Annotated in this window: 55 protein-coding genes (2 of these 55 running past the window's edge); 27 read left to right on the top strand and 28 right to left on the bottom strand. The window is 69.6% G+C overall.

What is annotated here, in order from left to right:
- The 3 genes in view from ACIA5C_RS10625 to ACIA5C_RS10615 are tightly spaced (at most 28 nt apart) and all read right to left on the bottom strand, a layout consistent with a single transcriptional unit that may run on beyond the window.
- Nucleotides 1-224, bottom strand: the beginning of a protein-coding gene (locus tag ACIA5C_RS10625) for a hypothetical protein (protein ID WP_396053072.1). Its footprint begins 448 nt before the window's first position; 224 of the gene's 672 nt are visible here — the first part of the coding sequence; its start codon is at nt 222-224; its stop codon lies beyond the left edge, outside the window.
- A complete protein-coding gene (gene larC, locus ACIA5C_RS10620) occupies nt 221-1,408 on the bottom strand; it encodes a nickel pincer cofactor biosynthesis protein LarC (RefSeq protein ID WP_396053071.1) in 1,188 nt (395 codons plus the stop codon). Before larC ends, ACIA5C_RS10625 begins: the two co-directional genes overlap by 4 nt.
- Before the next feature lie 28 nt (nt 1,409-1,436).
- Nucleotides 1,437-1,931 (bottom strand): carboxymuconolactone decarboxylase family protein, encoded by a 495-nt coding sequence (locus ACIA5C_RS10615; RefSeq protein WP_396053070.1) that lies wholly within the window; start codon nt 1,929-1,931, stop codon nt 1,437-1,439.
- A gap of 222 nt (nt 1,932-2,153) precedes the next feature.
- Between ACIA5C_RS10615 and ACIA5C_RS10610 the strand changes: the two genes are divergently transcribed.
- On the top strand, nt 2,154-2,693 hold the full coding sequence (locus ACIA5C_RS10610; RefSeq protein ID WP_396053069.1) for an alpha/beta hydrolase: 540 nt from the start codon (nt 2,154-2,156) through the stop codon (nt 2,691-2,693).
- Nucleotides 2,694-2,908: 215 nt separating this feature from the next.
- Here ACIA5C_RS10610 and ACIA5C_RS10605 read toward each other — a convergent pair whose 3' ends face one another.
- Entirely contained in the window at nt 2,909-7,054 is a 4,146-nt protein-coding gene (locus ACIA5C_RS10605; protein ID WP_396053068.1) for a trypsin-like peptidase domain-containing protein, read from the bottom strand.
- Between the two features lie 120 nt (nt 7,055-7,174).
- Between ACIA5C_RS10605 and ACIA5C_RS10600 the strand changes: the two genes are divergently transcribed.
- Nucleotides 7,175-7,435 carry a CU044_2847 family protein gene (locus ACIA5C_RS10600; RefSeq protein WP_396053067.1) on the top strand — a complete coding sequence of 87 codons (261 nt, stop codon included), beginning with the start codon at nt 7,175-7,177 and terminating at the stop codon, nt 7,433-7,435.
- A 743-nt stretch (nt 7,436-8,178) separates the two neighbouring features.
- Here the strand turns inward: ACIA5C_RS10600 and ACIA5C_RS10595 are convergent.
- A complete protein-coding gene (locus ACIA5C_RS10595; protein ID WP_396053066.1) occupies nt 8,179-9,543 on the bottom strand; it encodes a CoA transferase in 1,365 nt (454 codons plus the stop codon).
- 164 nt (nt 9,544-9,707) lie between these two features.
- Here ACIA5C_RS10595 and ACIA5C_RS10590 point away from each other — a divergent pair, with 164 nt between their 5' ends.
- On the top strand, nt 9,708-9,923 hold the full coding sequence (locus ACIA5C_RS10590) for a hypothetical protein (RefSeq protein ID WP_396053065.1): 216 nt from the start codon (nt 9,708-9,710) through the stop codon (nt 9,921-9,923).
- Nucleotide 9,924: 1 nt separating this feature from the next.
- On the opposite strand, the gene larB is transcribed toward ACIA5C_RS10590, so the two are convergent.
- From larB to ACIA5C_RS10570, 4 genes are read right to left on the bottom strand one after another with little or no spacing between them, the layout of a single operon-like run.
- A complete protein-coding gene (gene larB / locus ACIA5C_RS10585; RefSeq protein ID WP_396053064.1) occupies nt 9,925-10,578 on the bottom strand; it encodes a nickel pincer cofactor biosynthesis protein LarB in 654 nt (217 codons plus the stop codon).
- Nucleotides 10,571-11,401 carry an ATP-dependent sacrificial sulfur transferase LarE gene (larE, locus tag ACIA5C_RS10580; protein WP_396053063.1) on the bottom strand — a complete coding sequence of 277 codons (831 nt, stop codon included), beginning with the start codon at nt 11,399-11,401 and terminating at the stop codon, nt 10,571-10,573. Before larE ends, larB begins: the two co-directional genes overlap by 8 nt.
- Nucleotides 11,398-11,940 carry a polysaccharide deacetylase family protein gene (locus ACIA5C_RS10575; RefSeq protein ID WP_396053062.1) on the bottom strand — a complete coding sequence of 181 codons (543 nt, stop codon included), beginning with the start codon at nt 11,938-11,940 and terminating at the stop codon, nt 11,398-11,400. The genes larE and ACIA5C_RS10575 overlap by 4 nt, the downstream gene beginning before the upstream one ends.
- A 56-nt stretch (nt 11,941-11,996) precedes the next feature.
- Nucleotides 11,997-12,308: a hypothetical protein gene (locus ACIA5C_RS10570; RefSeq protein WP_396053061.1), complete on the bottom strand. Its 312-nt coding sequence runs from the start codon at nt 12,306-12,308 to the stop codon at nt 11,997-11,999.
- A gap of 49 nt (nt 12,309-12,357) precedes the next feature.
- Here ACIA5C_RS10570 and ACIA5C_RS10565 point away from each other — a divergent pair, with 49 nt between their 5' ends.
- From ACIA5C_RS10565 to ACIA5C_RS10525, 9 genes are all read left to right on the top strand, one after another.
- Nucleotides 12,358-12,900, top strand: a complete 543-nt coding sequence (locus ACIA5C_RS10565; protein WP_396053060.1) for a hypothetical protein — start codon at nt 12,358-12,360, stop codon at nt 12,898-12,900.
- 28 nt (nt 12,901-12,928) lie between these two features.
- Nucleotides 12,929-13,306: a hypothetical protein gene (locus ACIA5C_RS10560; RefSeq protein WP_396053059.1), complete on the top strand. Its 378-nt coding sequence runs from the start codon at nt 12,929-12,931 to the stop codon at nt 13,304-13,306.
- Nucleotides 13,307-13,308: 2 nt separating this feature from the next.
- Nucleotides 13,309-14,529: a hypothetical protein gene (locus ACIA5C_RS10555; protein WP_396053058.1), complete on the top strand. Its 1,221-nt coding sequence runs from the start codon at nt 13,309-13,311 to the stop codon at nt 14,527-14,529.
- The gene (locus tag ACIA5C_RS10550) at nt 14,526-15,662 is read left to right on the top strand and encodes a S8 family serine peptidase (RefSeq protein WP_396053057.1); all 1,137 of its coding nucleotides are present in this window, start codon (nt 14,526-14,528) and stop codon (nt 15,660-15,662) included. Before ACIA5C_RS10555 ends, ACIA5C_RS10550 begins: the two co-directional genes overlap by 4 nt.
- An 85-nt stretch (nt 15,663-15,747) precedes the next feature.
- Complete coding sequence (locus ACIA5C_RS10545) at nt 15,748-16,692, top strand: TIGR03557 family F420-dependent LLM class oxidoreductase (RefSeq protein ID WP_396053056.1); 945 nt, start codon at nt 15,748-15,750, stop codon at nt 16,690-16,692.
- A 25-nt stretch (nt 16,693-16,717) separates the two neighbouring features.
- Nucleotides 16,718-17,317, top strand: a complete 600-nt coding sequence (locus ACIA5C_RS10540) for a class I SAM-dependent methyltransferase (RefSeq protein ID WP_396053055.1) — start codon at nt 16,718-16,720, stop codon at nt 17,315-17,317.
- Nucleotides 17,318-17,358: 41 nt separating this feature from the next.
- Nucleotides 17,359-18,165 (top strand): class I SAM-dependent methyltransferase, encoded by an 807-nt coding sequence (locus ACIA5C_RS10535; RefSeq protein ID WP_396053054.1) that lies wholly within the window; start codon nt 17,359-17,361, stop codon nt 18,163-18,165.
- 97 nt (nt 18,166-18,262) lie between these two features.
- A complete protein-coding gene (locus ACIA5C_RS10530) occupies nt 18,263-19,198 on the top strand; it encodes a carbohydrate kinase family protein (RefSeq protein WP_396053053.1) in 936 nt (311 codons plus the stop codon).
- Between the two features lie 164 nt (nt 19,199-19,362).
- Entirely contained in the window at nt 19,363-19,629 is a 267-nt protein-coding gene (locus tag ACIA5C_RS10525) for a hypothetical protein (protein WP_396053052.1), read from the top strand.
- On the opposite strand, the gene ACIA5C_RS10520 is transcribed toward ACIA5C_RS10525, so the two are convergent.
- From ACIA5C_RS10520 to ACIA5C_RS10505, 4 genes are all read right to left on the bottom strand, one after another.
- Nucleotides 19,610-20,431 carry a carbohydrate ABC transporter permease gene (locus ACIA5C_RS10520; protein ID WP_396053051.1) on the bottom strand — a complete coding sequence of 274 codons (822 nt, stop codon included), beginning with the start codon at nt 20,429-20,431 and terminating at the stop codon, nt 19,610-19,612. The genes ACIA5C_RS10525 and ACIA5C_RS10520 overlap by 20 nt on opposite strands.
- Nucleotides 20,431-21,372, bottom strand: a complete 942-nt coding sequence (locus ACIA5C_RS10515) for a carbohydrate ABC transporter permease (protein WP_396053050.1) — start codon at nt 21,370-21,372, stop codon at nt 20,431-20,433. Before ACIA5C_RS10515 ends, ACIA5C_RS10520 begins: the two co-directional genes overlap by 1 nt.
- Entirely contained in the window at nt 21,372-22,697 is a 1,326-nt protein-coding gene (locus tag ACIA5C_RS10510; protein ID WP_396053049.1) for an ABC transporter substrate-binding protein, read from the bottom strand. The genes ACIA5C_RS10515 and ACIA5C_RS10510 overlap by 1 nt, the downstream gene beginning before the upstream one ends.
- Before the next feature lie 137 nt (nt 22,698-22,834).
- Nucleotides 22,835-24,127, bottom strand: a complete 1,293-nt coding sequence (locus ACIA5C_RS10505; protein ID WP_396053048.1) for an alpha-glucosidase/alpha-galactosidase — start codon at nt 24,125-24,127, stop codon at nt 22,835-22,837.
- A 110-nt stretch (nt 24,128-24,237) separates the two neighbouring features.
- On the opposite strand from ACIA5C_RS10505, the gene ACIA5C_RS10500 reads away from it, so the two are divergent.
- From ACIA5C_RS10500 to ACIA5C_RS10490, 3 genes are read left to right on the top strand one after another with little or no spacing between them, the layout of a single operon-like run.
- A complete protein-coding gene (locus ACIA5C_RS10500) occupies nt 24,238-25,020 on the top strand; it encodes a DeoR/GlpR family DNA-binding transcription regulator (RefSeq protein WP_396053047.1) in 783 nt (260 codons plus the stop codon).
- Nucleotides 25,020-26,222 (top strand): Gfo/Idh/MocA family protein, encoded by a 1,203-nt coding sequence (locus ACIA5C_RS10495; RefSeq protein ID WP_396053046.1) that lies wholly within the window; start codon nt 25,020-25,022, stop codon nt 26,220-26,222. The genes ACIA5C_RS10500 and ACIA5C_RS10495 overlap by 1 nt, the downstream gene beginning before the upstream one ends.
- 16 nt (nt 26,223-26,238) lie before the next feature.
- Nucleotides 26,239-26,694: a MaoC family dehydratase gene (locus tag ACIA5C_RS10490; protein ID WP_396053045.1), complete on the top strand. Its 456-nt coding sequence runs from the start codon at nt 26,239-26,241 to the stop codon at nt 26,692-26,694.
- Between the two features lie 4 nt (nt 26,695-26,698).
- Here the strand turns inward: ACIA5C_RS10490 and ACIA5C_RS10485 are convergent, their stop codons facing one another.
- Nucleotides 26,699-27,394, bottom strand: coding sequence for a TioE family transcriptional regulator (locus ACIA5C_RS10485; protein WP_396053044.1), 696 nt, complete (start codon nt 27,392-27,394; stop codon nt 26,699-26,701).
- Nucleotides 27,395-27,455: 61 nt separating this feature from the next.
- On the opposite strand from ACIA5C_RS10485, the gene ACIA5C_RS10480 reads away from it, so the two are divergent.
- A complete protein-coding gene (locus tag ACIA5C_RS10480) occupies nt 27,456-28,493 on the top strand; it encodes an erythromycin esterase family protein (RefSeq protein ID WP_396053043.1) in 1,038 nt (345 codons plus the stop codon).
- A gap of 25 nt (nt 28,494-28,518) precedes the next feature.
- Here ACIA5C_RS10480 and ACIA5C_RS10475 read toward each other — a convergent pair whose 3' ends face one another.
- From ACIA5C_RS10475 to ACIA5C_RS10440, 8 genes are all read right to left on the bottom strand, one after another.
- Complete coding sequence (locus tag ACIA5C_RS10475) at nt 28,519-30,258, bottom strand: alpha/beta hydrolase (protein WP_396053042.1); 1,740 nt, start codon at nt 30,256-30,258, stop codon at nt 28,519-28,521.
- Between the two features lie 146 nt (nt 30,259-30,404).
- Nucleotides 30,405-31,022, bottom strand: a complete 618-nt coding sequence (locus tag ACIA5C_RS10470; RefSeq protein ID WP_396053041.1) for an HAD family hydrolase — start codon at nt 31,020-31,022, stop codon at nt 30,405-30,407.
- A gap of 138 nt (nt 31,023-31,160) precedes the next feature.
- Nucleotides 31,161-31,289, bottom strand: coding sequence for a hypothetical protein (locus ACIA5C_RS10465; protein ID WP_396053040.1), 129 nt, complete (start codon nt 31,287-31,289; stop codon nt 31,161-31,163).
- A gap of 31 nt (nt 31,290-31,320) precedes the next feature.
- A complete protein-coding gene (locus ACIA5C_RS10460) occupies nt 31,321-32,508 on the bottom strand; it encodes a thiolase family protein (RefSeq protein WP_396053039.1) in 1,188 nt (395 codons plus the stop codon).
- A gap of 64 nt (nt 32,509-32,572) precedes the next feature.
- Nucleotides 32,573-33,331 (bottom strand): phosphotransferase family protein, encoded by a 759-nt coding sequence (locus ACIA5C_RS10455; RefSeq protein ID WP_396053038.1) that lies wholly within the window; start codon nt 33,329-33,331, stop codon nt 32,573-32,575.
- Complete coding sequence (locus ACIA5C_RS10450) at nt 33,328-35,706, bottom strand: hypothetical protein (protein WP_396053037.1); 2,379 nt, start codon at nt 35,704-35,706, stop codon at nt 33,328-33,330. The genes ACIA5C_RS10455 and ACIA5C_RS10450 overlap by 4 nt, the downstream gene beginning before the upstream one ends.
- Nucleotides 35,706-38,666: a hypothetical protein gene (locus ACIA5C_RS10445; protein WP_396053036.1), complete on the bottom strand. Its 2,961-nt coding sequence runs from the start codon at nt 38,664-38,666 to the stop codon at nt 35,706-35,708. The genes ACIA5C_RS10450 and ACIA5C_RS10445 overlap by 1 nt, the downstream gene beginning before the upstream one ends.
- A 57-nt stretch (nt 38,667-38,723) precedes the next feature.
- Nucleotides 38,724-40,259, bottom strand: coding sequence for a diguanylate cyclase domain-containing protein (locus tag ACIA5C_RS10440; RefSeq protein ID WP_396053035.1), 1,536 nt, complete (start codon nt 40,257-40,259; stop codon nt 38,724-38,726).
- A 166-nt stretch (nt 40,260-40,425) separates the two neighbouring features.
- Between ACIA5C_RS10440 and ACIA5C_RS10435 the strand changes: the two genes are divergently transcribed.
- Nucleotides 40,426-41,790, top strand: a complete 1,365-nt coding sequence (locus ACIA5C_RS10435; RefSeq protein ID WP_396053034.1) for an MFS transporter — start codon at nt 40,426-40,428, stop codon at nt 41,788-41,790.
- A gap of 15 nt (nt 41,791-41,805) precedes the next feature.
- Here the strand turns inward: ACIA5C_RS10435 and ACIA5C_RS10430 are convergent, their stop codons facing one another.
- On the bottom strand, nt 41,806-43,053 hold the full coding sequence (locus ACIA5C_RS10430; protein ID WP_396053033.1) for an MFS transporter: 1,248 nt from the start codon (nt 43,051-43,053) through the stop codon (nt 41,806-41,808).
- A 245-nt stretch (nt 43,054-43,298) separates the two neighbouring features.
- On the opposite strand from ACIA5C_RS10430, the gene ACIA5C_RS10425 reads away from it, so the two are divergent.
- Genes ACIA5C_RS10425 through vanX form a run of 3 tightly spaced genes read left to right on the top strand, consistent with a single transcriptional unit; the run spans nt 43,299 to nt 45,917 of the window.
- Nucleotides 43,299-44,252: a D-isomer specific 2-hydroxyacid dehydrogenase family protein gene (locus ACIA5C_RS10425; protein WP_396053107.1), complete on the top strand. Its 954-nt coding sequence runs from the start codon at nt 43,299-43,301 to the stop codon at nt 44,250-44,252.
- Entirely contained in the window at nt 44,245-45,279 is a 1,035-nt protein-coding gene (gene vanA-Sc / locus ACIA5C_RS10420; protein ID WP_396053032.1) for a D-alanine--(R)-lactate ligase VanA-Sc, read from the top strand. Before ACIA5C_RS10425 ends, vanA-Sc begins: the two co-directional genes overlap by 8 nt.
- Nucleotides 45,276-45,917 (top strand): D-Ala-D-Ala dipeptidase VanX, encoded by a 642-nt coding sequence (gene vanX, locus ACIA5C_RS10415; protein ID WP_396053031.1) that lies wholly within the window; start codon nt 45,276-45,278, stop codon nt 45,915-45,917. The genes vanA-Sc and vanX overlap by 4 nt, the downstream gene beginning before the upstream one ends.
- A 7-nt stretch (nt 45,918-45,924) precedes the next feature.
- Here vanX and ACIA5C_RS10410 read toward each other — a convergent pair whose 3' ends face one another.
- Both ACIA5C_RS10410 and ACIA5C_RS10405 read right to left on the bottom strand, forming a co-directional pair.
- Nucleotides 45,925-47,040, bottom strand: a complete 1,116-nt coding sequence (locus tag ACIA5C_RS10410; protein WP_396053030.1) for a sensor histidine kinase — start codon at nt 47,038-47,040, stop codon at nt 45,925-45,927.
- The gene (locus ACIA5C_RS10405; RefSeq protein ID WP_396053029.1) at nt 47,037-47,705 is read right to left on the bottom strand and encodes a response regulator transcription factor; all 669 of its coding nucleotides are present in this window, start codon (nt 47,703-47,705) and stop codon (nt 47,037-47,039) included. Before ACIA5C_RS10405 ends, ACIA5C_RS10410 begins: the two co-directional genes overlap by 4 nt.
- 88 nt (nt 47,706-47,793) lie before the next feature.
- Between ACIA5C_RS10405 and ACIA5C_RS10400 the strand changes: the two genes are divergently transcribed.
- On the top strand, nt 47,794-48,276 hold the full coding sequence (locus ACIA5C_RS10400; RefSeq protein ID WP_396053028.1) for a M15 family metallopeptidase: 483 nt from the start codon (nt 47,794-47,796) through the stop codon (nt 48,274-48,276).
- Between the two features lies 1 nt (nt 48,277).
- On the opposite strand, the gene ACIA5C_RS10395 is transcribed toward ACIA5C_RS10400, so the two are convergent.
- Nucleotides 48,278-49,255, bottom strand: a complete 978-nt coding sequence (locus ACIA5C_RS10395; RefSeq protein ID WP_396053027.1) for a cellulase family glycosylhydrolase — start codon at nt 49,253-49,255, stop codon at nt 48,278-48,280.
- Between the two features lie 263 nt (nt 49,256-49,518).
- Here ACIA5C_RS10395 and ACIA5C_RS10390 point away from each other — a divergent pair, with 263 nt between their 5' ends.
- Both ACIA5C_RS10390 and ACIA5C_RS10385 read left to right on the top strand, forming a co-directional pair.
- Entirely contained in the window at nt 49,519-49,737 is a 219-nt protein-coding gene (locus ACIA5C_RS10390; protein WP_396053026.1) for a CbtB domain-containing protein, read from the top strand.
- Between the two features lie 21 nt (nt 49,738-49,758).
- On the top strand, nt 49,759-50,595 hold the full coding sequence (locus ACIA5C_RS10385) for a CbtA family protein (RefSeq protein ID WP_396053025.1): 837 nt from the start codon (nt 49,759-49,761) through the stop codon (nt 50,593-50,595).
- On the opposite strand, the gene ACIA5C_RS10380 is transcribed toward ACIA5C_RS10385, so the two are convergent.
- Nucleotides 50,585-51,397, bottom strand: a complete 813-nt coding sequence (locus ACIA5C_RS10380; protein WP_396053024.1) for a (2Fe-2S)-binding protein — start codon at nt 51,395-51,397, stop codon at nt 50,585-50,587. The genes ACIA5C_RS10385 and ACIA5C_RS10380 overlap by 11 nt on opposite strands.
- Before the next feature lie 38 nt (nt 51,398-51,435).
- Between ACIA5C_RS10380 and ACIA5C_RS10375 the strand changes: the two genes are divergently transcribed.
- From ACIA5C_RS10375 to ACIA5C_RS10360, 4 genes are all read left to right on the top strand, one after another.
- Nucleotides 51,436-52,974, top strand: coding sequence for a phosphatidylglycerol lysyltransferase domain-containing protein (locus ACIA5C_RS10375; RefSeq protein ID WP_396053023.1), 1,539 nt, complete (start codon nt 51,436-51,438; stop codon nt 52,972-52,974).
- Nucleotides 52,975-52,976: 2 nt separating this feature from the next.
- Nucleotides 52,977-53,312, top strand: coding sequence for a gamma-glutamylcyclotransferase family protein (locus ACIA5C_RS10370; RefSeq protein WP_396053022.1), 336 nt, complete (start codon nt 52,977-52,979; stop codon nt 53,310-53,312).
- 92 nt (nt 53,313-53,404) lie between these two features.
- The gene (locus ACIA5C_RS10365; RefSeq protein ID WP_396053021.1) at nt 53,405-53,764 is read left to right on the top strand and encodes a DUF4304 domain-containing protein; all 360 of its coding nucleotides are present in this window, start codon (nt 53,405-53,407) and stop codon (nt 53,762-53,764) included.
- Entirely contained in the window at nt 53,761-54,741 is a 981-nt protein-coding gene (locus ACIA5C_RS10360; protein WP_396053020.1) for a Gfo/Idh/MocA family protein, read from the top strand. The genes ACIA5C_RS10365 and ACIA5C_RS10360 overlap by 4 nt, the downstream gene beginning before the upstream one ends.
- Here the strand turns inward: ACIA5C_RS10360 and ACIA5C_RS10355 are convergent.
- Nucleotides 54,724-55,038, bottom strand: the 3' end of a protein-coding gene (locus ACIA5C_RS10355; protein WP_396053019.1) for an AMP-binding protein. The gene runs 1,341 nt beyond the window's last position; only the last 315 of its 1,656 coding nucleotides appear in the window; the start codon falls outside the window, past its right edge; the stop codon is at nt 54,724-54,726. The two genes, ACIA5C_RS10360 and ACIA5C_RS10355, sit on opposite strands and share 18 nt — an antisense overlap.

Below are 55,038 nucleotides of genomic sequence, written 5' to 3'. Positions count from 1 at the left end.
AGCAGGAGTCCCGGCCGGCGCAGCCCGAAGGCGAACGCATGGCCGGTCCGCAGCGCGACCGCCGCCGGGTCGCCGATCAGGGCGCCGAGGTACGACGCGTGGATGCGGAGGGCGTCCGGTGCGCGCCGCCAGAACTGCGGCGCGAAGGACTCCCGGTGCCGGCCGTCGCGGTCCAGGAGTTCGACCACCCAGCCCAGGTCGCCCGCCACCAGCGGACGGATCATCCCGCCTCGAAGGGGGCCCCGACGGTCAGACCCGCATCGGCGGCGGCGGCCGTCGCCTGCTGGAGGACCACCCGCTGCGCGAGGCCGGTCGCCCGGGCCCGGGCGGCCACGTCCTCGAACTCGGGCATGACCTGCACGATCACGCCGTCGACGTGGCCGACTTTGACGCTTATCGGGCCGGCTGCGACGGTGATTATGGTGAAGGTTCGCGCGACCACGGTTTTGCGGAGCGGTCCCTCCCGTACGCCCAAGGTCGTCGTGTCCCGGAAGATCTGGTCTCGCAGCCGGGCCGTGAGGCCCGGTTTTGTCAGCACGCAGAGCGTGTGCGCCGGGCGGCCCTTCTTCATCAGGATCGGCACCAGCCAGGCGTCGTCGGCGCCCAGCTCAAGCAGGTTGGCGAGCACACCGGGCCAGAGCCGCGGGTCGAGGTCGTCGACGTTGGCCTCCAGGAGCACGACGTCTTCCGTGCTGTCGGCCTCTTCCGCTCCGATGACCACGCGCACGACGTTCGGCCTCTCCGGCGTGTCGCGGGTGCCGGCGCCGACCCCGACCCGGTCGACGGTCATCGGCGGCAGCGTCTCGCAACGCCCGGCCAACGCCCGGATCAGCGCCATCCCGGTCGGCGTCGCCAGCTCACCGGGGCCGTCGCCCCGCACCCGCCAGCCCCGGGCCAGCTCGGCGACCGCGGGCGCGGGAACCGGAAGCCGCCCGTGCGCCGACCGGACGGTCCCGGAGCCCAGCGCCACCTCCCCGGCCGAGACGCTGCTGACTCCGAGGTCGTCGAGCGCCGCGCACACCCCGACCACGTCGGCGATCGAGTCGAGGGCACCCACCTCGTGGAAGTGCACGTCCTCGGGGTCGGTCCCGTGCACCCTCGCCTCGGCGACGGCCAGGCGGTCGAACACCGCCTCAGGTCCGGTACGCGCGTGCTCGCGCAACAGCACCCGGATGTCCCGCCACGTCCGGTGCGGCGGGTCGTCGACGAGCGGCGTCACGTGCACTTTCGTGGCCCGCATCCCGGCCCGGCGCACCTCCTCGACGCTCAGCCCGACCGACCCGGGCAGCACCGCGTCGATCGCGGCCTGCACCCGCTCCAGCCCCGCCCCGGCGTCGATGAGCGCCGCGAGCAGCATGTCCCCGGCAATGCCGGCACTCGCGTCGATCCAGGCATGCCTGCCGTCCACAGTCGTCCCATCCGCTCGTTGAGCTGCTCTAACGCAGGTAGCCCCGCTCGGCGAGGATCCGGCCGCGCTGCTCATACTGGCCGGGGTCGTCGGGGAGCCGCGTATCGAGTCCATCAACGTATCGGTTGAACATCGAGAAGGCCGCGGCAATCAGCACGGTGTCGTGCACACTCCGGTCGTCGGCACCGGCCGCGCGGGCCCGCGCGACATCGTCGGCGGTGACCGAGCGCCCGTCCACCCGCACCCGATCGGCGATCGTCAGCAGAGCCTCCATCAGCGCGTCCGGCCCGGCCTCGACCCCGCCCGCCAGGTAGCGGGCGGCCGCCCCGTGCGTCTCGGCGCAGAAGGTGCACCCGTTACGCCGAGACACGTACGCGGCGATGGTCTCCCGCTGCTGCGAAGTCAGCGGCGACGGCCCCCGAAGCAGGGCCTCGGCCAGATCGTTGAGCGGACCAGCGGTCTCCGGGTGACCGGCAAGCAAGCCCGCGATCCCGGGCAGCGGCGGTAGGTCGATGTGCGGCACACCCTAGGTCAACATGTCCGGAAGACATCGGCAAGCCGATCCGGGTCGTCTGGGTCTGGTCGACGTCATCGGGAGGTGGGTGCTTCCCGGCGCATCCGAACTCGCGAGCTTCGTGGCGTCGGTCCGGTTCTACGGCTGGTGCCGGACAGCGACGGCTTCGTATGGCAGCACGTCTTCTCCCGAAGAGGAGCCCGACGGGGATACCAGCATGGTGCCCGTGGCGTGTGGCTGGTCCGCCCGGCGGACGAGGAATGGGCGCTCACCCCGGCGGGCGCGGCCCACCTGTTCCCCTCCGAGTGGGCGGCATTTCGTGCCGCGATCCCCGCCGCGGAACAGGACGACCTCGTCGGCGCCTACGGCCGACGCCTCAACGACCCCGACCCCGCGGTCCACGGCCCCGCGGCCCGCGCCTGGATGGGCTGGGAGCTCTCGGCCAACTCGCTGCTGCCGATGACGCCGCCCGCCATCGACGACACCAGCCTGCTGGCGTTCGCCCGCATCACCCACCACTACATCAGCAACGGCGGCTTCCTCCCGCCGGACGGTCTCCTGGCGGGCGTCGACCGCATCCGGCATATCCCGGCGGTCATCGTGAACGGCCGCTACGACATCAAGACACCGCCGAAGCAGGCGTGGGACCTGCACCGGGCCTGGCCTGAGGCGACGTTCCACATCGTGGAGGGCGCGGGCCACGGTGGCTCCGAACCCGGCACCCGCAGCCTGCTGATCGAAGCCACCAACCAGTTCCTCGCTTCAAACTGAGCTGAGCTTCTTGGGGCCGAAGCTGTCCTGCCGTTGCAATTGTTGCAGATTTCCGAACGGCACGGACGCCACCGCCCTCGGTGCGGCAGATATCCGTATAACGGGAAGCATCCTCTGGCCTTCGATAAGGTGATCCGGAGAGCCAAAGCGCACTGCACGCCGGGCACTCAATTACCGACGTACCGGACTTCGAAAGCGTCCGGCACGAGCACTGGTCAACTCTCCCGGAAGTTCGGCAGGTCCTGGTTGCGGGTGTTTAAATTCAGGGCAAGCGAGCCCGCGGAGAGACCGGCGTACAGTAGGCCGGACACCTCCAGGCAGGCGAGTACTGGATAGTAGACCGGAACCGACAGAATGGGTGAACCGCCGGAGGGGTTCCAGAGGCGGATCATGCGATCTTTACCGCCGGAGGCCAACAGGGGCCGACCGTCCACGGTGACGGAGCACAGCGCGTTCACCCCGTCCAAGTGGCCGGTCAGCACGGCGGTGCAAATCTCGTCGCGAATGTTCCAGATGCGGATCGTACGGTCATCTCCTGCTGAGGCGAGCATTTGCGTACCCTCCACAGTGACTTCGGCCAGCGCCCGTACGGTGCGGCTGTGTCCCTGGAACCTCGTGAGGTAGCGGCCCGTCGGTCCCCAGAGGATCACATCCTCGTCGCAAGCGGTAGCCAGCATTGGTTCAGCGTCGGCAATCTGGCGGATGGCATGGATCTGCTCGATGCCCTCAGCCGGTTCAGCGAACGGCCACCGGTCGGTAAGCCGCCGCCGTTGGACCAGGCGGCCATTTTCCGGCCGACAAAACTGGATGACCGCTTTGCCGTACCGGTTAGTGCCCGCAATGGCCAGCAGGTCTTCACCGTCCTCGGTACGGAATGCGCAGACCGCCTGCAAATATTCGAATCGGCGAATGTTTGTCAGGGTCTGGCGACCGGTGACCGGATCCCAGGTTTGGATGACCCCGGAGTCGCTGGCGACCACGATAAGCTCGCGTGATTCGACCCGCGCCGTGCAGAGGCTGTTGACCGTACCGAGGCCTCCACCCATCACCCCGATTCGGGCGCCGGTCTCGGCGGCCTGCAACTGGATCCTGCCGTTGCTCCCGTCGACGCCGGCGACGGCGTGGCCGCGCAACTGGATCGTGCATGCTGCGCTGGTGCGGCCACCGCGACGTGCGGTACTGCTCACACCCTCGTCGGCCGTCAGATCCCAGAGCCGGATCGTTCGGTCCTTCCCGCCGGTGGCGAGATACTCGTTGCCGTCGAGCGTGACCGTGCAGACGGCGTAGATCACATCGGTGTGGCCGGCAAGGACCCGCAGGCAGTCGCCCTCACGCGGATCCCACACTCGGACGTCACCGTCGCCTGAGACGGTTGCCAGAGCGCTCCGACCATTGGCTCGGCACGCCGCCAGACCGAAAATGGGCTTGCTGTGCCCGCCTGATCCGACAATCGACGGTTGAATTCCGCGGCGATGGATCAGGACAGCTTTGAAATTGGTGACGGCTATCGACATCCGGTCGCCGACGGCGACGAAGCAGGCGGCCCGAATCTGGTCAACATGGCCGCCGAATTCGTTGATGAGCCGTCCGTCCTCCGGCGCCCAGAGCCGCGCCAGCCGATCGTCTCCGGCTGACAACACGACTTGTCTCTGGGCGGATGCGGCCGCCGATACCGCCCGCACCGGACCGATGTGGGCCTCGATCACTCGCACCTGACGACTGCTGCGCAGTTCCCAAATCCGGACCTTGCCGTCGTCGCAACCGGCGACCAGGTGGGTACGCCGATCGATGATGATGGTGCACAGCGACCGGATTGCCGTGGACGGTCCGGGATACATCCCCTCCAGACGTCGGTTGGTGGGGTCGACGAAGTAGATTCGTCCGCTCTTGCCGGCGGCCGCGAGCAGCGTCCGCCCGCCCTCGCTGACCGAGCAGACCGTGAACATTGGTTCAGCTTGCTCCCGTTGGGCCTTCGCGCTGCCGCCGAACGGCATCGTCCAGTGTTGTCCCGTCGCCGGGTCCCACAGCCGCACGTGGAAGAAGTCACCGACTGACGCGATGTGGGATCTTCGATCCACGGTCACGGCGCAGATCGCCCGGACAGTCCCAGTATGACTATCCAGCATGCTGTGCTCGGCGCGGTTGGGCACCGCCGCCCATTCGATCCGGTACGGCGCACCGGGCCAGGCTGCGAACGTATTCGGCTGCTGCTCCAGCGCGGAGGTCACCCCGAACAGGGCCGCCCGCTCAGCCGGCAGCGCGCCGAGGGCGTGCGAGGTCAATCGCAACAGCCGGCCGCGAGCTCGCCCACCCGGCGTCGATGCGTATTCGGCGAGCTGGAACAGCCGTGGAAGGTCGGCATGCAGCAGGAAGGCGTCGTCGGCCAGCAATTCGTCGATCAGTCCGGCGCGGGCCGCGTACATGGGGAGGGTTCGAAGCAGGTACAGGTCGGCACGCGCCCAGCCGGCCTGCCGTCCGTAGCCGATGAGGTGCCGGGCGAGCGCCAGTTCGTCGGCGCCGCGACGGTTGTCGACGGCTCGCCGCTTGACCAGCGAGTCGTTGAGTGCTTGGTGGAACAGCCGGTAACGCGGCGTACCTGCGTCCCGGCTCGATTCGACTAGGAAGTTCGCCGCAGATGAGCCGGCGAAGGTCAGCAACGCCTCGCGGCTTACCCGCACGTCGAGTGCCTCCAGCGCGACCCGCCAGAGGTCGATCGACATCCCCGGCGGGTGGGCGTAGGCGAGGGCGATGAGTACGTCAGTCGCTGGCACCCGTTCGACCGGAGGCAGCCGATTGAGGTACTCGGCGAGTGCCTCGTCCACGGTCGCCGTGAAGGAGAGCGAGTCGGGTTTGACGGCCTGTTCGTCGTACATACCATGGGAGCGCGCGATGAGTCCGGCGATGAGGAAGTTCCGGTCCGCCAAGGCTGCGATGCGGCTTGCCACCGGCTGGGCGACCGCGAACTCGGCGTAGGGGTTGCCTACTCGCTCGTCGCCCAGCAAGGCCAGCGTGGCCAGCGCATACGCCTCCAAGTCAGCCTCGGCGAAATACTCCTGCCGGTCGAGATCGATCACGGACGCGCTCTTCCCGAACGCCTGCAGCAGGGACCCCCGGTCGTCGACCCGCCGGCTGCCAACGACGACTTGGGCGCCGAACGGGGCGCAAGTCCGGGCTATCGGTAGGAGCAACGCCGACACGATCAAACGGGCCTGTTCCGGGCCGGCCGCCTCATCGAGCGCGTCGACGACCAAGTTGAACCGGCCGTGCGTCCGCGACAGCCGATCGCGGAGGGCCGGCACCAGATCGTCGACGGTGCGCGGCATCCGCACCGAAGCGGCGCAGGCAATCTCGACGGCCACGTCGAGAGCAGTCTTTCCCTTCATGTGAACGGCGCACGCGACCGAGCCGATTGGCGCTCGGACGTTGCGATCGTCGGCGGGAAGGGCCGCCCGGACACTCTCGTCGGCGGTGGTCACGATCCGGCCGAGCACGGCCGACTTGCCCACACCTGGGGATCCCGTCAGCACCAACACCCTGGCATCCGGAACCGAACGGCGCAGCCAATGGGCAATCTCGGTCAGAGCTACCGTACGGCCCCGGAATCGGTAGCCGCCTTCGGTATCGATGGATACGCCGCGCGCCCGGGGGCGCCAGTGCCGCACGGCCTCCAGGTCGGCGCTCAGCGACCAGCCCCAGGCCTCGAGAGCGGCGTCGCCGGCGGCGGCAATCGACCACGCGGTCAGCGCCTGGACGTTCTCCTCCGGTAACCCCCGAGCAATCTGGTAAAGAGTGAGCGCCTCGGCGTCCCCGGCGTTGCGGCCGCCCTGCTGCGCTTGGACGACCAGGCCGACGACCGCGTGGAAGTCACGCGACCACACGCCGGCACCGCTGAAGCCGGCCTTGACGACGTACCGGGACTGGGTGTCGAGACGAATCCGCCCGTATGCGAGAGGAATGCCGATCTGGCCGTGCGCGTCCGCGCCGAATTCCGACTCTCGTGGAAAGCCGAACGCCCACCACCGGTCTCCGGCCAGGTCCTGCGGGCGCGGTGACCTCAGGGGAGCCGGTGTCGTTTCCGGCGGAGCGTCCGCGCTCAAGTGCAGCACTGCCACGTCCAACTCCTCGTCGACGCGGGCGCCGGCCACCGCCACCCGGACCGTACGCGGCACGCCAGCCTTGGGAAACGCGACAGTTATCGACTCGTGCCCGTCGATCACATGCCAGCAGGTGAGCACACGCCGCCGGTCGATCAGGACACCGCAACCAAGCGGCGTGCGCGCCTCACCGGAAAACACCGTCACGGTCCAAGGGTCGTAACCAGGTCCGGCGAAATGGCGGGCATCCACCTGATCGATGACCATACGTAGATATTTGCATCACTGATTGCGATCGTCCAGACTGAGGCTCCGCCTGCTCGCCGGCCGGGAGGCTCCATGTCCGATTCACAAGTTGTGTCCTATTCCGTCGACGGGGATGAGCTGGTGTCCGTGGAGATAACGCCGGTCGAGGGCTTTGTCCCGGTCGGCATCGAAGCGGTAGCGGGCCACGTCCGGCGAGCCGTCAAACCGGCGATCGCCGCGGCCCGGGTCGTCCTCGATCAGGCAAGAGCCATGGCACCCGACACCGTGCAGGTGAAATTCGGCGTCAAGGCCACCGGCACCGCGAACTGGCTGGTAGCTAGGGCCGCAACCGAGGGCAACTTCGAGATCACCCTCACCTGGAAGGCAGCCCCGGAAGACTGAACTGGCGCACCGCTCCCTCCAGAGCCTCGACCGACCGGCGCGGCTGGCCAACGGGAATCCAAGGTGGGTGCAGTGGTCATACACGGTCAGAGTCCACTTGACGGCGGCTTACACCGCGTGACTGACCTCGGCGGTCCGCCGCGCACGCACGGCGGCAGGTGAGTTGCCGGCTGAGCGCCGGTAGCTCTTTCCACTAATTTACTTAATTGGCTTTCCCTGTCGCGTTTCTCACGAGGCGCTCATTGGATGTCAGTCGAAGAGTTGATCTATCTGGGGAAGGTTTCTATAACCAGGGATTCGCCACAGCCGCAGAGCACGATCATCACTTCCAGGAAAAGGATGGCACCCCAGAAGAGCAAATAGCACTCGCCTACAGCATCGCTGACCGGGCCGCTGGGTGGAGGGGGAGCGCCGGGTTGTCCCCGGGCGCTGGGTTGGTCAGGTGACGGCACATCTCCAGTTGAACGCAGCAGGACGGCAGGGAGAACGGTTGTCCCACGATCGTGTCGAGCGTCCGGGAATCAGCTCAGTCGGGTAGGTAGCCAGCAATGCTACGAAAGCTGAATTCAAAGCATGAAGCGCTTGAGTTCCAATGGTCATTCGATTGAAACTATTCAGATATAGGGTTAGGAGGTGTTTGGTATTGCAGTCGATGGCTTAGCGCCGAGGCAAGGGCACGTGATACTCGAGAATTCCGAAGCAACGTGACGAACACGCTCTCATCGGTTCAGTGTGTTGAGGGATCACGGTGTCGGGCTCCAAACGGGCGGTGATTGGGCGTAGGCGGGAGGCAGGTGCGGCCAGTTCAGCGGGCGGCTGTTGAGCTGGCCTGGGGGGCTTATCGCGCTCCATCCGTTTCCGAGGGCTGTCCGGTAGGCGTCGGCTTGGTGTTTCGCGTCGTCGGGCGCGTCTTGCTTGGCCGGCCTCATGCCCTGGTCGAGCAGGCATCGGGCCGTCCTGGCCAAGGACACCGAGACGTGGGTGGTCTCGCCGGTTCGGGCGCGTCGCGCCGATGCGGCCAGTGCGCCGGCCGCTATGAGGTAGCCGGTGGCGTGGTCGAGCAACTGGCAGGGCAGCGCGCCCGGTCGGATGCCGTCGGTGGTGGTGGCCCAGCCTATGCCGGTGGCGATCTGTACCAGGCTGTCGAAGCCGCGCCGCGAGCCCCAGATGCCGCCCGGCTCCCAGGCCGAGAGGGTGACGACGATGGTGCCGGGGTGCTGCTCGGCTACCTGGTCGGGATCCAGGCCCAGTCGGCGCATTGCCCCGGGCCGGTAGCCGGTCACCAGGACGTCGGCCTGGTCGAGGAGCCTATGCAGAACTTGACGGCCGTTCTCGGTGCCGGCGTCCAGGGCGGTGCTTGCCTTTCCGATCACTCCGTCGACGGCATGCAGGGCCAGCTCGGGGCGGTGCGGGTCGTCGACCCGTAGTACGTCGGCGCCGAGTGCGCCCAGCATCCGGGTGCCCACGGGGCCCGCGATGACCCGGGTCAGATCGAGGACCTTCAACCCGGACGCCGGCAGCCGGCCCGGTTCGGGGAGCCGCAGCGAGGCGTGACCGAGCGGCACCATGCCCACAAGTGGTGACGTGCCTCCCTGCCACTGGGCCGGCGTACGGGCCGCTACGGCCAGGCCTCCGGCGGCGTACACGACGCGCTCGACCTCCGCCGCCGGGAGGGCGGCAATGGCATCGGCCAAGGCCGTTTCGACGTCGGTGTCCTGTCCGTCGGGCACGTTGAGGGAGGCGAGTAACGCGCTGCGATGCCACGGATAGTTCGCATGTGTGCGTACCCATCCGTCGGCGGACTGCCACAACCGCGACAGCGGGGCGAAGCCGTCGATGCCGCGCCCGTGAGCGTCGCGGAGCCAGACCTCGCTGCGCATCGCTGCCGCTACGTGTTCCGTGTCCAGCGCGATGTCCGGCCGGCGACCGGTGCGGGCATGAGACAGAGCGGCGGCAGCGGTCAGGCAGGCAGCCACCGACGCGGTGGCGCACTCGGCCACCGCGAGCGGTGACGCCAGCGCCGCCGGCCGGGGATCACCGGTGATGCGGAGTCCGGCGGCGCCCCTCAACCCCAGGTCGTCCAGCACGCCGTCCAACAAAGTCGCCATTCACCGATTCTCTGATTTTTGCCCCGTCGGCTCCACCGTGGGGGTGACGCCGGCCGATAGGCAGCCGGGGTGCCGCCTGTGATCGTTATGGTCCTGAACGAGGGTGCGAGGCCTGGTCCAGCGCGGCCGGACGTCCGAGTTCGCCAATGAGGAGCCGAGAGACTGTGACCGCCACCGTGAAGTCCGTCGACCTGCCCGACGGCACGACCGCCCACGACGAAACTCTCGACCGGTGGTACGTCAAGAGGACCTTCGGCATGTTCCCCTGGCGGGCGAACAACGGCGAGAAGCTGACTGATTACGAGGTTGACAACTTTCTGCGGTCCGGTCGAGTCGTCGTCACGCTGCCGGAACAGGCACGCCTCGATTTCGCGAACTGAGTCAGCGGCGCGGGGCGGTGATCTGGGCGGCCAGGTGGCCCGCGCCGTAACCGTTGTCGATGTTGACCACGGCGACGCCGGGGGCGCACGCGTTCAGCATCGACAGCAGCGGGGCCAGGCCGCCGAAGGCCGCGCCGTAGCCCACCGACGTCGGCACCGCCACGACCGGGGCCTCGACCAGGCCGGCCACGACGCTGGGGAGGGCGCCGTCCATGCCGGCCGCGACCACGATCGCGTGGGCCGCGCGGATCTGGTCGAGGCGGCTCAGGATGCGGTGCAGGCCCGCCACGCCGACGTCGGCCGTCAGGTCGGCTGAGCGTCCCAGGTAGCGGGCGGTGAGCAGCGCCTCGCGAGCCACCGGCAGGTCGGACGTGCCGGCGGCCAGGACCAGCACCGGGCCGCCGGTCGGAGGCGGTGGGGACGGCGGCCAGGCCATCAGCGCGGCCGGCTCGTCGTGGTGGGCGTCCGGAAGCTGCGAGAGGACGGCGGTGACGTGCTCGGAGCGTACGCGGGTGAAAAGGGTGACCACGTCCGGCCGTGAGCGGACCTCGGCCGCGATGGCCGCCACCTGGGCCGCGGTTTTGCCCTGGCAGAAGATGGCCTCCGGGTAGCCGCGGCGGGCCGTGCGGTCGAGGTCCAGGTCGAAGTCAGGCACGGGCGGCGACCAGCGGCAGGGTGAAGGAGCCGGACTGGACGCCGGCCACGTCGACCGCGGCGTAGCGGAAGCCGGCCTCGACCACGGCCGCGCGGACCCGGGTGCGCAGCGGGTCGGTGACCGCGCGGACCAGGTCCTCGACCGGGAGTTCGATGCGGGCGACCGGGCCGTGGTGGCGAACCCGCAGGTCGCCGAAGCCAAGGGCGCGCAGGGCCGCCTCGGCCCGGTCGATCTGGGCGAGTTTGGCCGGGTCGACCTCGGTGAAGTGGGGGATCCGCGAGGCCAGGCAGGGTGCGGCCGGCTTGTCGGCGCTCGGCAGGCCGAACTCGTGGGCCAGGCGGCGGACGTCGGCCTTGGTCAGGCCGAGATCGGCGAGCGGGGTGAGCACGCGGTGCTCGGCGGCGGCCCGGGAACCCGGCCGGTCCGGCCGGCGGGCATCGTCGGCGTTTTCCCCGTACGCGACGGCATCGAGGCCGTGGCCCGCGACGACAGCCGTGTCGATGACCGTGAAAAGTTCGTCCTTGCAGTGGAAGCAGCGGTCGGGGCCGTTGGCGCGGTATCCGGGCCGTTCCATCTCGTGGGTCTCGACCTCGACGACCGGGACGCCGATCGTGGCCGCGACCCGGTGCGCGGCGGCGCGCTCGTCGGCGGCCAGGCTGGGGGAGACGCCCAGGATCGCGACGGCGCGGGACGGGCCGAGGACCCGGGCGGCCAGCGCGAGCAGCACCGACGAGTCGACCCCGCCCGAGAACGCGACCCCCAGCCGTTTCATGCCGCTCACCTGGGCGGCGAAGCGGGCTTGCACATCTTCCGCGAAGCTCATCCCCTGATTGTGCCCGCTGCGGCGGTCCCGGTGAGCGGACCCACCCGCAGGCCCCGCGCCCGGCAGGTGGTGAGTAGCGCCGGAAGCGCCGAACGGGCGGCCGGGCCGTGGTGCAGCATGATCTGGGCGCCGTCGTCCAGCCGGCGCAGCACACTGCGGTAGACCGAGTCGGCGGTGGCGTCCGGCAGGTCGTCGCGGCCGGGGCACGTCGGGCGCACCGTACGCAGGCCCATCTCGCGGGCGTCCCGGTGCGGGCGGCACCAGTACGGGACGATGCCGGTCGCCGCATTGATCGACGTGACGGCTTGCGCGAGCTCACCGCGTACGTCCGGAAGCCGGAAGCCGAGAACGGCGATCTCGTGGCCCGCGCCGGCGATCGCCCCGGCGATCGCCGGATGGCGCTCGGCCGCGAGGCCGAGCAGGAAGAACGTGGCCCGCACCCCGCCCAGGCGGTCGAGCAGGGCGAGCAGCTCAGGGGTGTCGTCGGGGTGCGGCCCACCGTCGAAGGTGAGCGCGGCGTGGCCGGTCACTCTGGTCATGCCGAACTTTTAGCGGGTCCTGCTGTGCGCCACCTCGCCGCCGGTTGAATGCCGGCTTAAAGCATCGTGCCGGCTCGGTCCACGAGCAGCGGAAGCAGAATGGCGCGCCAGGTCTCGAGGTGCACCTGGCCGCTGGACATGCCGCCGTGGGCGAACTCCTCCCGGTAGATCGCGGGGGCCGTCTCGGTGGCCAGGTCCACGGCGACGATGCGGTCGAAGGCGGTGTAGAGCATGGCCTCGACCTCGCCGATCGAGGGCGGCAGGTACGACTCGCCCAGGTGATCGCGAAGGGCCCGCCAGACCCAGGGTTCGCCACGGAGGCCCCACTGCTCGGGTTCGGGGTCGAACAGATCGGCTACCTGCTTCATGGTCCGTCCTTCCTGGGAGCGCTCCCAGGTCCTGCCTTACGATGCCCCGGTGAAGCTCGTCCATATCGTCGGCGTGTCGGCCCTCCTGGCACTGTCCGCGTGCAGTTCGTCCCCCACGCCGGCACCTCCGAAACCCCGCGTCTACCAGGCAACCGGCGACCTGTGCGGCCGGATCGACCACAACAGCCTGTCGGCGGTGCTCGGGCCCTTGAAGTCGTCCTCCGGCCAGCCCGGGGTCGCGGCCGCGTCCGTGGTCAGGCAGTCGTGCACCCTCCGGTTCGGGACGTCGATACCGATCCCGGTCGAAGTGTCGATCCAGATGGCGACCGACGGCGCCTCGGTAGCTTCCTACTACCAGGGGGTACGCGGCGTCGAGGAGAAACAGACGCAGCTCAGCACGGTCAGCGGACTCGGGCAGGAGGCCTACACCTACGAGGACATCACCGGGCCGCACCTGGTGGCGTACGACAACAACCTGTACCTCTCCTACGCCGTCGTCATGGGCGGCCTGCCCCAGGCGTCGGTGCCGTCCGGAGTGGTCGGAGCCGAAGTGGCGAGCGCCCACGCGACCATGTCCCAGCTGGCCCGATAGCGTTTGTCCGCGTCGATATCCTGAGGCCATGGGCGACGGGGTGCAGATCCAGACCGACCAGGTCGGCAACTTCGGCCAGGGCCTCCGCAAGGACGCCGACGGCGGCTTCGCGGCGGCGGCCGGGCGCGGCGCTGACCTGCACCGGCAGGGCGTCGGGCTGGGCTCCCAGATCAACGCCGGGCCCATCATGGAGGTCAAGCAGAGGTACGCGGCGGCCCTGGCCGCAACCGACGCCAACCTCCGCGTCTACCCGGTCGCGGCCGACATCCTGGCCGACGTGGCCGAGGAGGTAGCGCGCCGTTTCGCACATGCTGACACAAGTTCTGCGGTCACCCAGCAGGAAATCCAGACCATGCTCTCCGGCGCGATCATTCAGGCGCAGAGCCTGCTGAAGCGGGGGTCGTAGGCGTGAGTGACGTCGACTGGGGCCGCTACAACCTGCCCGCCATCTGGAGTCTGATTTCCGACGTGGACGTCTGCGACGGCGCCGACCGGGTCCTGGCCTGGGAGGGCCTGACCGCCACCGTACGTGACCAGCACACCCGGCTGCTCGCCGCGGCCGAGAGTTTGGCCGCGGTGTGGCCACCAGGGAAGAACGACTCGGCGTTCGAGTTCCAGCGGCAAGTCCAAGGGCTGGCCGACTCGATGCAGGAAACGCTGAAGAAGGCTGAGGACACCCGCGTGGGACTGAATGGGGTGGTACAGGCTTTCTCGACGGCCCAGAGCAAGTTACGCGAACTGGCGTCGGGCCGCGATGGTGTGGCCAACGACTGGATGCCACGCTTCGTCGACCACGCCGAAGACAAGTACGACGAGCACGCCCAGGCCGCCATGCGCGAGGCGGAGGCGGCGATCGGCGACCACGGCGCCCAGATTCAAACACCCAGCCTGTTCCAGATGCGACCCTTCTACGACGACGATGGCCATCATCTGACGGGTGACGACGACGGCTCGACGAGAGATGCCGGCGGCTCGACAGGTGGACAGTCGGGCGGAGGCGGCTTCGGTCATGGCGGACTCGGCGCCAGCCCGCGTCCGGTTCCTGTGCCGATCGATCCGAACTCGATGGTGCCGCCTGAATCGTCGGATTCGACGATCGGTGGCTCAGGTCCGGGGGACGATCGAACCGGCTCTGGTCCCATTCTCAGTGGAATTGCGCCTGCACCACCGGCGACCGGTGGGAACAGCGGCCCCATCGGATCCCTCCCGGTTGGGACGCCTCCGCCGACGGCTTCTCCCACCGGCCCGGGAGGCGCACCGGGCGGGTTGGGTGTCCTGCCGATCGGAGGCGGCACAGGCAGCCCTGGCGTCGGCGGATTTGGTGTCGTGCCTGGCGGCTCCGGCAGTTCAGGAACTCGTCGTCCGGTCTCGGTCCGACGCGGTCTTCCTTCCGGCGCCGTGATTGGCGAGGGCTCCGAGCGTGGCATTGCCAATGGCCGGGCTCAGGCCGGAGCGATGCCGATGGTCGGAGGGCCGGGCGGCCGAGGCGGCGGCAGTTCAAGCCAAACGATTGACGGCGAGGCCGACCAGCGGTGGAAGACCGTTGAGGGAGTCGCGCCGGTAATCAAGCCGGATACGTCCGCGGTCAGACATGACCCGGGGCCCGGCGTGATCGGGCTCGACAGGTGATCGTTTCCGCACGGCCGGCTCGCGTTGTTCTGGCGGTCACCCTTGCCGCCGGCGTCGTGGCTTTGTGGGGCCGGCCCGCCTTTGCTGATTCCATCCGTGACAAGCAGTGGTACCTGGCGAGCCTTGGCGTCGCCCGAGCGCATCACATCACGGAGGGTGCCGGCGTCACCGTTGCGTTGATCGATAGCGGGGTCAACGCAGACCATCGTGATCTGCGAGGCGCCATTCTCCTCGGAACTGATGTCGGGTCAGCCGCCGCCGGTGACGGGCGGAAGGATACCGACGGGCATGGCACCGAGATGGCCGGAATCATCGTCGGGCGGGGCCATGGATCAGCAGATGGCGTTCTCGGCATCGCGCCCCAGGCGAAGATTCTTCCGATCAGCGCTCCGATCGGGCGTTTCAGCGGCGGCGGATTCATGACACAGGCGGTCGACTTCGCGATTGCTCATCACGCCGGTGTCATCAACATGTCGTTCGGCTCGATGGACGACGACGCGCTGCATGCTGCCATTCGGAAGGCTCAGGCGGCCGACATCGTTCTGGTCGCTTCATCCGGCAACGACGAGAGACCCGGTTACGACTTTCCCGGCCGGTACCCGGAAGTCGTGGCCGTGGGTGCCTTCGGCCGCGACGGGAAGATCGCCCCGTTCTCCGTCACCGGGTCGCAAGTCGACCTGGCGGCCCCCGGCATGGACATCGTCACGACCAGCAACCGGAGCGCCGACGACTATTACCAAGGGCAGGGGACCAGCGAAGCCACCGCGGTCGTCAGTGGGGCGGCGGCGCTGCTGCGGGCGAAATTCCCCGACCTCAGCGCGGCTGAGATTGTGCATCGGCTGACGGCTACGGCCACCGATGCCGGGGCCAAGGGGCGGGACGACTCGTACGGCTACGGGCGGCTGAACATCGTCAAGGCGCTCACCGCCGACGTTGCGCCACTTCCGTCGGCGGCCGCCGGCAGGTCGGCGGCTGTGACCTCGGCGCCGGCCGTGGTGGCTGATGAAGGGGATCTGCCGGCGGCCAAGAGTCCGCTGCTGCTGGTCGGGATCGTGGTCGGACTGCTGGTAGTGGTCGGGCTGGTCGCGGCGGTTGTCGTCCGGGGCCGGCAACGGCGGACCCGCGGGTCGTAGGGGCAGACGCCGTCGTCCGGCCGCCCGTCAGGAGCTGGCCGCGGCCGAGGGTTTGGCTGTCACCTGGCCGGGCACGCAGCACGGTATGCGGATCGGATACAAGCTGATGGCTGAGGGTTTCGCGCCGAAAGAGCTTATTCGGCAGGCGGTGCGGGCGGAGGAGGCCGGGTTCGATTTTGTGGAGATCAGTGACCACTTCCACCCGTGGCTGGACGTGCAGGGGCATTCTCCGTACGCCTGGACCGTGCTCGGCGCGGTGGCCGCGCGTACCGAAAAGCTCGGGTTGGCGACCGGCGTGACCTGTCCGACGGTGCGCTACCACCCGGCGATTATCGCTCAGGCCGCCGCGACGCTCGCGATCATCTCCGATGATCGCTTCACGCTCGGGATCGGGGCCGGTGAGAGGCTCAACGAGCATGTGGTGGGTCAAGGTTTCCCGAGCGTACGCGGGCGGCACGAGCGACTCGTGGAGGCGCTCGACATCATCAATCTGCTGTGGCAGGGCGGCTACCAGTCGTACGAGGGTAAGCATCTGCAGCTGGAGGATGCCCGGGTGTTCGATCTGCCGGAGCGGCTGCCGGTGATCGCGGTCGCGGCCGGCGGCAAGGATGCGGCCGAGCTGGCGGCTACGCACGGTGGTGGGCTGTTCGCGACCGAGCCGCGGGCGGATATCGTCGAGGCGTACCAGGCCAAGGGCGGCAAGGGGCCGAGGTACGCCGAGATCCCGGTTGCCTGGGGGCCGGACGCGATCGAGGCCGCGCACAAGACGTCGCGGTGGTCGCTCACCGGCTGGAAGGTCATGTCGGAGCTGCCGAACCCGGTCAACTTCGAGGCGGCCTCGGAGCTGATCAAGCCGGAGGACGTTGCCGGGCAGTTCGCGCACGGGGCCGGTGTCGAGCCGTACGTGAAGGCGTTCCGTGAGTACGCCGACGCCGGCTACGACCACCTGGTGTTCATGAACGCGGGGCCGGACCCGGACGGTTTCCTCGACTTCTTCGCCGAACAGCTGCGCCCCGCCCTCGGAAGCTGAGCCGAGGCCGGGCAGAATCGCCACCGTGACACGAGCACAGGGTGATGCCCAGCCGCCGGCCGCGTCGGTGTCCCTCGACTACTTCGACGGGCTCTACATGGCCAAGGACGACCCGTGGGATCTGGCCACGAAGTGGCACGACCGGCGCAAGTACGCCGTGACCGTGGCCAGCCTCCCCGCGGAGCACTACCGGCGGTGTTACGAGCCGGGGGCGTCGATCGGCCACCTGACCCGCCTGCTCGCGGAACGCTGCGACGAGGTGCTGGCGACCGACGCCGTCGAGTCGGCGGTCGTCCAGGGGCGCCAGATCGTGCAGGACCTGCCGAACGTGACGTTCGAACAGGCGACGCTGCCGGCCGAGATGCCGGAGGGCACGTTCGACCTGATCGTGATCGGTGACCTGCTCTACTACCTGTCCGCCGGTGACATGTCGGCGACGGTGGACGGGCTGCTGGAGCGGCTCGAGCCGGGCGGTGACCTGGTGTCGGTGCACTTCCGCGACCGCGAGAACGGTGGCAACTACGACGGCTTCAACGCCCACTCGGCGGTCGGGGAACGCCCGGGCCTGACCCACATCGTGCACCACGAGGACGAGTGGTTCGTGCTGGACGTCTGGCGCCGGTAAATCGATGGCCCGGCGGGGCCGGCGAACGGGACGATCTCGGCATGGACCACATGACCGCCGAGATCGTCAGCTACTACCGGGACCGGTACGAGGAAGCCGCCCGGCTCGGCAGACGCCCGCAGTCCCGGCTCGAACGCATCCGCACGCTGGAGTTGCTCCGCGAGGTGCTGCCCGAGGCCCCGGCCCGGGTCCTCGACGTGGGCGGCGGGCCCGGCGCCTACGCACGGGATCTGGTGGCCGCCGGCTACGAGGTGCGGCTCGTCGACATCGTCCCGGCTCATGTCGAGCAGGCGCGGGCCGGCCGGCCGCCGGTCGAGGCGGTCGTCGGCGACGCCCGATCGTTGCCCGAGGTTGACGGTTCCTGGCATGCCACGCTGCTGCTCGGGCCGCTCTACCACCTGCACCAGCCGGCCGACCGGGTGCGCGCGCTGCGCGAGGCGATCCGGGTGACCGAGCCGGGCGGGCCGGTCGTGGCGGCGGCGATCTCGCGGTTCGCCGGGCCGATCGACTTCGCGGCGACGGCCCGGTTCAACGAGCGGACCCTGGACGAGGCCGTGCGGCTGCGGTCGTCCGGCGTGAACGACGCGTCGACCGGCTTCACCCAGGCCTACTTCCACCGGGTGTCGGAGCTGGTCGGGGAGTGCGCCGAGGCCGGCCTGGCGAACGTGACGATCCACGGGGTCGAGGGGCCGGCGTGGGCGGCGGCCGAGGCGGCGATCGGAGGGCCGTCCGAGCAGGCGGTTTTCGAGGCGGCGCTGCAGCTGGCCCGGGTCTACGGCACGGAGCCGGATCTGGTCGCGTCCAGCTGCCACATGCTGGCGATCGGAACCGCCCCGGCCCGCGGTTAGCCACCTCGAACACCATCGGCGGCCAACTTTGCGCGTTGTGCGTTCGCGCATACGCGGGCGGGTGTTGCTGAGCGTATGGTGCTCGCGAGTTGTTCATATGGACATCGAGGGGGCGGCCTTGTTCGACGTTCTGGTGGTGGGCGACGCCAACCCGGACCTGGTGCTGCGGGGCGACGTGCGGCCCCGGTTCGGCCAGGTCGAGCAGCTGCTCACCGGGGCCGACCTGGTGCTCGGCGGCTCCGGCTCGATCACGGCGGCAGGGTGCGCCCGGCTCGGCCTGCGGACGGCGATGCTGGCCGCGGTCGGCGACGACGTCTTCGGCCGGGTCGTGCGCGACGCGCTCGACGAGCGCGGGGTGACCCTGCTGGCCGCCGACGCGCACGGCGCGCCGACCGGGCTGAGCGTGATCCTCACCCCGGAGGGCGGCGAGGGCCGGGCGATCCTGACGCTGCCCGGGACGATCCCGCTGCTGCGGCCCGCCGACATCACCGACGACCTGCTGGGGCGGACCCGGCACGTACACGTCTCGTCGCTCTATCTGCAGCCCGCGCTGGCGGACGGCCTGGCCGGGGTCTTCGAGCGGGCGCACAAGCTCGGCGTGACCACGTCGCTCGACACCAACTGGGACCCGTCCGAACGGTGGTCCTCGATCGCGGAGATCCTGGCCCACACGGACGTGTTCCTGCCCAACGCGGCCGAACTGCTGGCGATCACCGGCGCGTCGACACCCGAGGAGGGTGCGAAGAGCCTGGGCGCGACCGTGGTGATGAAGGACGGCGCGCGGGGCGCGCGAGCCTGGTGGGACGGCGGCTCCGGCGAGGCCCCGGGCCGCCCGGTCGAGGTCGTCGACACGATCGGCGCGGGGGACAGCTTCAACGCCGGCTTCCTGGCCGCCCGGCTCGGCGGCCGCACCGTCGAGGAGTCGGTCCGCTGGGCCGCGGCGGCGGGTTCACTGAGCACCCGCGCCGCCGGCGGCACGGCCGCCCAGGCGACAGCGGAGGAGCTGGGCGCGGAGGGTGGCTGGGGACAATGAGCCATGTTTTCGCGCATACGATCGAAGCATCACCACGGGCGGGAGTCCGAAGCGCCACGGCCGGGTGAAAATGCCGAGTTGAAGGCGCAACTCGTCGCGCTTGAAGCGGTTTCGGCACGACATTCGGCCCACGTGACCATCATGTGGCAGGCCCCGGCCTGGCCTTGGCCGCCGAGGCCTTCCTGCTGACGATCGCACTGGCGCCCGACTCTTCCGTTGCGGCAAGAATCATGGCCTGGATCGTGGGCCTGTTGGTGGCGTTGCTGGCCAGCCAGTTCATGGCAACGCATCGACACGCCTCCCAGCGTGACGGGCGGATTCTCCAGGAACTGGTTGATCGGCTCGGCCTTCAACCGGGCCGGGTCCGCCCCTCGACGGATCCGGCCCGGTCGGGCGACTCTGACGGACGGGTCAGCCCTTCAGGCCGGTGAACGACATCGTGGCGATGAACTTTCGCTGGGCGAACAGGAACGCCAGGATCAAGGGTGCCGTCGCGATCACGTTGCCGGCCATCAGCTGGGACCATTCCGTACGCCTCGTGCCCTGGAAGTTTGCCAGGCCGACCTGCAGCGTGAAGCGGTTGTCGTCGGAGATGGCCACCAGCGGCCACAGCAGGTCGTTCCAGCTTGACAGCAGCGTGAAGATGGCCAGCGTGGCCAGCGCGGGGCGGGCCAGCGGCAGCACGATGCTGCGGAACGTGCGCCACGTGCTGCAGCCGTCGATCAGGGCCGCCTCCTCCAGCTCGACCGGCAGCGACAGGAAGAACTGTCGCATCAGGAAGATGCCGAAGGCCGAGGCCAGCCACGGGACGAAGGCCGCCGCCAGGGTGTCGACGATGCCGATGCGGGCGAACATCAGGTAGGTCGGGATCATCAGCAGCTGGAGCGGGATCATCACCGTGGCGATGATGACCAGGAAGGCGATGCCGCGGCCGGCGAACTTGAGGCGGGCGAAGCCGTAGCCGGCGGTCGAGCACAGGATCAGATGCGAGACGACCGAGACCACTGACACCAGCACCGTGTTGCCGAACCAGCGCAGGATCGGGGTCTCGGTCAGCAGCGCCCGGTAGCCCCCGAGGTGTATCGCGGTCGGGATCAGCTTGGGCGGGAACTGGTTGATCTCGCCGTTGGTCATGAACGACGTGAGCACCATCTGGACCAACGGCAGCACGAAGATCAGCGCCAGCGGCATCAGCAGCAGGTGCCACGCCGAGAAGGGGAGCCGTCGCCGCATCAGAAGACCTCCGATCCACGCCGCCGGCCGTACCAGATGACCCCGAGCGTGAGCACCAGCGTCACCACGAAGAGGAGGTAGGCGGCGGCCGCCCCGTACCCGAGCCTCTGGGTTTGAAAGGCGAGTTCGTAGATGTAGTAGACGATCGTCTGGGTGGTGTTCAGCGGCCCGCCCCGGGTGGTGGTGTAGATCAGGTCGAACATCTGCATCGCGGTGATCGTCTGCCACACCGCGGCGAACACGGTGACCGGCCGCAGCTCGGGCAGCGTGATGTGCCGGAAGACGCGGAGGCGGCCGGCCCCGTCCATGACCGCGGCCTCGACGAGTTCGCGTGGGATGTCCTGCAGCGCGGCCAGATAGATGACCGTGGTGAACCCGACCTCGCCCCAGAGCGCGATCACCACCACGTAGTACAACGCCTGGTGGGGGCTGTCCAGGAACTGCTGGGCCGGGATCCCCAGGTGCCGCAGGATGTCGTTGGCCGCGCCGAACTGCGGATTGAAGACGAAGTTGGCCAGGATGCCGGTCGCCGCGGCCGACGCCACGTACGGCACGAAGATGCAGGTGCGGTAGAAGCCGAGGAGCCGGATCCGCTGGTTGAGCGCGATCGCGATGAGGATGCCGAGCACGATCGACGCCGGAACGAACAGCACGGTCAGAATCAAGGTGTGCCGGGCCGCGGCGAGCATGTCCGGGTCCCGTGCCAGCTGCTCGTAGTTGCGCCAGCCGACCGGCACGCCCGGCGCGATCCCGTTCCACTTGGCCCGGGAGATGAAGAACGCCCACACCGCGGGGAAGATCGACAGGCCGGCGACGATCGCGGTGGCCGGTCCGGCGAAGGCCCAACCGGTCAGGTTCCGGCGGGCGCGGCGGCGGGTCCGGCCGCGCTGGGAGCGCGCGGCCGAGCCCGTACGCGGCGTGACCGCGAAAGTCACCGCCATCAGCCGGTCACCGAGTCGGCCGACTTCTTGGCCGCGTCGTCGAGCGCCTTCTGCGGGCTCTGCGTTCCCTGCAGCACCTTGGCTATCGCGTCGCCGACGTTGCGGGACAGCTCGTCGTAGCCGGCCACCGTCGGGCGGGCCTGCTTGGCGTTGGCCAGGTTGGCGAAGAACTTGTCGCCGCCCGGGTACTCCTTGACGTAGGCGGCGTACTCCGGGGTGTTCTGCTCGCTGCTCCGCAGCGGCAGGTTGCCGATCGCGAGGTTCCACTTGGCGTCGATCTGCGCGCTGGTCAGCCATTTGATGAAGTCGCGTGATGCCCCGGCCCGGTTGACGTCCTGGTGGTCGAACAACGCCCACACGTCCGGTCCCGAGACCGTCTCGTGGTCGCCGTTGAAGCCGGGTAGCTCGGCCACGCCGTACGAAACCTTGGCGGCCTTGATGTCGAGCAGCGACCACGGACCGGAGAGCATCATCGCGATGTGCCCGCTGTTGAACAGCCGGGGGTACTGCTCGTCGGTCTGGTCGAGGTACATCGACTTGTCGTCGACCGCCATCTGGCGCAGCGACTCCAGCGCCGCGACTCCTTCGGGTGAGTTGAAGGCCGGTTTGGTGCCGTCGAGGATTTTGCCGCCGTGCTGCCAGAGCAGCGGCCACAGGTGCCAGGTTGTGTCCTCACTGCCGGAGACCGAGTACGCGGTGCCGTAGACCTTGGTCGCCGGGTTCGTCAGCTTCTTGGCCGCGGTCCGGAAGTCGTCCCACGACCACTGGGCGGTCGGGTAGGACAGTCCGGCCTGGTCGAACAGCTTCGTGTTGTAGATCAGAGCCAGGTTGTCGACCAGGGACGGAACGCCGAACACCTTGCCGTTGACGGTCGCGGTCTCGCGCGCGGCGGGGGAGAACTCGTTCCAGCCGAAGGTCGGGTCGTTGACGTACGAGGTGAGGTCCTGGGTGTGGCCGCTCGCACCGAGCTCGCCGGCCCAGCTGCCGAACGTGTAGGAGATGTCCGGATAGCTGCCGGCCGTGAAGCCGGCCGAGAGCTTGGTCAGCAGGTCGTCGGTCGTCGGTGCCCCGGGCGAGGTCTTGATCGTGACGTTCGGATGCAGGGTGTGATATTGCGCCGCGAGCTGTTCGGCCGTGGTCTCGGCCGCCTCGGTCTGGCCGGTCCACCAGGTGAGCGTGACGGTGGCCTTGGGGTCGTAACCGGCGGCCGCGTCCTTGCCGGACTTGTCGGTCGCCGTGCCGCCCATGCAGGCGGAGAGCAACAGGGCGGCGCTCAGGCCGCCGGCCAGCGACCGGAACACCGGGCCGCGCCGAAGGTATGTCATCTTGGGCACCTCGATGGTCATCGGGAGGATTCGGGGTGGTGACCTCCGCCACAGTGAGGTTCTGCCCGTGGATTATGCTCGTTTGCTTTCGTTTAACAAGATCCGCGCAGCAAACGAGCAATCCAGACTGAGCGATGTCAACGCAGTGTTTCCGGCATGAGATCGCCATGGGCGGCCGTCAATTCGTCGCACATCTCCCAGATCTGATCGGCGGTCACGGTGGCCGCCGTGTTGGGGTCGATCATCGCCGCCTGCCGGACCATCCGCTTGTCGCCGGTGATCGCCGCCTGCACGGTCAGCTGGCCGGTGCTGACGAAAGCGCGGTTGACCGCGGCGCACTGCAGGGGGAGCGCGCCGACCTGCTCCGGGCGTACGCCCAGCCGGTCGACCACGCACGGCACCTCGACCGCGTAGCCCTCGGGCAGATTGGTGATCAGCCCGCGGTTCGCCACGTTGGCGTGGATGCGGCGCATCGTGCCGGTGACCATGCTGTGGATGACCTGCGGGGCGTACTCGGTGGCGTCGCGGCTGACGTCCAGCGGTTCGCCTCTCAGCAGCGATTCCCGCGTGGCGTGGTACTCGTCGACGTTCTCCTTGCTGATCCGCAGGTAGTCGCCGACCGGAATGCGCAGACGGGATATCTCCTCGTCGTGGTGGAGGTACCAGGGGACGTACTCGCTGGAGTGCTCGCTGGTCTCGGTCGGGAAGTAGCCGAGCCGCTTGTACATGTCCATGCGGACGCGGCGGCGCATCTCGGGCTCCTTCTCCAGGAGCTCGTCGAGCTTCGGATAGAGCGACTCGCCGCGGTGCTCGAACCTCAGCAGCCAGGCCTGGTGGTTGACCCCGGCGCCGCTGTAGTCGACCTCGTCGAGCGGAACTCCGAGGAGCTCACACAGGTCGTGGACGGTCCAGAAGACGGAGTGGCAGAGCCCGACCGCCTTCAGCTTCGGTGCCGTGGCGGCGAGGTAGCCGATGTTCATCGCCATCGGGTTGGTGTAGTTGAGCAGCCAGGCGTCCGGGCAGATCTCGAGCATGTCGGCCGCGATGCCGTCGAGCACCGGGAACGTGCGCAGCGCGCGGAAGATGCCGCCGACGCCGAGCGTGTCGGCGATGGTCTGGCGCAGGCCGAACTTGGCCGGGATCTCGAAGTCGCGCACGGTCGCCTCGTACATGCCGACCTGGATCGAGTTGATCACGAAGTCGGCGCCCTCGAGGGCCTGCCGGCGGTCGAGCGACGCGGTGATGACCGGCTTCGCCCCGAGTTGATCGGCCGTCCGGCGGGCGATCAGTTCAGCGGTCTCGAGCCGCTCGGGGACGATGTCGTGCAGGGCGATCGTCACGTCGCGCAACTCGTCGAAGGAGAGGATGTCGGCGAGCAGTTCGCGGGTGAACACCACGCTGCCGGCCCCCAGGAAGGCGATCACTGTCATGGCCGGATTGTTGGCGCTCGCGCATAGAACGCGCAAGACGCCCTGGCTAATCGCTTAGAAACGAACTACTCTGACTGCGCATTTGATCAATACGCCTGCGAGAAGGTTCCATGGCTCAAAGTACGCTGCGTCGCGCCGACCGGGTCTCGGCGATTCTCGAACGCGTCGCCAACAGCGGATCGGTCGACGCCGGCCACCTCGCCGAGGAGTTCGCGGTGTCACCCGCGACGATCCGGCGCGACCTGCAGGTCCTCGAAGACCAGCGGCTGCTGTCGCGCACCCACGGCGGCGCGGTCGCGATCGACGTGGCCTACGAGCTGCCCGTCCGCTATCGGGGCGGCCAGCATCGCGAGGAGAAGGCGCTGATCGCCCGCAAGGCGGCCGAGCTGCTGCCCAAGGGGCCGCTCACCCTGGGCCTGACCGGCGGCACGACGACCCACCTGCTCGCGCGCATCCTCGCCGAGCGGGTCGACCTGACCGTGGTGACCAACGCGCTCAACATCGCCGCCGAGCTGGCCCTGCGCCCCCGGCTCAAGCTGATCATGACGGGCGGCGTCTCCCGCACCCAGTCCTACGAGCTGGTCGGGCCGATCGCCGACCAGGCGCTGCAGGGCCTCAACATGGCGGTCGCGGTCGTCGGCGTCGACGGCATCAGCGCCCGCGGCGGCCTCACCACCCACGACGAGATCGAGGCCAACACCAATGCCACGATGATCCGCCGGGCCGACCGCGTGATCGTGGTCGCCGACGGCTCCAAGGTCGGCAAGGTCTGCCTGGCCGGCATCTGCCCGATCACCGCGATCTCGACGCTGGTCACCGACAACAGCGCCGACGCGACGGGCATCGAGGCGATCCGGCGGGCGGGCACCGAAGTCGTCGTGGTGGGTGGCTGATGGAACCGGTTCGCCTGCTCGTCGTCGGGGCCGGCCAGCGCGGCTCGACCTACGCGCGCCGCGCCGCCGCCTCCGGCGCCGGAATCATCGTCGGAGTCGCGGAGGCGGATCCGGTGCGCCGGGAGCACTTCGCTTCGGCGTACGGGATAAAGCGCGAGAATGTGTTCTCGGACTGGGCCTCGGTCGACACCCGGATCGCCGACGCGGCCGTGATCGGGACGCAGGATCGCGATCACGAAGGGCCGGCGGTCCGCCTGGCCGGGCTGGGCTATCACCTGTTGCTGGAGAAGCCGATGGCGCCGACCTACGAGTCGGCCTCCCGGATCGCCGCCGCGGCCGTCGAGGCCGGTGTGATTCTGGCCGTGTGCCACGTGTTGCGCTACACGTCCTATACGCAGGCCATCAAATCCCTGGTGGACTCCGGCCGGATCGGACGGGTCGTGAGCATCCAGCACCTGGAACCGGTCGGCTGGTGGCATCACGCGCACTCGTTCGTGCGGGGGAACTGGCGCTCCACCGCCGAATCCTCGCCGATGCTGCTGGCCAAGTCGTGCCACGACATCGACTGGCTGCTCTATCTGGCCGGGCAGCCGGCGCGCCGGGTCAGCTCGTTCGGGGGTCTGGCGCATTTCACGCCGGCGTCCAAGCCCGCCGGCGCGGGCGACCGCTGCGTCTCCTGCGCGGTGGAGCCGACCTGCCCCTACTCGGCCGTGCGCCTCTACTCGTCGGTCCCGTCGGGATGGCCGCGGGACGTCCTCGGCGACGACCTCGATCTCGCGTTGAAGACGGGCCCCTACGGCGAGTGCGTCTACAACGGACAGAACGACGTGGTCGACCACCAGGTCGTCAACCTGGAACTGGCCGACGGGGCGACGGTGTCGTTCACGATGACCGCGTTCACGCCGTTCGAGCAGCGCAAGACCCGGATCTTCGGCACCCACGGCTATCTCTCCGGCAACGGGGCCCGGCTGCGACTGGTCGACTTCCGCACCGGCGCCTCCGAGACCATCGAGGCCGGCGACTCCGTGGTGGCCGGACACGACGACGGGGACGACGGCGTGGTCGACGCCTTCCTGGCCGCGGTGGCGTCCGGCGAACCCGCACTGATCCGTTCCGACGCCGCGACTAGCCTGGCCGGCCACCGCGTCGTGTGGGCCGCCGAGGAGGCGCGGCTCACGGGTACGGTCGTGACACTGTCCTGACGGGTGAGGAGCGTCCATGATCACTGTTGACGGAGCCGACGAGATCAAGGCCCTGGCGGGCCGTGACCTGGGTGCGAGTGACTGGCTCGAAGTCACCCAGGAGCGCATCGACACCTTCGCCGACGCCACCGGCGATCACCAGTGGATCCACGTCGACGCCGAGCGTGCCGCCGCCGGCCCGTTCGGCACGACGATCGCCCACGGCTACCTGACGCTCTCGCTGGTGATCCCGCTCTTCGGCAACCTGCTCAAGGTTTCCGGCACCCGCATGGGCGTCAACTACGGCCTGGAGAAGGTCCGCTTCCCCAACCCCGTACGCGTCGGCTCCCGCATCCGCCTGGCCGCCTCGGTCGCCGACGTCACCGAGGTGACCGGCGGGCTGCAGATGACGTGCGACTTCACGGTCGAGATCGAGGGCCAGGACAAGCCGGCCTGCGTGGCCCGCACGATCTACCGCCAATACCTTCAATAGCTTTTCACGGCTCGACGTCCAGGTAGGCGTCCAGGGCGGCGGCGCCGGTGAGCATGGCCCGGCCGCGGCCGGTCAGGCGCGCGTTCCAGTCGGTGAGCAGGGACTCCAGCGGCGCGATGCCGCCGGCCGCGCGAACCTGCGTGATCAGCGGGGCGATCCGGGCCAGCGGGTAGCCGCCGCGGCGGAGCTGGTGGATCAACTGGGCGTCGCGGATGTCGGCCGGGCCGTAGACGCGGTAGCCGGTCTGCCGGTCGCGGCGGGGACTGACCAGGCCGGCGCGTTCCCACTTGCGCAGCGTCGCCGGGCGCAGGCCGAGCCGGTGGGCCAGAGGACCGACGAACGTGTCGCCCCGCGCCGCCGGGACCGGGGCGAGATTGTCCAGCGCGGACGCGACCGCGCTCAGAACGCGTCGGTCCTCGAGCAGCTGGGCGTGGCTCTCGTCGATCAGGCGGAGGGCGGTCGCGGTGGCGCCCTCGTTGACGGCCCGCATGATCTCTGCGGCGGCCCGATGGCCGTGGCCGGGAACCAGGGCCAGGAAGGCAGCCAGCGCCCGGGCATGCGCCGGTGTGTAGGCGCGGTAGCCGTTGGGGCCGCGCGCGGCGGCGGGCAGGATGCCGGCCGCCTCGTAGTTGCGGACGGCCTGGGTGGACAGGCCGTGCGCCCGGGCCAGGTCGACCGGCCTTTGAAGGTTTTGCCGCACCCGACACCCCGAAGTCCTGAGGAAAGCCTCAACCGTTGGTTCAACGATACTGTTCAGGGGCATGACGTTTGCTATCACAGGGCTCGGAGAACCGACCCACGGCTCGGAGACGCTGCTCGAAACGCGCAATGAGATCTTTCGTGAGCTCGTCGAGCGGGACGGCTACCGGGCGATCGCGATCGAAAGCGACTGCCTGATGGGACTGGCCGTGGACGACTACGTCACGGGCGGCGCGGGCACGCTCGACGAGGTGATGGAGCGCGGGTTCAGTCACGGGTTCGGCCGGGCCGCGGCCAACCGTGCGCTGGTGAGCTGGCTCCGCGCGTACAACCGAAGCCGGAGCCCCTCCGAGCGGGTCCGTTTCGCCGGGTTTGATGGTCCGCTGGAGATGACGCACGCGGCCAGCCCGCGGGAGGCACTCCATGGCTGCATGACGGAGCTGGCGCCCTGCACCTCGGAGGAACTCGACCGGCTCATCGGCGACGACAGGAAATGGGCCGATCCGGCCGCGATGATGGATCCGTCGCAGTCGGTCGGGCGGACGCCCGAGGCGAAAGAGTTGCGGCTGATCGCCGACGACATGGCGTCGCTGCCGATGAACGACGAAAGAACCAGACTCTATGCGCGCACCGCGACCGGCCTGTTGAGGTACCACTACTGGCTGGCCGACACCTCACCCGACCGCATGGCCTGGCTGCTGAGCATCCGGTCGTCGATGATGGCGGCCAACCTGCTCGCGATCGCCGAGAAGAGAAAAGTCATGGCGTTCGCCCACAACAGCCATCTCCAGCGGGAGAAGAGCAGCATACGACTGGGCGACCACCGCTACGAATGGTGGAGCGCCGGAGCTCAACTGGGCGACGACTACACGTTCCTCGCCATGGCCATCGGCACCTTCACCGACCACGGGGTGCAGGCCCCGCCGCCGGACACGGTCGAAGGGCTGCTCTATGCGAGACCGGGGGACCGGTTCCGAGTCGACCCGGCCGACCTGAACCACAAGGTGAAACCCCGCGAGTCGCCCTGGTTCGGCTATGCGCCGCTGGACCCGGCCCACCTCGGCAGCATTGACGGGATCGTATTCGTCAAAGCAGCGTAGAAGGTGGGCCGGGCGCCATCAGTGACTAGCGGGTGCCGTTCATAGTGGACGGCATCGGCGGCCCGGCGACCTGCGGCCGGCTGGCCGGGACCGCGGGAGCCACCAGGGACCTGGCCGCGGCCGGATCAGTCGGCAGCGGCTCCAGGAACGGCTGGTACGACCCCTGGCACAGCGTGCCCTTGGCCGGCAGCGTCACCTTGAGCAGGTAGTTGTCGATCGCGTTGGTGGCGCAATCCGACGTGCCGTAGGAAGTGTGGCCCCAGTTGACGTTGGACAGCAGGCGGCTGTTGGGCAGCCGCTTGGAGGCCGAGACCGCATCGTCGTAGTTGGTGGCCGGGTCCCACTTGGTGCCCACTATCAGCACCGGCGCGGCGGTCCGGCGGGTCCAGGGACCGGTGTACGCGTCCTCGTCCCGGACCGTCCACGTGTTGCGGGCGCACTGGGCGGTCTCCCAGCCCCACGCCCGGCCGAAGTACGGCGCCTTCTTGTCGGCCGTGACCATCAGCGACGGCCACTGGCCGGCGTCCTTCGGGTGGATTGCGTCGGTGCAGTCCACCGCGGCGAAGGTCTCGAAACCGTTGTCGTACGGGAAATCCCGGCCCGCCTTACCCCGGGCGTCCCGGATCTTCTTGGCCAGAGCAGCCGAGGCCTTCGCCCTGGCGGTGGCCGACGACGGATAGAGCAGCGTCCAGATGTACGCCGCGTCCTGCGTCACCCAGTCGCCGGCACCCGTGTCGTACAGGTCGCCGAGGATGCCGCTGACGAAGTCGGCGTACGTGATCGTGAAGCTGCTGCCGTCCTCGTCGGTCACCACCAGCGGCTTCGACCGGAGCTTCTGGGCGATCGTGTCGAAGTTCTTGACCGGGTCACCGGCCGCGAACTCGCAGTACTTCTCGCCCGCCTTGTCGCACCGCTTGAGGATCTCCTGCAGGGCCCGGTAGGCACCGGCCGCCGAGCGGATCCGCTGGTCCTGCTCCAGGTTGGCGGTCGCCTTCGTGCCGACCCAGTGCTCGGGGTCGAGCACGCCGTCGACCACGATCGCGCGGAACCGGTCCGGGAACATGTTCGCGTAGTACTGCCCGATCGCGGTGCCGTAGCTGAAGCCGAGGTAGGACAGCTTCTTGTCACCGACCGCCCGGCGCAGGACGTCCATGTCCCGCACCACCTCGGCCGTCGACATCGAAGCCGACAGCGGCTTGCCCGTGGTCGAGCACGCCTTGCCGAACTTCTTGGCCCCGTCGACGTACGTCTTCTCCTCGGCCTTCCCCCACGGGAAGGCGACGTTCATCTCGTTGAGCACCGCGCTCTGGTCCTTGACCGACTTCCAGCAGTGCAGGTTGTCGCTGCTGGCGATGCCCCGCGGGTCGAACCCGACGATGTCGAACTTGTCGAGCAGCGTCGGGTTCAGGAAGTACGGCGCCTCGAGAGCGATCTCGGTGCCCGAGCCACCCGGCCCGCCCGGGTTGAGGAAAAGCGTGCCGATCTTGTGTTTCTGGTCCTTCGCCTTGAGACGAAGGACAGCGATCTCGGTCTTGGCCCCCTTCGGATTGTCGTAGTCCAGGGGCAGCAGGGTGGTCGCGCACTCGGCGGTGTCATAGCACTTGTACCAGCCGAGCTTCGGAGTGGGGACGCGGTCGACCCGCGCCCGCTCCTGGGCGCTGGTGGTGTCCGTCTTGGCGGCTGCCGAGGCCGCCGTCGGGGCACCTGCCACCAGTACCCCGGCGATCAGTCCGGCCACGAGAATGCTTCTTCCCAGTCGTTGCATTCATGACCCCTTCGTTGGGTTACGCGCGGCGTCGTAGCCACGCGCAAGGGATCGTAGGAAATGAATGCAATACATGCGCACGCACAAATGTCTGAGGAAAAGGTTCTTCAAATGTGGACAGTCGGCCGCAACGCCGTCCACAGTGGTCAGCCTTCGACCAACCTCCCGATTCGGGTGACGGTCTCGCTGGTGTCGGTGTGCAGGTGGCCGGTCATGCCCAGTGACCTGGCGGCGTCGACGTACTCGGGGGTGTCGTCGATGAACAGCGCGTCGGCTGGGTCAGCCCGGACGCTGTGCAGGGCCATCGTGTAGATGCGCGGGTCGGGTTTTGCAAAGCCGGCCTCGCAGGACAGCACGACGGTGTCGGCAAGGTCCAGCAGGCCTGCGTCGGCCAGGCCGGCGCGGATATCGGGCCACGCGTTGCTGACGATGGTGATCGTCGTCCGTCCGCGGATGCGGCGTAGCTCGGTGAGCAGGGCGGTGCTCCAGGTGTGCCGCGCGGCCAGGTCGGCTCGGATCGCTGCGGCCTGCTTGTCGTCGAGGTGCAGCCGGTCGGCGATGATGCGCCACCAGGCTGTCTGGCCGGTGCGGCCGATGAGGACCTGGTCGTCGTTGCCGGCGAACACCGCGGCGAGGAAGGCTTGCGGGGCGATGCCCAGGCAGTTGCCCCATGCGGACGCGGCTGCGGTCAGGTAGTCCGCCAGGAGGACGCCGCCGATGTCGATCAGGACGGCCGGGCGGCGGGCACGGGCGTTGGCAGTCATCGCGTCCCATCCTTACGCGGCCGGAGAGGCGGCCCGGCGAGCCTTCCACGTGCCGAGGAGCTGTCCACACCGGACGCGGCGGACGAAGGCGGACGGGCGCGGCGGGTGCAGTTGCTGGAGGCGGCCATCCGCCGGCGGTCACCCCACGATCGGCGAGTTCGCGCCGGCGGCCCGGCAGGTGCCCAGGGAGGTGCTGCCGGCGAGGCTGGGCAGCCTCCTGGCCGAGACGTCCGAGGCGGTGAACCGCGTGCTGGCTCGGCTGTCCACGGCCGCCTTCCGGAAGACCGCTGTGCCCGGCTCAGGCGTTGACGTTCTCGAGGACGACGGCCAGGGCCTGGCCGACTCCGATGCAGATCGCGGCGACGCCCCAGCGCTCGTTGCGCTCGCGCAGCACCTGGGACAAAGTGCCGAGGATCCGCCCGCCCGAGGCGCCCAGCGGGTGGCCGATCGCGATCGCGCCGCCGCGTACGTTGACGATCTCCGGGTCGATGCCCCATGCGTCCACGCACGCCAGCGACTGCACGGCGAAGGCCTCGTTGAGCTCTACCGCGCCGACGTCCTCCCAGCCGATGCCGGCCTGTCGCAGGGCCCGCTGCGCGGCCTCCACCGGCGCGAAACCGAAGTCGCGCGGGTCCAGCGCGTTCGCTGCCCGGCCGGCCACGCGGGCCAGCGGATCCAGGCCGATCGCCGCGCCTGCGGCTTCCGAACCCAGGAGTACGGCGGAGGCGCCGTCGTTGAGCGGTGAGGCGTTGCCGGCCGTGATCGTCCCGTCGGGGCGGAAGGCCGGTTTGAGCGCCGACAGCTTCGCCGCGGTGCTGCCCGCGCGGATGCCCTCGTCGCGGGGCAGGTCGACGCCCGGCACCGGGGTGACCAGCGCGTCGTAGAACCCGTCCGACCAGGCCTGGTCGGCCCGGTTGTGGGAGCGGGCGGCGAACTCGTCCTGCCGCTCGCGGGAGATCTTGTATTTCTCGCCCAGCTGCTCGTTGCACTCGCCGAGCGAGACCGTCCAGCCGGCCGGCATCCGCTTGTTGACCAGGCGCCAGCCGAGGGTCGTCGACACCGCGGTGGTGTCGCCGGCCGGGTAGGCGCGGCCGGGTTTCGGCAGCACCCACGGCGCCCGGGTCATCGATTCGACGCCGCCCGCGACCACGATGTCGGCGTCGCCGGAGGCGATCGCCCGGGAGCCGGAGATCGCCGCGTCGAGGCTGGAGCCGCACAGCCGGTTGATCGTGCTCCCCGGCACCGAGACCGGCAGCCCGGCCAGCAGCACCGCCATCCGGCCGACGTTGCGGTTGTCCTCACCGGCGCCGTTCGCGTTGCCCCACAGCACGTCGTCGATGCGGGCCGGGTCGAGCGCCGGGGCCTTGGCGAGCAGGCCGGTCAGGGCGATCGCGGCCAGGTCGTCCGGGCGTACCTCGGCCAGCGCGCCGCCGAAGCGGCCGAACGGGGTGCGCGTCGCGGCGTACAGGAAGGAAGCTGTTGTCACCCACCGACCGTATGCCGATCGGGTTCGACCGGCGAAGCCGGGCTTCCGCCCAGCGGAAGCCCGGCTATTGTCCGAGCTCCCCGGTCCACCGGGTGTGCCGGGCCCGCAGCTCGGCGCCGGTCAGGTCGGTGCGGCCGAGGCTGGTGTAGTTGGGTTCCCAGGTCTCGATCCGGTCGCGTGAGCTGTCGAGGGCGAAGCTATCCCACACCCGGATGTCGGGGATCGTGGTGGCAGCCGCGCGCTCGTAGGCGTCGAGGAACACGTCGGCGATGTCCTTGCCGTGCAGCAGCACGAGGTCGAGGCGGCACCAGGCGACGTCGAAACCGCGCGGCGCCAGCGCGGCCCCGGACCAGTCGACGATGCCGGTGAGTTTCGGGCCCTCCCAGAGGACGTTGCCCGACCAGTAGTCGTAGTGGGTGAGCACACGGTCGGCTTCGTCGCCCAGGACCCGCACCCCGTCGTGCAGCGCCGGCCGGGGAGTCGCGTGGATCCGGGCCAGCCCCCGCGCGAGTTCCCGTGCCGCGTGCGCGGGGTCGCTCGGCATGATGTCGGCCGTGCCCGGGAGCCGGGTGATCAGGATGAGGCCTCGACCGGCGTCCACGCCCAGGACCCGGGGCGCCCAGCCGTCGAGGCCGTCGAGCGCAGCCAGCACGGCCGCCTCCCGGGCCGGGGCGTCATCGCCCGGCGGGTACTGCCGCAGGACCACCTCGTGCCCCTCGGCCTCCAGCAGGAGCGTGACGGCGTGGGTGCCGCCCCGGAGCTCCCGGGCGACCCGGACCGGCCCGCCGGTGACCCGGGCGGCCCACTCGAGGCTCGCGGTCATCGGACCTTCGGCGGGAAGTCCTGCAGCTTGTCGATGATCTTCTCCACCGTTCGCAAGGCGTTGTCGGCCTCCTTGGTGAGCAGGAGCGTCGGAGGCGGGTCGACGTGGAAGTTATCCCGGCCGACCGCGTCCCGCACCTTCTTTTCGAGGTCGTCCGCCCGCTGGGTGAGCTCGGGTGCCTTGACCTCGGCGCCGTCGAAATCGATCAGGTCGAACTCGCCGGTCTTCACGGCCGCGCTCAGGTCCTCGTTCTTCAGCGCCTGGCGCAGCCGTGCGTAGGCGGCCGGCGAGTACACCGACGCGTGCATGAACTTCGCTCGCGCGTACACCCGCAGCAGGCCGATATCGGCCAGCCCGGACCGGAAGCCGGGGGCCTTGTCCTTCTTCTTCGGGTTGGATTCGAGCAGGCCGATAAGGCGTTCGATCCGGTCGTGCTGACGCTCGAACTGCTTGAGCATGTTCGGGGCGTCCCCGCTCAGCTTCATCGCGCGCTCGTGCGCCGCGAAACGCTCGGGGCGTTGCGAGCCGACGGACGAGGAGAACGCCACGCCCGCGCGCATGTTGAGCCGCACATCGCCCTGGGCGGGGTCGAGGAAGGTCCGGTCGAGCTCGGCGATGATTTCGGTGATCCGCTCGGTGTAGAGCGGGTGTGCCCCGACGAAGAACTCGTCGCCCCCGATCATGACCCGGACGCTCTTCTCGAAGGACGGCAACGGACCGGACACCGGGCGGCCGAAGGCGATGCCGGCGGCCGCCGCCGACGGGCCCGGCCGTCCCCGCAGGTCCTGGTAGTGCCGGAAGAACACGGCCAGGATCCGGTCGTAGGTGAACCGCTTGCGCTGCAAGGTGCCGTCGTTGGACCGCAGCGTCTGTTCCAGCAGCTTCGCGCCGCCGAGCTGGCGGAAGACGATGAACTCGGTGACGATCTCGTAGTAGTTCATCAACTCGACGCCGAGGTCACGGATGTCCATGGTGAGGAAGATCTGGTCGGGGAAGTCCGAGACGCCGCTGTAGAACGGGAACTGCGACGGGGTGCCCTGCTGTGCCACCGGTTGCGACAGGCGGACGTCCCGGGTCAGCACCGGGATCAGATGATCCCAGTCGACGTCCTGGTCCGGATGCGTGAGGTTGCGGACCGCGGTGCGGGCCTGGACGTGCAGGCCGTCGACCCGGTTCGGGAACTCCTCGCTGAGGAAGCCGGAGGCGAAGTCGATCAGGTTGACGGCGACGATCCACGTTTCGAGCACCTGGATCTGGATCTCGAGAGCGATCTTGAGCCCGTCTCTCCCCGGCGGCTTCACCAGTGCCTTCTTGCGCACGTCCCGCATCACCGACGGGTTGGCGTAGAAGAGGCGGTCGATCAGCAGGAACGCGATGGTCCAGACGGTGTTCACGTACGCGTTGAGGTAGTCGACCGGCTGCCCGGCGACCGGGCCGGCCGTCGCCGTCTTCTTGAGGTCCTGCGCGACCTTGGCCAGCCGGAGGAAGGGTACGAGCTGGAACGGCTGTCCCCGGTCGTCCTCGCCCCGCCCGGCCGCCGGTGGGCGCGGCAGCAGCCGCCGCGCGGCCGGGGCCTTGATCTGGCCCAGCTTCACCGCGTACCGGGCGATGCCGGCCGCCTTGAGCGCCTCGGTGATCAGCTGGAAGGTGAGGTCGACCGCCGCGTCGTCGGCAGTCAGGGTGTCGGACCCGAAGAGGAAGTCGAACCGGTACTTCGGGTCGCGCTTGAGGGTCCGGAGCAGCTTCTGGATCTCCGGGCGCTTCTTCTTCATCTCCTCGGAGGTGTCCGTCAGCGCGAGCTCCAGCACGGCGATCAGATCTTCGCGCAGCCCGGCGTCCAGGGTCGTCAGCTGCTTGGCGAAGTCCTTGGCGTCCTTCTGCACCGCGAGCACGTACGCCGTCTTGTAGTCCTGGCCCACCGTGGCGTACCGCGGGCCGTCGGTGCCGTCCGGCGCCGAGAAGATCGAGGCGATCCGCTTGCGCCGCCGGTCCATGAACTGGCTGTTGCGGGTGTAGCCGAGGACCTTGTCGTTCAGGTCCTTGATGCCGGTGTTGTCGCGCGCCTGCCCCGGGAAGAGGAGCGCGTAGAGGGTGACCCGGCGCGGATTCCGGGTGCCGACCGCCTCGACGGCAAGTTCGTCGGCCACCGTGTAGAGGTCGAGAGTGCGCACCTGGTCGCGGACCGCCTGCGCCAGGAGGTCCCGGTCGCCGGTCGATGGTCGCAGCTTCCGGCCGTCGACCAGTTCGCGCAGCCGCTGCGACTCCGCCCAGACCGGCGACGGCTCGGCGCCGTCGTCGGTCCGCAGGCCGGGGTCGAGACGGAACTGGTCGTACGCCAGCGTCGACTCGGCGACGTTCTCGCCCGGCTCGGCCATCAGCTGATGACCAGCGAGTTGTCGAGTCTGACCAGGTCGGTCGGGAGGGTGACCTCCCACGGCTGGCCGATCAGCTTGCCGCCCATCGAGTACCCCAGCCCGGTCGCGTTGTCGCCGGTGTACGAACTGGCCAGCTTGATCGTCTGCGCGTCGAGCACGGTCCGGATGACGTACGTCTTGCCGGCCAGCTGGATCCGCCGGTCCTCGTCGTCATCGGTGAAGGCGGTGCCGGTGCCGGCGACGTTCACGCTGTTCTTGGTGACGTTCACGGTGCCGACGCCGTCCACGTTGTTGTCGCCGGTCTGGCTCTTCAGCTCGTCCAGCACCGACAGGTGCAGCGGGTCGGGCGAGTCGCCGTCGGAGTTGACCAGGGTGGCGTTGCCGTTCCACAGCTCGCCGGTCGACAGGTAGGTGAGGATGCCGTTCTCGAAGCCGAGCCGCACCGGCACCTGGACCCGGGCGGCACCGGCCCGCAGGAATCGGGTGAAGAGCGGATCGTCGTCGCCGAGCTGCGACACCGCCGGCCATTCGGCCTTGCGGCCCCAGAAGTACGGGTAGAACAGGTACGTCATGTTGTTCCACTCGAAGCTCTGCTCGAACATCTGGATGTACGGCCCCTCGGCCCGGGCTTCGGCGAAGTCGACCTCGGGGTAGCCGAACGGCGCGATGTTGCCGCGGACCGCGTCGAACACGTCGAAGCGCTGCCCGGTGAGCAGTTCCAGGCAGCCCTTCTTCAGCTCGGTCTGCTCGGTCTCCCGGTTCACGTCCGGATTGGTGCCGCCGACCCCGCCGCCCTGCGCCTGGATCTTCGCCTCGGCGACGGCCTGGTCGAACCGGCTCTTCTCGTCGGCGTACGCGCCCATCACCGAGTTGAAACTCTTCAGCTGCCAGTCCTGGAACTTCTCGTCCGACACCGTGCACAGCACCAGCGCCAGCACCTCGTAGTTGTGGAACATCTTCGAGTTGAGGCTGACCGTGACCGTCGGCGAGGGCTGCAGCCGCAGCGGCAGGTTGTGCTGGTCGTCGGTCGGCTCGCGGTACTCGCCCTGCTGGTCCTGGACCTGATAGATGAGCGCGTGCTTCTTGTCCGGTTCCTCGCCGTCCTTCTGGGTCTCGCCGAAGATGTTGATGAAGGCGCTCTGGGCGAGGTAGCCGTCCGGGATCGGCACGTCGAACAGGTCGGAGCTGATCTTCTTGTCGTCCTCGACCGGCATCTCGTCCGGGCTCTTCTTCGACGCGGTGGCCAGGAACAGGGACGACGGCGGGGGAGCCACGTCGGTCGCGCCGTACTTGCCGGCCCAGAACTGCCACCGGTCGCGGGTGATATCGGACGGCTGCAGCGGGACGAACGTGCCGTTCACACAGTTTCCGGGGCGGTCCGGCTCCGGCACGGTGACGCCGTCCTGCGGGCGCCCGGTCAGCGCGAACCGCAGGAATGCGGCCGGCTCGGGCACCAGGAACTCGAGCATCAGCCGCTTGCCGTAGTTGACGACCTGAGCCTGGTAGACCTTGTTGACGAATCGGTAGACGCCGACGATGTCGGCGTTGCCGCTCTTGTTGTCGAAGCTGTGCAGATTGGTCTCTTCGACCACGTCGGTCGTCGTGACGACGCGGCGGGTGAGCGTACGCGTCTGCACCAGGTTGACCGCCTTGGTGGTGACCTCCCGGGCGTAGGTCGACGCGGCCAGGCTCGACTGCTGCCGCGAGTTGCCGCTGGAGAAGTTGAAGTTCGAGGTCGCGTCGACCGATGGCCCGTACGACGCGTGGATGGTCAGGCCGCCCTGCTTGCTCGCGGTGTCGTTGATGACGGTCTGCGTCTCGGTCTGCAGCGCGAACCGCTCGGTCGAGGCGAGGTCCTGCTCCTTGGTCTGGGTCGTCTCGGTCTCGGTGGTGGTGCTCACCTCGGTGGTCGAGCTGGTGCGGAACGTCCGCGACCGGGTCTCGCTCTTGAGCACGTTCTCGATGTGCGCGATCTCGCCGAGCTCGTAGCGCAGCAGCTGCTGTTCGAGGAGGTTCAGGTCGGCGATGCCGAGGATCTTGGCGTCGCCGTGGCCGGCCGGGACGGTCGGGGTGCCGTCCGGAATCACCTCGGTGGCCGCGGGCGGGCACGGGCCGGGCGTGCCGGTCTCGAGCAGGCCGGTGCCGATCGCGGTGGCCCGGCTCTCCAGGGCCGACACCGCCTGGACCACGTCCACCCGGTCGCCGGTGAAGCCGCTCGCCGCCAGGGCCTGCCGGGTCGGCTCGCTGAGTTTCCGGGCCGCCGCCTCGGCCAGCACGAACCCGGGACCGGCGCCGTCCGACCGGAGGGCCGCGAGCACCTCCTCGACGGCCTGCCGGTGCGCGGTCAGTTCGGTCGCGACGTTGCCGTTGGCGTGCGGCACCAGGCCGGGCGCGGGCTCGGCCGCGGGCGGCAGCGGGAAGATGCCGGCCGGCATCACGAGCGGGGCGGATGCGAAGGCGTCGAGCGTGAGCGGCGCGCTCGCGGCGAGCCGCCGGATCAGCCACAACACGCGGATCGTCGCGTCGAGCAGGGCCCGGGCCTTGGGCCCCGGTGACCGGTCGATCGTCGCGGCGACGATGCTGTCCGACACCTGGCCGTAGAGCTTGGTGAACGCGTCGGTCTTGACCAGTGCCGAGGCGGTGGTGCTCTTGAAGACGGCGGTGAACGCGGGGCCCACGCCGGGCCAGAAGTTCTGGTCGGTGAGCGCCCGGACGGCGACGCCGAAGTCGGCGTACTTGGAGTCGAACTTCTTCGGGGAATCGATGAAGGCGGCCGAGACGACGAGCGCCCGGGCGGCGTCGGTCATGTCGGCGCGGTCGCCGTCCGACCGCAACGAGCGCAGCGTGCCGGCGAATGTGGTCGGGAAGGCGTCCAGGTCGATGATGGCGGCCGCGGTCGCCGTGGGATCGGCGTCCTGCGCGGGCCGGATGGCGACGAAGCGGAAAATCTCGGACTTCATCTGGACAGCCTGGCCGGGACCCCTGAAACGGCGCTGAAACGGCGCTGACCTTGAACCCTAGCGGGCGGCGGGCTCCAAGCCGGCATGGTAACGCATCCAGGTGCCCTTGCCGTCGTGCTTGGCGGCGTACATGGCCAGGTCGGCGTCGCGCAGGAGGGACTCGGCGTCGTCGCCCGGTTCGGCGCAGGCCACGCCGATGCTCGCGTTGGCCCGCACCTCGTCCGAGCCGAACGTGATCGGCTCGGTCAGCGCGCTCAGGATGCGGCGGGACGTGTTGCCGGCGTCGTCGGACACACAGTCCCGCAACAGCACCGCGAACTCGTCGCCGCCGAGCCGGGCCACCAGGTCACAGCCGCGGACCGAGGCGCTGAGCTTCGCGGCCACGCCGATCAGCAGTGCGTCGCCGGCCGCGTGGCCGAGGGTGTCGTTGACGCCCTTGAAGCCGTCCAGGTCGATCAGCAGCAGCGAGACCGTGCCCGGGTGGGCGGCCGCCAGCGTGGCGGTCACCTCCTCGTGGAAATGGGTGCGGTTGGCCAGACCGGTCAGGCCGTCGAACAGGGCCTGGTGCCGCAGCCGCACCTCGTGCTCGCGCAGTTCCGCGAGGGTGGTGTCGAGCTGGGAGATCAGGCGGGTGTTGTCGTGGAAGGCGGCCAGCTGCCGGCCCGCGACGAGGGCGCAGATCAGGCCGAGGCCGGCGACCACACCCCACAGCCGGGTGGCGCCGCCGTCCTCGCGGTTTGTCAGGACCACGATGAGGGCGGCGAACGCGACGGCGATCGACCCGTACGGAAGCAGGCTGTAAGGCTTTCGCCGCCGTGACCCGAACGCCGAATGGTCGAATTGGGCGACCAGTTCCTGGACCCGCGGCCCGACCGCGACCATCAGCGACGGCAGGAAGCGCAGGGCGTAGACGTAGGCCGGGAGATGGCCGTCGGCGTGCGGGGCGGCGAAGACGCCGAGCGCGTTCGCGCCCGCCGAGATGATCATCGGCAGGGCGGCGAGCTTGTGGATCGGGGCGTTGCCCTGCAAGATGATCTTGAAGGTGGCGAACGCGGCGGTGAGGATGACCGCGGCCGTGATCAGGGTGCCGGCCAGGTCCTCGGCGCCGGGCTGCACGACGAAGCACCACGCCACGACGGCGCCGCCGATCAGCACGGTCGTCGAGTCGAGCCAGAACGCCAGCCGCTCCCGCGCGGTGCGTCCCGGATGCGGGTGCAGCATCATGCCGATGATCAGCACGGCCTCGCCGACCGCGAAGCAGATCGACTGAGCGGTCCCGGCGCCGGTCGACCACTGGTCGTGCCCGAGCATCGCGATCACCGCCTGCACGGAGTCGCCGAAGGTGAAGAGCGTGCCGGCCCCGGCCAGGATCCGCCAGAAACGCCGGGTCGGTCCGGTCGCGATCCGCGACACCCGCCAGGCCGAGTACGCGAGCAGCACGTCGAGCGGCGGCTGGAACGCCCAGAAGACGCCGACCTGGGAATTCGAGTCCCGGTGGAAAGCGAAGAAGAGCGTGGTGCCGAGGACCGACCAGAGCGTGGCCGCGATCAGAAGCGGGTCACGGTGGAACACGGGCCGGGTCGTCCCGTTCACGTTGCGTACTCCTGCCGTCGGGGGCCTTACCCCGGTGGTATCGGCCGGGTCCGCGGATGGCTGAGCGCCGCCCCGCGATGGCAACCGAGTGGCGACCTGAGCCGGGTCCATGGCGTCGCGGGCGCGTGGACGCGCTCCCGGACCGGGGCGCTGTCATGATTCACGGATGACGAGCCGGGGACTCGCGCTGCTCGTGGCCGGCGCGTACTTCATGGAGATCCTCGACGCGACGGTGATCGCGCCCGCCGCCCCGCACATAGCGGCGGACCTGGGCGTGCCCGCGGTCGCGGTCAACGTGGCGATCACCGCGTACGTGCTCACCCTCGCCGTGCTGATCCCGATCAGCGGCTGGCTCACCGAGCGCTTCGGCGCCCGGCGGGTCTTCATGAGCGCGATCGCGATCTTCACCCTGGCGTCGGCCGGGTGTGCCGCCGCCGAGAGCCTGCCGATGCTGGTGGGTACCCGCATCCTGCAGGGGATCGGCGGCGCCATGATGGTGCCGGTCGGTCGATTGGTCGTCATCCGCACCACCGCGAAGACCGACCTGGTCAAGGCCATCGCCTACCTGACCTGGCCGGCCCTCGTCGCACCGCTGCTGGCGCCGGCCCTCGGCGGCGTCCTCAGCACGTACGCCTCGTGGCGGCTGATCTTCCTGATCAACCTGCCGCTGGGGCTGGCCGCGTTCGTCCTGGCCCGGCGTCTCGTCCCGGACGTACGGGCGGAGGACGCCGGCCGCCTCGACTGGCGTGGCTTTCTGCTGGCCGCGCTGGGCCTCGCGGCCCTGGTGGTCGGCATGGAAGGGGTCGGCGACCCGCATCCGGACTGGGCCGTGGCTCTCTCCGCGTTGGTCCTGGCCGCGTTCGCGCTGGCTTTCACGATCGTCTACCTGCTTCGTACGGACCGCCCGCTGGTCCAGCTCCGCGACCTCCACATACCGACATATCGGGTCACGGCCCTGGGTGGCTCGGTCTTCCGCGCGGTGATCACCGCGATCCCGTTCCTGCTGCCGCTCTTCTTCCAGCTCGGCTTCGGCTGGAACGCAGCCCACGCCGGCCTCGTCGTCATCGCCCTCTTCGCCGGCAACATCGGCATCAAACCGGCGACCACCCCGCTCATGCGCCGTTTCGGCATCCGGGCGGTCATGCTCGGCGCGGTGATCGCGTCGGCAGTGTGCCTGGTCGGCATCGCGTTCCTGCGGGACACCACCCCGCTCGCGATCATCCTGATCCTGCTGGTCCTGAGCGGGACCTTCCGGTCGATCGGCTTCACCACGTACAACACGGTGGCCTTCGCCGACGTACCGGGCGACCGCATGACCAGCGCCAACACGCTGATGTCGGCGGTGCAGGAGCTCGGCGCGGGCCTGGGCGTCGCGGTCGGTGCCCTCCTCGTACGGCTGGGCGGCGCCCTCGACGCTCAGCCCTACCGCTTCGCCTTCATGGTGCTGGCCGTGATCCTCGTGGCGCCGGCCGTCGAGGCGGTCGCCCTGCCGCGGGAGGCGGGCAACGTCGTGGCCGGCCGGTCGAGCTGAACCCCGCCACCCGCGTCACACGGTCGCGGTGGGCCGCGCGGCCGTGGAACGGGCGTACCGCGCCGCGATCACGGTGCCCACGCACAGGGCCGCCGCGCTCAGCCCGAGCGACCAGTGGATGCCCACGACCGCGCCGAACAACCCGACCGTGACCCCGCTGCCGAACCGCAGGCCGCTGGCCGACATGCCGTAGACGCCGATCACCCGTCCGCGGTCGCCCGGCGGGGCCAGCAACTGCACGACGGTCTGGCCGATCGACATCGACGCCAGGTTGGCCACCCCGCCGATGAACAGGAGCGCTACCGCGGCCGGATAGTTGCCGGCGAGCGCGAACCCGACGGTCGCCAGCCCGTAGACGCCGGTGCTGACCACCGCCGCCGGGATGCTCGCCGGGATGCGGCCGGTCGCCTCGAGGAGGATGCCGCCGACGACGCCGCCGGCGCCGTTGGCGAACAGCAGGATGCCGTACGCCGTTCCCGCGCTCCCCGCACCGAGGTCCTGCGCGAAGATCGGCATCGACGACTGCAGGGACGCACCCACGAAGAACGACCCCAGGCCGCCCAGGATGATCATGCTGACCAGCGTGTGGTTGCTCCGTACGTCCCGTAGAACCCGTACCGAGTCGAGCAGCCCGACCCGGCGACGCGGGACGCCGCCGTCGCGGGTGTGGCCGGTGAACCGGGTACGGAAAAGGAAGAGGGTCAACGGCAGGTAGAAAGCGATGTTGACGAAGATGCCCCGGGTCGGGCCGAGGCCGAGCAGAAGGGCCGAGCCCACCACCGGGCCGAAGAGCACACCCAGGCTGCGGAACGTCGCGTTGAGCCGCACCGCGCTGGGCAGTTCGTTGTCGCCGACGAAGTCGTGCAGCATCAGCTGCTCGCCCGGCCCCCACAGCGATCCGGCCAGGCCGTGCAGCACGAGCAGCACGCAGGCCTCCCAGATCTGCAGCTTGCCGGTCAGGAAGAGCACCCCCCACGCGGCCGAGACCAGCATGAACAGCACCTGCGCGGCCTGGATGACCCGCCGGCAGTCGAACCGGTCGGCCAGCGACCCGAAGTAGACCGAGAACACCAGGAACGGCACCCAGTGGCTGATCACCTCGAAGCCGGCCAGCGAGGGGGAGTGGAACTTCTGCCACAACTGCCAGTACGTGATGACGTGCTCGATGTTGTCGGCCATCATGGCCAGCGCCGCCCCGAACAGGTACGGCCGGCAGTCCCGGTTCTTCAGCGCGGCGAACCGGCGTGGTGCGACGGTGGACATCCCGCCAGCCTGCCGTCTTCCCGCTTCCGGCGCGCCCGGGGTAGCCGGGCAAGTGATCAGGACCACCCCCGGGGGAGGCCCCGCGGACGTGGGCGGCATTTCGTCGGCATATCGAAAACCGGATACGTACCGGCAACACGGCGTTGCCTTGACTGGACGGTATGACCTACAGCGAACCAGCGCGAACGGCGGCCCGCCGGACCCGATCGCCGGCGTCCCCGCCCTCGGCCGTCTCGACCGTGGGGATGACAATTTATGGCTGCGGGCGGGACGAGGCCGTTCTGTTCCGGCGGCTGGCGCCTCGCTTCGGGATGCGGCCGACGATAACCGAGGCGGGGGTATCGGAAGCCAACGTCGGACTGGCGTCCGGGAATCGGCGCATCAGTGTGAGTCACAAGACCCCGGTCACGGACGCCACGCTGCGTGCGCTGAGCCGCGCCGGCGTGGAGTACATCTCCACCCGGAGCGTCGGATACAACCACATCGACCTGAGCTGCGCGCAGAGCCTCGGCATTGCCGTGGAAAACGTCGCCTATTCGCCGGACAGCGTTGCCGACTACACGCTCATGCTCATGCTGATGGCGGTGCGAAATGCCAAGGCCGTCCTCCGCCGGGCGGATGTCCATGACTACCGGTTGAGCGAGGTGCGCGGAAGGGAACTGCGCGACCTGACCGTCGGGGTGGTCGGCACGGGACGCATCGGCACAGCGGTCATGGACCGGCTGCGCGGCTTCGGCGGCCGGATCCTGGCCAACGACAGTCGTCCGAAGACGGCCGCCGATTACGTTCCTCTCGACGAATTGTTGCGGGAGAGCGACATCGTCACACTCCATGCACCGCTCACCGCGGACACGCACCATCTCCTGGGTCGCCGGCAATTCGAACTGATGAAGCACGGCGCGTTCGTCGTCAATACCGGACGCGGTTCGCTTCTTGATACCGAGGCTCTGGTCGCCGCACTCGAGAGCGGCCGGTTGGGTGGCGCGGCGCTGGATGTCCTCGAAGGGGAAGAGGGCATCTTCTACGCCGACCACAGCGCCAAGGCCGTCGAAAGCAAGCAGCTGTTACGGCTGCAGGAAATGCCGAACGTGATCATCACTGGGCACACGGCCTACTACACGGATCACGCCCTGAGCGACACCGTGGAGAACTCCATCATCAATTGCCGTAAATTTGAGAGCAGGAGCCGGCGTGGATAGGTTGAAGGTCGGAATCATATTCGGCGGCGGTTCCGAGGAACATCCGATCTCCGTCAAGTCCGTGCAAGAGGTCGCCAGAGAACTCGACACCGAGAAGTATGAACCGTTCTACCTCGGGATCACGAAGGACGGCGCCTGGAAGCTGTGCGATCGCCCGGGCGCGGACTGGGAAAGCGGCCGTGCGGCGGTGCTGTCGCCGGACCGGAACGTACACGGACTGCTTGTCCTGGAATCGGGGCGATACGAAACGATCAGCCTGGACGTGGTGCTGCCGGTCCTGCACGGCAAGCTCGGCGAGGACGGTGCGATGCAGGGTCTGCTGGAGCTCTCCGGGATTCCCTACGTCGGCTGCGACATCCAGAGTTCCGCCCTGTGCATGGACAAGTCCCTCGCCTACGTCGTCGCCCGGAGCGCGGGAATCGCTACTCCCCATTTCTGGATCGCCGCAGCGGACGAGCAGGTTGATCCCGGACGGCTCAGCTATCCGGTCTTTGTCAAGCCGGCCCGTTCCGGGTCGTCCTTCGGCGTCACCAAGGTGTCCCGTCCGGAAGAACTGCCGAGTGCGGTGGAGACCGCACGACAGTACGACGCCAAGGTGCTGATCGAAGAGGCGGTCGTCGGCAGCGAGGTCGGGTGCGCAATCCTGGGAAACGATCCGGACCTGGTCGCGGGCGAGGTGGATCGAATTTCGCTGTCACACGGCTTCTTCCGGATCCATCAGGAGAGCGCGCCGGAGAGCGGTTCGGAAAACTCCACGCCGATCGTCCCGGCCGACATTCCGGCCGAGACCCGCTCGGTGGTCCAGGAGACGGCGAAGGCCATCTATCGCGCCCTGGGATGCCGGGGACTGGCGCGCGTCGACATGTTCCTCAAGGAAGACGGAACAGTCGTGCTCAACGAGGTCAACACCCTGCCCGGCCTGACTTCCTACAGCCGTTACCCGCGGATGATGGCGGCCGCCGGGTTGCCGCTCGCCGAAGTGATCGATCGGATCGTGTCGCTGGCGCTGACCGGAAAACTCGGATGAAGGACGACTTCGTTTTCGTGGACGAGCTCGTGCCCGGAATCCGCTGGGACGCCAAGTACGCGACCTGGGACAACTTCACCGGAAAGCCGGTGGACGGATATCTGGCCAACCGGATCGTCGGTACCACGGCGCTGTGCGCGGCCCTGGTGCGGGCACAGGAAGCGGCCGCGTCGCTCGGCTTCGGTCTGCTCCTGTGGGACGGGTACCGCCCGCAACGCGCCGTGGACTGCTTCGTGCGCTGGTCGGCGCAGCCCGAGGACGGCCGGACCAAACCGCGGCACTACCCGAACATCGAGCGGTCCGAGATGTTCGAACGGGGATATGTGGCCGCCAAGTCGGGCCACAGCCGGGGCAGCACCGTCGACCTGACGCTCTACTCCCTGGCCACCGGGGAACTCGCGCCCATGGGCGGCGACCACGATCTGATGGATCCGGTCTCCCACCACGGCGCCCTGGGAATCGCCCCGGTCGAGGCGCGAAACCGTGCACACCTGTGCGCCGTCATGGAGGCTTCCGGTTTCGATCGCTATGACTGCGAGTGGTGGCACTACACGCTGCGGAACGAGCCCTATCCGGACACCTATTTCGACTTTCCGGTCGCCGAGCTGAGCCGGCGCAGGCAGCTGGCAACGCGATGAGGCGGTCTCATCGGGCGATGGTCGGCGGGGGAGCGGCCGGCAGATGGACCGTGACGCGGAGCCCCCCGGCGGGACGGGGGGTGAGGGTGAGGGTCCCGTCGTGAGCCTGGACGATGCTCTTGACGATGGCCAGGCCGAGGCCGACCCCCGCGTGGCCGTCCCGGATGCGCCCGGTGCCGCGCTGGAACGGCTCGACGATCGTGGAGACCACCTGCGGGGTGAGTTTCTCGCCGGTGTTCTCGACCGTGAGCACCACCGCCCCGGGCTGAGCGCTCGTCCGGACCCAAACCGTGCCCTGTTCGTTGAGGTTGTGGACGATCGCGTTCTGCACGAGGTTCGTGGTCATCTGCAGCAGGAGCGCGGGCGAGCCGGCGGCCGGGGTGATGTCGCCGGAGGACTCGATGGTCAGGCCGCGTTCCTCGGCGAGCGGGAGAAGCGTTTCGACGGCCTCCTCCGCGATGAGCGACAGGTCGACGGGTTCGCGGGTGAAGGACCGTTGGTCGGCGCGGCTGAGCACGAGCAGCGCCTCGGTGAGGTCGATCGCCCGGGTGTTGACGAAGCGCAGGCGGTCGACCAGCTCGCCGGTGTCCCGGCTGCGGTCGTTGCGGGCCAGGTCGTTGCGGGCCAGCTCCAGCAGGGTCTGCGTGATCGCCAGTGGGGTGCGCAGCTCGTGGGAGGCATTGGCGGCGAATCTCTGCTGCTCGGCGACCTGCGCCTCGAGCCGCGCGAGCATGGTGTCGAAGGCGTCGGCGAGTTCGCCGAACTCGTCCTCGCGGCCCTCCAGCTGGATCCGGTGGGAGAGCGACCCGTTCGCGGCCAGCCGGGTGGCATGGGTGATGCGGGTCAGCGGCGCGAGCATGCTGCCGGCCAGGATCCATCCGCCCAGGAGGCCGAACATCAGCAGGAAGACCAGCATGGCGGCGGCCTTCGGAGTGAAGGCCCGCAGCAGGTCGGAGCGGTCTGGCCCGGACAACTCGGGTGCTCCGAGACCGTGGCGTCCGGGGGTGTGCGGCACGTCGGGCACGTAACGCAGCAGGAACACCCACACCACGGCGAGCAGCAGGGCACCCGCGAGCATCAGGAACCCGGCGTAGCTGAGGGTGAGTTTCAGGCGGACGCTCACTGCCGGCCCCCGGTGTCGATGCGGTAGCCGACGCCGGCCACGGTGGCGATGATCCCGGGTTCACCGAGCCGTTTGCGTAGCGCCGAGACGGTGATGCGCACCGCGTTGGTGAACGGGTCGGCGTTCTCGTCCCACGCCCGTTCCAGGAGTTCCTCGGCGCTGACCACACCGCCTTCGGCGGCGACGAGGACCTCGAGTACGGCGAACTGTTTGCGGGTGAGCGCCACGTATCGGCCGTCGCGGTAGACCTCGCGGCGGAACGCGTCCAGACGCAGGCCGGCGATCTCCCGTACCGGTGGCCGGCTGTGGGCACGCCTGCGGTCGAGTGCGCGCAGACGCAGTACGAGTTCCCGGAGTTCGAACGGCTTGGTGAGGTAGTCGTCGGCGCCGAGCTCGAACCCGGAGGCCTTGTCGTCGAGCCGGTCGGCGGCGGTCAGCATCAGGATCGGCATGCCGCCGGAGGCGACGATGTGTTGCGCGACCTCGTCACCGGACGCCCCGGGGATGTCGCGGTCGAGGACGGCGATGTCGTACGCGTTGATGCTCAGCATTTCCAGAGCGGTGTCGCCGTCACCGGCGATGTCGGCCGCGATCGCTTCCAGGCGCAGCCCGTCGCGGATGGCTTCGGCCATGAAGGGTTCGTCCTCGACGACCAGCACGCGCATGCGCTCAACCCTATGAGCCCGGGCATATCGTCGGCATACCGAAAGCCGCATACGCGCCGGCAACACCATGCCTCCTTGACTGGATGGCATGAGTCCAACCGCAGCGGCCGGGGACGCGCTCCCCGGGGGCGTGACAGTGTTTGACGACCAGCATCCCGGCGTCGCGAACCTCGGCCCCGATCTGCTGCGGGCCTTGCGCGCGGCGACGGCCGATGCCGCGGGCGACGGCGTCGAGCTCCGGGTCAACGGTGGCTGGCGCTCCCCGGCGTACCAGGATCGGCTCCTCCGCGAGGCGGTCGCCCGGCACGGCTCGGCGGAGGAGGCAGCCCGATGGGTCGCCACCCCCGACAGGTCCGCGCACGTGTCGGGGGAGGCGGTGGACATCGGGCCGGCCGGATCCGCGGCGTGGCTGTCCGAGCACGGCGCCAGGTACGGGCTGTGCCAGATCTACCGCAACGAACCCTGGCACTTCGAACTGCGCCCCGAGGCGGTCGATGGTGGCTGCCCACCGATGTACGCCGACCCCACGCATGATCCGCGGTTGTCGACCCGGGCCGCCCGCCCCGGATGAGCTACAGTCCCCAGCCCCAGCGGAGCTGGGCGACGCCTGTCGCGTTGTTGGCGGCCAGGCCGCTGCCGCTCTGCCGCGTCAACGAATAGGTGTCGCCCGATCGCAGGCCCGGCCAGTAGACGACGCCCATCTGCTGGGCGCGGCTGTAGTCGGTCGTCGCCGCGAAGTAGGACGTGAAGACGTTGCCGTCCTGGTTCTGGCCGCCGGTGTAGGTCAGGCCGGTGGTCATCGGGGCGCCCGCCTCGTCGATCACCGTGCGGGAGGCGTACGAGCCGACGCGCGGCGTGAGGTTGGCCGTCCACTGGGCGCGCGTCGTATAGGACGCCCAGAAGCCGTAGAAGTGCAGTGACAGCAGTGTGCCGCTCAACGCCGACGACGCTCCGACCCCGGTGACGTTGTCGTTGTAGCCGGTGCCGCTGACCAGCACCCGGCCGCGCGGCACCGACGAATGGCGGGACAGCCAGCCGGAGCAGAGTGAGACCCAGTCGTTGAGGCTGTAGCCGAAGGGCTCGTTCATCGGCTCGAAGTACACGTTCGCGTTCGAGCCGTAGCCGGCGACCACCGTGTCCCACATCGTGTTCCAGGCGGTGGTGTCGTCGACGAAGCCGTCGTGGTTGGCCTCCCAGTAGCTGAGTATCACCCGCATGCCGTGGGCGAGTGCCGAGTCGACCGTGCCCTTGTACGCCGCCCACCAGGTCGAATTCACGCTCTGCGGGTTGATCGGCAGCCGGACCGTGTTGGCGCCGAGCACGGTCTGGAAGCCGCTCAGGATGCCCTCCGCCTTCGACTTGACCGTCGCGTACGAGTCCGAGGCGGTCAGGCCGGTCGGGATCACCCAGCCGTCGACATAGTTGTCGCGGGCGTCGGCCCAGTTCACGCCGCGGAAGCTGCTGGTCGCGGCGGACGCGGGCTGGGGAAGGGCGAAGAGGGGTGCGGCGACGAGCGCCGCGACGATTGCCGCTGTACGCCGGAGCGCCATCGCGTACCTCCAGAGGTCGAAGTTAATCAATGGTTACGTAAACATTTACCGCCGTCAAGGCGCGAGAATGCATCGACGCAGGCCACATTGACCGCCGACCGGGCGGCGCATAGGGTCAGGGCTGTGACGGCGTGAGGAAGCCTGGGGAGGATCCAGCACGGTCGCGCCACTGTGAGCGAGCCAAACAGAGCTCGCGAGTCAGACACTCTGCCGTCACCGCCCCATCCGCATACAGGGACGCACGATCCCTCCAGGAGGCTTCGATGAGCTCAGACTCGATGTCGCACCCCACCGCCGCCACCCCGGTCGTCATCCCGGCGTCGCGCGCCGTCCTCTGGCTGGCCGGCACCGCGCTGATCGCGCTGGCGATCTACTACTTCGTCGGCGTCGACCAGGGCGCCGTGTCGGTGTTCGGCAACAACACCCTGATCCACGAGTTCGTCCACGACGGGCGGCACTTCCTCGGCTTCCCCTGCCACTGAGCCGGCCGAGAGCCCTCGACAATGGAAAAACGCATAATCTGGCGCGGCGTTCTCGCCGGCGCCGTTGCGGGCCTGCTCGCCTTCCTGTTCGCCCGGATCTTCGCCGAGCCGCAGATCCAGCAGGCGATCGACTACGAGGACGGGCGTGACCACGCCCAGGAGACGTTGAACGCGGCGGCCGGCATCCCGGCCCACGAGCATGCCGACCCGTTCTCGCGGGCCGTCCAGGGCAACGTCGGCATCGGGGTCGCGCTGATCCTCTTCGGTGCGGCCATGGGTGCGCTGTTCGCCGTGGCGTACGCGCTCTATCTCGGCCGATCCGGCCGGCTGCGCCCCCGCAGCCTGGCCCTCCTCGTGGCCGGCGGGGGTTTCCTCGGCTTCTGTCTCGTGCCGTTCGTGAAATACCCGGCCAACCCGCCGGCGATCGGCAACGAGGACACGATCCGCCAGCGCAGCGGGCTCTACCTGCTGATGGTGCTGGCGTCGCTGCTGTTCCTGGTGCTGGTGGTGTGGCTGGGCAAACGGCTGCAGCCGCGCTTCGGCAACTGGAATGCGACGCTGCTCGCCGGCGCGGTCTTCGTGGTGGCGACCGGCATCGTGATGCTGCTGCTGCCCTCGTCCGGTGAGCTCTCGGCCAACGCGTCGCTGCACTCGGCGACCGAGACGCCGGGCCCGCTCACCGACCCGACCGGCCGGATCGTCTTCCCGGGCTTCCCGGCCGACGTGCTGTTCAGTTTCCGCCTCTACTCGCTCGGCGCCCAACTGCTGCTGTGGGCCACGATCGGGCTGGTCTTCGCCCCGCTCGCCGAGCGTCTGCTGGCGCCTGGGCCGCGGACGGCCGGGCTGGTCACCGCCTGAGCGCGGCCTCCCACCCCCGGCGGCGTTCCTCCGGCGGCGTCAGCACGCAGTCGCCGCAGGTACCGCCGCCGGGGATCCGGTAGTACAGGCAGCAGTTGTTCCGGACCAGAAACCGCCGCGGCCGCTCCGGCACCGGCTGCACCAGCGTGCCCATCCCGGCGAGTGGCGCCATCCGCAGCATCGCGCCGACCACACCGGCCGCCTGCTCCGCGGGCGCGGCGTTGCCGGCGGTCCGGTCGGCGATCATGCCGGCTGCGCCGGCCAGAGCCGACGCCACGTTTCCCCACAGAACCTTGGGGGACAGCGCGAAACGGTCGCGAAACGCCGCCACCAAGGGCGTCAGCAGGGCGCCCACGGCGACCTCGGCCACGGCCCCGGCCAGGGCGGTCACGTCCATCCGGGTGCATGGTTGCGCTTGCGTGCTCCCGTACGCGACGGGCAGCGGCCCGCCCGGCACCGGCCGCCACCACAGCTCGTCCGGTCGAGGGGCCGGCAGTTCGCCGCCGGCGACCGCCGCACCGAGCAGCGGCGACACCACCCGCGAGGCGTAGCCGAGGAACGTGACCGAGGCGACCACCCGGACCGGCACATCGTCCGCGGCGACCCCGAACATGCCGATCAGCGTGCCGCGCGCGACACGCACCCGCTCGGCGAGGACGTCGCCGTCGGCCAGCGAGGACCAGGGCAGCCAGCCGGCGTCCGGTGACCACGGCTCCCAGCTGAAGAACGGTCCGATTTGTGCGGCGGTGACCAGAGCGGGAAGCACCAGGTCAGTCAAGCGCACCCGGGTATCGGATGTCATATCGATCATTCTGACGATCGAGAGTAATGATGGTGCCCATGACGAGGTGGAGCGGGCGCGCACCGGCCGCACTTCTCTGCCTCGGCGCGCTCGCACTGCTGGCCCGCCCGTCGCCCTGGATGCCGGGCGCCCGGCTGCCCGCGCTCGACCGCATCGGGCTCGCGCTGCTGCTCGTGCTGCTCGGGCACGGCCTGGCCGGGCGGCGCCGGCTCGCGCTGCAGTTCACCCTCGCGCTGATCGTCCTGGCGGTCGTGCCGCCCGTGCACCGGCGCGAACTGGTGGTGCCGGTCGTCGCGGGGCTGTTACTGCTGCCCGGGCGTTTCCCGGTGCGGCCCGACCCGCAGCGGCTGCGGGCGGCCACGGTGGTGGCCGGCGCCACCCTTACGGTGGTGCTCGGCCGCACCCTGTGGGAGACGGGACGGCACCGGGCGTACGCGGCCCTGCCGTTCCCGACCGGGACGCCCGACCGTTCCACCCGGGTCTACGTCGTCGTGGTCCTCGCCTCGGTGCTGGTGGCGCTCGCGATCGCGCTGGCCGCCGCGCCCGCGCCGCCGCCGGCCGGGGAGGCCGAGCGGGCCCAGGTGCGGCGCCTCGTGCAGCACCCGGCGTCGGGAAGTCTGGCGCCGTTCGCCACGCGCGCCGACCGCACCTACGTATTCAGCCCCCGCGGTGACGCCGCGCTCGGCTATCGGGTGCGTTTCGGGGTGGCGCTGGCCGGCGGCGACCCGGTGGGCGCCGACCCGGCAGCCGCGATCGCCGCGTTCGCGCTGCTCTGCGAGGAGCGCGGCTGGCGCCCGGCGGTGCTCGGCAACGACGCGGCGGCCACCGGTGAGCTGTGGCGGGCGGCCGGGGTGCGGCGGGCGGTCGGAATCGGCGACGAGGCGGTCCTCGACGTACCGTCCTTCTCGGCGGCGGGCCGGGCGATGCGCAACGTGCGGCAGGCGGCCCGGCGGGCCGACAACGCGGGCGTACGCGTGGAGATCGGCCCCCTCGACCCGCTGCTCGTCCCGGCGCTCGACGGCGTGCTGCGGAACTGGCTGCGCGGCCGCTCCGAACGGGGCTTCGCGATGAACCTCGACGCGCTGCTCACGCCCCGGGACGGCGTACTCGTGGCAATCGCCCGCGACGCCGCCGGCGAGCCGGTGGCCTTCGCCCGTTTCGCCACGGCGGCCGCCGGCCGGATCTTCACCCTCGACGTGGCGCCCCGGCGCCGCGACGCCCCCAACGGCGTGGTCGAACGCATGATCCTGACGATGGTCGACTACGCCCGGGCCCACGGCGCGGCCGAGGTGACGCTCAACTTCGCCGGGATGCGCCGGGTCTACGCGGGCGTGTCGCTCGGCGCGCGGGCGCTGCAGGTGCCGCTGCATGCGCTGGACCGCTGGATCGAGCTGCGGTCGCTGTGGCTGTTCACCGACAAGTTCCATCCGCGGTGGCGGCCCCGGCAGCTGCGGATGCGGTCGTGGTGGGAGCTGATTCCGGTGGCTTTCGTGGCATTGACCTCGGAGTTCGGTGCGCGCCCGCCGGTCGGCGTCTCGGCCGCGCCGTCGGCGGAAGCGGCGCCGGTAAGCTCCTGATCATGCCGCTGCTGTTCTCCTACGGGACCCTGCGCGACCCGGCGGTCCAGATCGCCAACTTCGGCCGCGAGCTTCCCGGACGAGAGGATTCGGTACTCGGGTTCCGGCTGTCCCAGGTGGAGATCACCGACCCGCACGTCCTCGAAGTGAGCGGCCTGACCCACCACCCGATCCTGGTCGCGACCGGCAACCTCACCGACACGGTCGACGGCGCGGTCCTGACCCTGACCGACGACGACCTGGCCCGCGCCGACGAGTACGAGGTGGACGACTACCACCGCATCGAGGCGCCGCTGGCCTCGGGCGACAGCGCGTGGGTCTACGTCGGCCAGGACTGACCGCCGCGTCGATCGCCGCGCAGGTTCGCGGGGGCACTCCAGTCCCGGTGCGGGCCCTATGATCGGCCGGTTCGTCGCGCATACCTTGTGACATGATCTCGCGGCGGCTGTGGCCCGCACTCAAGACGGCCGGCTTCACGCGGTCGGCCGGCACCTTCCGGCTGCGGTCCGGCGACGGCGGCGCGATCGTCCTCGGGTTCCAGGGTTCGGCAAGCAGTGGGGGCGACCTCTCCCTCTTCTATCTCAACATGGCCGCGTCCACCGGCAATTGGTTGCGGTGGCAGGAGAGCCGGGGCTACCCGGACGCTTTCCGGTTGCCGGGCACGTCACTGGGCCAGTGGTGGGGCCGCCTTCGCGCGGCGCCCGGCTTCGACGACGGCATCGGCCGGTGGCAGCTTGCGTCGGTCGCCGACGCGGAGGGCCTGGGCGGGCTCCTAGACTGCGTGCCATGAGGATCGGCGTACTCGGCGCGGCCCGGATCGCCCCGGCAGCACTGATCAAACCGGCGCACGTGGTGCCCGAGGTCGAAGTGGCCGCCGTCGCGGCGCGCAGCCGGGCAAGGGCGGCGGCATTCGCCGGGCAGCACGGCATTCCGGTGGTGCACGCCAGTTATGAGGCTCTGCTGGCCGACCCGATGCTCGACGCGGTCTACGTTCCGCTGCCCAACGGGCGTCACGAGCAGTGGACGATCGCCGCGCTGCGGGCCGGCAAGCACGTCCTCTGCGAGAAGCCGCTGACGGCCAACGCGGCCCAGGCGGCCGAGGTGCGGAAGGCCGCGGACGAGACCGGGCTCGTCGTCATGGAGGCGTTCCACTACCGCTATCACCCGCTCGCCGCCCGCATGGCCGAGGTCGCCCACAGCGGCGAACTCGGGCGCATCACGCGGGTCGAGACGGCGATGTGCTTCCCGCTGCCGCGGTTCGGCGACATCCGGTACGACTACGGGCTGGCGGGTGGCGCGCTGATGGACGCCGGCTGCTACGCCGTCCACTGCTTGCGCCTGCTGGCCCCCGGAACGCCGGCCGTCACGGGAGCCCGCGCGTTGCCGTTCAAGCGGGACGCCCGCATCGACCGGGCGACGACCGCCGGCTTCGACTTCGGTGACGGCGCCACCGGGCGCATCAGGGCCTCGATATGGTCGTCCACTGTGCTCAGTCTGGGTGCGAAGGTGGTCGGGGAGCGCGGCACGATGAAGGTCGCCAACTTCGTGATGCCGCAGCTGTTCGCCGGCTTCAAGCTGACCGTGAACGGCAGGAGCCACCGCGAGAAGTTCGGCGGTGCACCCACCTACGTCCACCAGTTGCGGGCGTTCGCGGCCGCGGTCCGGGGCGACCGCACGGCCAACCTCACGCCGGCCGCCGACTCGGTCGCCACCATGACGCTGATCGACGACATCTATCGCGCGGCCGGCCTACCGGTCCGGCAGTGACGGCAGGTCCCGCTTGACGACCTTGCCGGTGGCGTTGCGGGGGAGGGCGTCGAGGAAGATCACATCCCGGGGGACGCAGAAGCGGGCGCGGAACTCGCGCACGTGGTCCCGTACGGCGTCCGCGTCCAGTTTCCGGCCCGGCTGGAGCACCAGGTAGGCCGCCAGGCGCTGGCCGTAGGCGGGATCGGGTACGCCGATGACGGCCACCTCGCGGACGCCCGGGAGGTCGGCGAGGAGGTTTTCGACCTCGGAGGGGAAGACGTTCTCGCCGCCCGAGACGATCATGTCGTCCTCGCG

It is taken from the genome of Actinoplanes sp. NPDC051343, from assembly GCF_044455125.1.
Lineage (GTDB): Bacteria > Actinomycetota > Actinomycetes > Mycobacteriales > Micromonosporaceae > Actinoplanes.
Note: the sequence above shows the minus strand (reverse complement) of the source record. Positions and strands in the feature narration are given on the sequence as shown.

Excerpts from the sequence above, each read along its gene's own strand:
- ACIA5C_RS10605 (WP_396053068.1), bottom strand. The coding sequence starts at position 7,054 with ATGGTCATCGATCAGGTGGATGCCCGCCATTTCGCCGGACCTGGTTAC.
- ACIA5C_RS10595 (WP_396053066.1), bottom strand. The coding sequence starts at position 9,543 with ATGGCGACTTTGTTGGACGGCGTGCTGGACGACCTGGGGTTGAGGGGC.
- larE (WP_396053063.1), bottom strand. The coding sequence starts at position 11,401 with ATGAGCTTCGCGGAAGATGTGCAAGCCCGCTTCGCCGCCCAGGTGAGC.
- ACIA5C_RS10575 (WP_396053062.1), bottom strand. The coding sequence starts at position 11,940 with ATGACCAGAGTGACCGGCCACGCCGCGCTCACCTTCGACGGTGGGCCG.
- ACIA5C_RS10570 (WP_396053061.1), bottom strand. The coding sequence starts at position 12,308 with ATGAAGCAGGTAGCCGATCTGTTCGACCCCGAACCCGAGCAGTGGGGC.
- ACIA5C_RS10560 (WP_396053059.1), top strand. The coding sequence starts at position 12,929 with ATGGGCGACGGGGTGCAGATCCAGACCGACCAGGTCGGCAACTTCGGC.
- ACIA5C_RS10545 (WP_396053056.1), top strand. The coding sequence starts at position 15,748 with ATGCGGATCGGATACAAGCTGATGGCTGAGGGTTTCGCGCCGAAAGAG.
- ACIA5C_RS10535 (WP_396053054.1), top strand. The coding sequence starts at position 17,359 with ATGGACCACATGACCGCCGAGATCGTCAGCTACTACCGGGACCGGTAC.
- ACIA5C_RS10530 (WP_396053053.1), top strand. The coding sequence starts at position 18,263 with ATGGACATCGAGGGGGCGGCCTTGTTCGACGTTCTGGTGGTGGGCGAC.
- ACIA5C_RS10520 (WP_396053051.1), bottom strand. The coding sequence starts at position 20,431 with ATGCGGCGACGGCTCCCCTTCTCGGCGTGGCACCTGCTGCTGATGCCG.
- ACIA5C_RS10515 (WP_396053050.1), bottom strand. The coding sequence starts at position 21,372 with ATGGCGGTGACTTTCGCGGTCACGCCGCGTACGGGCTCGGCCGCGCGC.
- ACIA5C_RS10510 (WP_396053049.1), bottom strand. The coding sequence starts at position 22,697 with ATGACATACCTTCGGCGCGGCCCGGTGTTCCGGTCGCTGGCCGGCGGC.
- ACIA5C_RS10505 (WP_396053048.1), bottom strand. The coding sequence starts at position 24,127 with ATGACAGTGATCGCCTTCCTGGGGGCCGGCAGCGTGGTGTTCACCCGC.
- ACIA5C_RS10500 (WP_396053047.1), top strand. The coding sequence starts at position 24,238 with ATGGCTCAAAGTACGCTGCGTCGCGCCGACCGGGTCTCGGCGATTCTC.
- ACIA5C_RS10495 (WP_396053046.1), top strand. The coding sequence starts at position 25,020 with ATGGAACCGGTTCGCCTGCTCGTCGTCGGGGCCGGCCAGCGCGGCTCG.
- ACIA5C_RS10490 (WP_396053045.1), top strand. The coding sequence starts at position 26,239 with ATGATCACTGTTGACGGAGCCGACGAGATCAAGGCCCTGGCGGGCCGT.
- ACIA5C_RS10480 (WP_396053043.1), top strand. The coding sequence starts at position 27,456 with ATGACGTTTGCTATCACAGGGCTCGGAGAACCGACCCACGGCTCGGAG.
- ACIA5C_RS10475 (WP_396053042.1), bottom strand. The coding sequence starts at position 30,258 with ATGCAACGACTGGGAAGAAGCATTCTCGTGGCCGGACTGATCGCCGGG.
- ACIA5C_RS10470 (WP_396053041.1), bottom strand. The coding sequence starts at position 31,022 with ATGACTGCCAACGCCCGTGCCCGCCGCCCGGCCGTCCTGATCGACATC.
- ACIA5C_RS10455 (WP_396053038.1), bottom strand. The coding sequence starts at position 33,331 with ATGACCGCGAGCCTCGAGTGGGCCGCCCGGGTCACCGGCGGGCCGGTC.
- ACIA5C_RS10450 (WP_396053037.1), bottom strand. The coding sequence starts at position 35,706 with ATGGCCGAGCCGGGCGAGAACGTCGCCGAGTCGACGCTGGCGTACGAC.
- ACIA5C_RS10445 (WP_396053036.1), bottom strand. The coding sequence starts at position 38,666 with ATGAAGTCCGAGATTTTCCGCTTCGTCGCCATCCGGCCCGCGCAGGAC.
- ACIA5C_RS10435 (WP_396053034.1), top strand. The coding sequence starts at position 40,426 with ATGACGAGCCGGGGACTCGCGCTGCTCGTGGCCGGCGCGTACTTCATG.
- ACIA5C_RS10430 (WP_396053033.1), bottom strand. The coding sequence starts at position 43,053 with ATGTCCACCGTCGCACCACGCCGGTTCGCCGCGCTGAAGAACCGGGAC.
- ACIA5C_RS10425 (WP_396053107.1), top strand. The coding sequence starts at position 43,299 with ATGACAATTTATGGCTGCGGGCGGGACGAGGCCGTTCTGTTCCGGCGG.
- vanX (WP_396053031.1), top strand. The coding sequence starts at position 45,276 with ATGAAGGACGACTTCGTTTTCGTGGACGAGCTCGTGCCCGGAATCCGC.
- ACIA5C_RS10405 (WP_396053029.1), bottom strand. The coding sequence starts at position 47,705 with ATGCGCGTGCTGGTCGTCGAGGACGAACCCTTCATGGCCGAAGCCATC.
- ACIA5C_RS10400 (WP_396053028.1), top strand. The coding sequence starts at position 47,794 with ATGAGTCCAACCGCAGCGGCCGGGGACGCGCTCCCCGGGGGCGTGACA.
- ACIA5C_RS10395 (WP_396053027.1), bottom strand. The coding sequence starts at position 49,255 with ATGGCGCTCCGGCGTACAGCGGCAATCGTCGCGGCGCTCGTCGCCGCA.
- ACIA5C_RS10390 (WP_396053026.1), top strand. The coding sequence starts at position 49,519 with ATGAGCTCAGACTCGATGTCGCACCCCACCGCCGCCACCCCGGTCGTC.
- ACIA5C_RS10385 (WP_396053025.1), top strand. The coding sequence starts at position 49,759 with ATGGAAAAACGCATAATCTGGCGCGGCGTTCTCGCCGGCGCCGTTGCG.
- ACIA5C_RS10380 (WP_396053024.1), bottom strand. The coding sequence starts at position 51,397 with ATGACATCCGATACCCGGGTGCGCTTGACTGACCTGGTGCTTCCCGCT.
- ACIA5C_RS10375 (WP_396053023.1), top strand. The coding sequence starts at position 51,436 with ATGACGAGGTGGAGCGGGCGCGCACCGGCCGCACTTCTCTGCCTCGGC.
- ACIA5C_RS10370 (WP_396053022.1), top strand. The coding sequence starts at position 52,977 with ATGCCGCTGCTGTTCTCCTACGGGACCCTGCGCGACCCGGCGGTCCAG.
- ACIA5C_RS10365 (WP_396053021.1), top strand. The coding sequence starts at position 53,405 with ATGATCTCGCGGCGGCTGTGGCCCGCACTCAAGACGGCCGGCTTCACG.
- ACIA5C_RS10360 (WP_396053020.1), top strand. The coding sequence starts at position 53,761 with ATGAGGATCGGCGTACTCGGCGCGGCCCGGATCGCCCCGGCAGCACTG.